Genomic DNA, 41,015 nt, shown 5'->3' on the forward strand with positions numbered 1-41,015 from the left:
TTCGGCCGCCTTTTTCGACGCGGCCTTTTGCACTGCGGCGTCCAGTTCGGACTGTTTGGTCAGGCCAAGCGCCACCGGGTCGACCGGCTGGATGTTCGAGATGTTCCAGTGGGTGCGGTCGCGAATCGACTGGATCGTCGGCTTGGTCGTGCCCACCAGTTTCGAGATCTGGCCGTCGGTCAGTTCGGGGTGGAATTTCACCAGCCAGTAGATGGCGGCAGGCCGGTCCTGGCGCTTGGACAGCGGGGTATATCGCGGGCCGCGGCGCTTTTCCTCGCCCACGGCGGCGGCGTTGAACTTGAGTTGCAGTTTGTGCATCGGGTTGGCTTCGGCGGCATCGATTTCGTCCTGCGTCAGCTGGTTGTTTGCTATGGGATCAAAGCCTTTGACCCCGGCGGCCACGTCGCCATCTGCAATGCCCTGCACTTCCAGTTCGTGCATGCCAACAAAGTCCGCGATCTGTTTGAAGCTGATCGTCGTGTTGTCCACCAGCCAGACGGCGGTGGCCTTGGCCATGATCGGTTTTGCCATTTTCACATGCTCCTATGCATAACTGTCCCGTCGCCTGAAAGAGGCTGCCTTGGGGGCCAAGGCGGGTTTCCATTGTCGGGGAACTTGGACGCGATATAGTCGGCTGCGACGAAAAAGGAAAGCCTTATGCGCAGTGTTTTGATGTGGTTGGTGATGGCGAGCGCTGCGTGGGCGCAGGACCGGTCGGGCGCGTTCGACTATTACGTGTTGGCGCTCAGCTGGTCACCCAATTGGTGCGCCTATGAAGGCGATGCGCGCGGGTCGGACCAGTGCGATGCACGCCATGACCATGGCTGGATCCTGCATGGGCTGTGGCCGCAATATCACCGCGGATGGCCCGAATACTGCAAGACCGCAGAACGGCCGCCCAGTCGCGCCATGACCCGGGATATGGCGGATATCATGGGGACCTCGGGGCTGGCCTGGCACCAGTGGAAAAAGCATGGCGTGTGTTCCGGCCTGTCGGCGCCTGCCTATTACGCGCTGTCGCGACAGGCCTATGACAGCGTCGTGCGCCCGCCCGTCTTCCGCAAACTGGACAAGACGGTGAAACTGCCCGCGTCCGTGGTGGAAGAGGCATTCCTGCAGTCCAACCCGGACATGGAGCCCGACGGCGTGACGATCACCTGCCGCCAGGGACACATTCAGGAAGCCCGCATTTGCCTGTCGCGCGACGACCTGACGCCTGTTCCGTGCGGCCAGGATGTTGTGCGCGATTGCCGGGCGCGGGATGCGCTATTCACGCCCATCCGCTGAGGGCGGCCGCCACCCCGGCGGGCGCATCATGTAGCGCCACGCCTCGTCCCATGTGCTGGCGTGCCGCATGTCGCGCCACAGGCCCGGCAGTTCCGAGAACCAGACCACAACCGGATTGCGGCTGTCGAAGTCGCGCTTGAGGCCATAGCGTGGCGTCTCCTCCTCGGCCTGGTAGGTGCCGAACAGCTGATCCCAGATCACGGTGATGCCGCCATAGTTGCGGTCGATATACTTGTCATCACAGCCGTGATGCACCCGGTGATTGGCAGGGCTGTTCATCACCCTGTCGAACCAACCCAACCTGCCAATCACCTCGGTGTGGATCCAGGTCTGGTAGGCCAGCACGGTGATGATGCCGAAAAAGATCATCTCGGGTGAAAAACCAAGACATACCAGCGGGATATGCGCAATCAGGCTCCAGACCCCTTCCAGCGGGCCAAATCGGATACCCGTGATGATGTTGTAGTCGCGGGACGAATGGTGCACGGCGTGCTGGGTCCACAGCAGGCGCACCTCGTGGGCGATGCGGTGTTCCCAGTAATACGTGAGATCCGCAGCAACAACCGCTAGCGCGATGCCCCGCCAGGTCAGCGGAATTTGCCAGGGCTGCGCCACCTCGGCCAGGATGTAGAAGATCGCATAGCCACCGGTCAGGATTAGCACCTCGAACACCAGATAGGGGATCTGTGTCGAGGCACTGACCGCCATTTCGGCCAGGGTCCGGCCCTTGTGTTCCCCCTTGAACAGCACCTCGGCCGTTTCGATCAACAGGATGGCGACGCCAATGAGGAAGAACACTTCGTCTATCTGTGTGCCCAGAGCGTCAAGTGCGGTGGGTGTCATGGTCTGGTCCCTTGTGTCAGTGTCCGCCAGGCGAAGGCAGCAGCCTGTTTGGGGGTGGCATCGCCGGAGGTGACCATCGTCCAACCGGCGTAGATCAGGTTTTCATAAGCCTGCACGATCCACTCCGTCGGGACATGAGGGTCAAAGGTGCCTTCGGCCTTGGCCATATCGATATCATGCGCCAGGTCATGGGTTTGCGCAGCGTAAACTGCGGCCACACGCGGGTCATGTGCTGCGGGCTCGGTTGCCAGAAACATGTGCCGCGCGGCCAGTGGCAGGATGGCGTGCAAGGCCATCTCCAGCCCTTGGGTATAGGTGGCGCAGTCCGCAACCGCGTGGTTGACCGCATCGTCCAGTTCCCTGGCTGCGGCCAGTGTCAGTGCGACCATCAGATCGTCGCGGCCGGAAAAGTGGCGATGCAGCGTCGCCCGACCGACCCCGGCGGCCTTGGCAACATCTGCCAGGGATGCACCGGGATTTTGACTGAACACGTCGAAAGCAGCGTTCAGGATTACATTGGATGATGATACATCTTTGTCTCGCATGAGACACATATGTCTCGATTCGTTGCCAAGTTCAAGATGCACCCGTGACAGCCGTTGCGTGCCTGGTCACATCGCATCGGTCATGGCAGATGTCGGAGCCTCCGGCGGTCGTATTTTTGGTCGGAAGAAACGAAAACGCCCGCGCCACTCATCCAATGTGAGCACCGCGGGCGAAAAGGGAAGCATGCGCTTCTCCCGACGCGGCCATCGGCTCGACAGCCTGTACCGCCCTCTCAAGGAAAGGCATTAACCTTAACAAGGCGTTTCTTTCGACCAAAAATACGACGGGGGTGAGCGCGTATGCGCGAGGGGGCTGGCCCCCTCCCTTTAAAAAATCGCGTGGGCGCAGCCCTCATTTGGATCAAGGTCATCCGCCTGCGACTTCCAGGACAATCTTGCCGATATGGCCTGAACTTTCCATGCGGGCATGGGCAGCTGCCGCATCGCCCAGGTCAAATTCGGAATCCATGACCGGGCCAATTCGGCCCGCAGACAACAAGGGCCAAACGGCTTCACGCAGATCCCGCGCGATCCACGCCTTGGCCAGATCGCTTTGGGGACGCAGGGTGCTTCCGGTCATGGTCAGCCGCCGGGTCATCAGCTGAACAAAGTTCACGTCGGCCTTGGGCCCTTGCAAAAAGGCGATCTGGACCAGGCGACCATCGTCGGCAAGCGCGGACAGGTTGCGCGCGATATAAGGGCCACCGACCATGCACAGGATGAGGTGCGCGCCGCCTTCGGACTTTAGGCAGTCCGTGAAATCATCTTCGCGGTAGTTGATCGCCACTTCGGCGCCCAGGTCACGACAGGCCTGACACTTCTCTTCGGACCCTGCGGTTGCGAAGACGCGCGCGCCAAAGTGATGTGCCAGTTGGATCGCGGTTGTCCCGATCCCTGACGAACCACCGTGGACCAGAAACCGTTCGCCCCCTGTCAGTTGGCCCCGGGTAAAGACGTTGGACCAGACGGTGAAATAGGTTTCGGGCAGACAGGCCGCCTGCTTCAGGGTCATCCCATCCGGCACGGGCAGGCAATGCGCTGCCGGCGTCGCCACGTATTCGGCGTACCCGCCGCCGGGCAGCAGGGCGCACACCGTGTCGCCAACCGACCAGTCGCTGACGCCGGGGCCGACCTCGACAATGGTGCCGGATGCTTCAAGCCCAGGCAGATCGCTGGCGCCCGGCGGAGGATTATAGAGACCCGCCCGCTGCAAGGCGTCGGGCCGGTTGACGCCTGTCCACGCCACTTCGATCACCACCTGGCCGTGACCCGCCGTGGGTCGCGGACGGGTGACGAGGTGCAGCACCTCGGGCCCGCCGGGGGCATTGATTTCGACCGCGCGCATGTCCTGCACCATTCTGATCCCTTTCGTTTTGCACATCGTACCTTGGAAGCAACCGGGAAAGGAACCCATATGCTGATCGCCGCGCTTGTTGTGAACCTGGTCATCCTGGTGCCCGTGATCGCGGGCCTTGTCCGGGGGCGGATGGACCTTGCATTTGGGCCCGACACCGATGCGCGCCGCATCCTGCTGTGCCTGTATTGCAGCATCGCGGTGGCGAGCGCCGTGCTGATCCTGCTGCACGTGCTAGGCGCGGCGTGGGCCGTGCCGATGACGTTTGCCCTGTTCGCCGTGCAGATCATGTACAAGCTGGCCACCGTGGTCATGGTGGGCCTGCACAGCCCGGTCGTCGCCACGAATCTGTGCGTTGTGGTATTCCAGTTGTCCGCCATCTTGGCGTGGTCAGGTGCGGGGGGATGACCATGAACCGGGCAGGTCGGAGGCGGCGCCACGCGACGGTGCCTTGATCTGGCTCAGCACCCAGTTCGGGCCTGCGAGAAGGGTGCTGAGCGCCTTGTTGTCGCGCACCTGCGCCTTGACCTTTTCGATCTGCATCACGTCATCGATACGCCGGTCCAGAAAGGCCCATGTGGCCTGATTGTCCGTGCTGTCATCGCCCAGCCAATAGAGGACGGTGGCCGAATAGACGCCGGACAGAGTTGCGCGTTTGGTGTACCAGTTCACGTCGTCCGACGTGTCACCGAGCGTCATCCAGATTTTGTCAGCCGTACCCCAGATGGCCCTGGCACCGTCCGCCGCGTGCATTGGCAGCGCAAACAGCGTGGTTCCCCGGCGCACGGCCTCTTTATCTGTGACTGCTTCGATCCTGAACCTGACACCGGCCGCAATCTTGTCGCGGAAACGATCGGGCAGGTCATCCGATTGCATCCGCGCAACCATCGCCGCGTCCCCGCGCGCGTGATAGGCCAGCGCAAGGTCGACCGCGCCGCGCGGGCAGATGGCCCGTGCCATGGTCATATCGATCCCGGCATCCCGGGCCGCGGCGGTGAACGTCACCTCGGACCACCCATCGAAGGGCACGTGCATCAACGCGGCATCCAAAAGGGCGGCTTTGGTCGTTTCATAGGATGTGGTCATGAGCGGTCCTTTGGGCGGCTGCGGATGCTGGACAAAGTAGGGCGGCCTTGCTATACGGCCACTTCCTGCAAATCCTTGCAACTCGAATCTAGAAAGGTGGTGACAACCACATGCAGGTTAGTGTTCGCGACAACAATGTCGATCAGGCGCTTCGTGCCCTGAAAAAGAAGCTGCAGCGCGAAGGCGTTTTCCGTGAAATGAAGCTCAAGCAACATTTCGAGAAGCCGTCCGAGAAAAAAGCGCGCGAGAAAGCTGAAGCGATCCGCCGGGCCCGTAAGCTGGCTCGCAAAAAAGCGCAACGCGAAGGGCTGCTTTAAGCCAAGAGCGTCGAAGTGAATTCAAGAACCCTGTAGCCGCCCGGCTGCAGGGTTTTTGTTTGCCGCTTTGCTTTTTGCGCGCGTGGGAACTTAGGCAGCGGTGCTGTCGCCCATTTCCGCCGCCGGGCCAGACGCGCGCCGCGCCAGCCTAAAGCGCGCCAGGCTGTCCATCATATCCTGCATCCCGCGGTTCAGGGCGGCGCATGCCGCGTTCGTATCCTGGAACATTGCGGCGTTGCCCTGTGCAACCTTGTCCATCTCCGCCACGGACACGTTTACTTCGCCCAACTGGTCGGATTGTGACGCGGTCGCTTCGGCGATCCGCTGGACCGACCCCGTCATGGCCGACACCGCCTCGACGATATCGCCCAGCGCGTCGCCGGCTTGCCGGGCGAGCGCCACACCCGATTTGACCTGCCCGGTGCTTTTTTCGGTCAACGCCCCGATTCCCCGGGCCGCGTCGGTGGCGCGTTGCGACAGCGCCCGCACTTCGGACGCGACCACGGAAAAACCGCGCCCGGCCTCGCCCGCGCGCGCGGCTTCGACACCGGCGTTCAATGCCAGCAGGTTTGTCTGAAACGCGATCCCGTCCATCAACGCGTTGATCTTGGCAATCTCGTGCGACGAGGTTTCAATCCCGTTCATTGCAGCCACAACCTGGTTGACCATATCGCCGCCAGTCATGGCATCCGCGCGCACCTTGTCCGCTGTCGCCGCCGTGGATTGCGCATTCTCGGTCGAGGCGCGCACGGCCCCGTTCAGTGAGTCGACCGCGTGGCTCGTGATTTCAAGCGATTGCACCTGCGCCTCGGTTCGGCGGGACAGGTCAATCGCGGCGTTCTGGACGCTGGCGACCAATTCCATCAGCTTACCGGTGCTGTCATGCACATCTTCCAACACATGCGACAAGGCCGCGACGGCGCGGTTGAAATCCAACCTGAGCGGTTCATAGGCGTCCGGGAATTCGGTATGTATCCGGTGGCTCAGGTCGCCGGCGGCGATGCATCCCAACCCTTCCCTCAGGCATGAGACAACCGTGGTTTGCGCGTCGTATTGCGCCTTTTGCGCGGCCAGGGTTTTCGCCTCGGCCTCTTGTGCGGCGGCACGGCTTTTTTCCCGCGCAGCCTGTTCACATGTGAGCGCTTGCAACAGGGCTTCGGCTTCGGATTGTGCGGTCTGCGCGTTCTGCGCCTCTTTCTCTGCGTCTGCGCGCGCTGCGTCGGCCTGTGCGCTGGCGCTGGACGCCTTGGCATATGCGGTTTGTGCGTCTGACAGCGCGATCCGCACCGCGTCCATCATGTGCAGACGCTTGCCCACGATCAGCACCAGAACAAAAAACTGAATGCCGACAATGGCGCCGTGAAACAGGGCGCGTTCGATGTTTTCGATCACATCAACGCTTGGAAACACAAGGCGCGGCAAGAGGATGCCTACCGACACGTGGTGCAGCACGGTTGTCACTGCGGCCAGGATGATCGTCGGCCTATGAACAAGCCCGACCAGTGTTGCAAGCACGGCGAAAAACAGCATGTGACCGTCAATCTGCCACCCCGTCCCGCTGAGCGCCGCGACAAGGCCGATTGCCTGCGCAATCGCCGCCTGTCCCACGATGATGCAGTAGTGTCTGTGCCGTTGCCGGAAAGACCAATACGCAAACGCTGTCGACCCCAGACAGATGATGGCCGGCACAGGCGATGCCGCCGGAAGCAAGAATCCCGCGATGCCGATCAGGCAGCCCAGCGCCACGCATCCCATCAATATCCAATAGGCGGCAAGCGTGCGCGAGGCCTGTAGGCTGTGATCGATGTTCATGCTCATGTCGCGTATCCACAGAATGCGGCAATCGATGCGCCATCCATGACCCAAAGCGCCCCAAGCGCGCGGATGGCCGTGTCAAAGGCCTGAAGGTCGTCCACCTGTGCCAACACGGCAATCGGTGCCGTTTCCGGACCCACGACCGCGCCGCCCGCGGCCGTGACCAAGGCAGGTCCGTCAGACCAGGGCGGTAGAATGACGAGCCGCAATGGCGACCCGGTGTCAGGTTGCAGCGCCAACCCCGCAAGGGCCGGTCCGCACGTCAGAAGCATCACCATTACAAAAACGCGCATCGCACTCATCCGGCTACCTGACCGGGGTCTAGTCCAAGACTTCTAAAGATAGGGCTAAGAACAGGGTAATTGGCGTGTGCCCGTTCAACATCGGGACAAGCGGTGCAGTGCCAGTTCCGGCAAACGGACGGCAGCGTGGCCAATCAAAAGCCCCTTGAGATAGGCGCTTACCCGATCTTGGCGAACATGCGGGCGCGGTCCTGCAGCTGATCGTCGCTGATCCAGCCCTGATCATGGGCGATATCGCCGAGACTGCCGGTCTGCAGGCCCTGACGGTTGGTCAGCGTTCGCAGGAAATTGCCCACGCACACCAGGCCACCATACGTTTTCGTATTCAGACGCGCATATCCACGGCCCATGCGGTTCGCGCGAGCGCGCCGTTGGTCAGGTACAAGCGGCGCAACTGCATCGACACCATGTTTGGCAGGCTCAAGGACTGGCACTGGGTTGCTAAGCGCTGCGTCAGCAGACCAAGGGCGTTCCCCTCAGCAATCGCCCTGACCGCACCTGTCCTATTGGGTATGAGATCTGACCCGAGCCGATCGTCACATTAAATGGCACAGGCGCGATCAGCCCTTGGCCCCCTGTCCTCTTGCGTAGACGTCTTCGTATCGCACGATATCGTCCTCGCCCAGGTAGGTTCCTGTCTGCACTTCGATCAGGACCATCGGCACCCGGCCCGGGTTTTCCATGCGATGTTTGGCACCCAGCGGGATGTAGACGGATTCGTTTTCCGTCACCAATGTTACCGTGTCATCCACGGTCACTTTGGCCGTGCCTTCAACCACGATCCAGTGTTCGGCACGGTGGTGATGCGATTGCAGCGACAATGATGCACCCGGGTGCACCACGATCCGCTTCACCTGGAACCTGTCGCCAATGACAAGGCTTTCGAACCAGCCCCACGGGCGGTGATCCTTTGGAAAGTGTTCGGCCTGGCCCGAACCGCGCGCCTTCAGCGCCGACACCGCATTTTTGACATCCTGCGCCCGGCTTGCATCCGCCACCAATACGGCGTCGGGCATGGCCACGGCAATCACGTTTTCAAGGCCGATCCCAACCAGCTCAAGGCCATCATGTTCGGACCTGAGAAGCGAATCCGCGCAATCGATGGCGGTAACATTGCCCGACGTCGCTGTGCCGGCATCATCACGGGCACTGGCCCGCAACACAGCATCCCAACCGCCCAGATCGCTCCAGTCGCCGGTGTATGGAACGACGGACAGATTGCCGGCGCGCTCCATGACCGCATAGTCGATCGAGATGTCTTCGACCTTTTGCCACGGCTCGACCCCCAACCGCAGGAATCCCAGGTCTGGCTGCGCGGTCTCGACTGCGGCCTCGACCGGACCAACCAACGATGCAGCATGGGTTTTGAAAGCTTCTATGATGTCGCATGCCCGGAACAGGAAGATGCCCGCGTTCCACATGTGACGCCCTGATGCAACTAGCGTCGCCGCGGTTTCGGCGTCGGGCTTTTCCACGAAACGTGACAGCGGGGCAGCGGCGCCGCTTGGCGCGGATTTAAGTTCCAGATAGCCGTAACCGGTTTCGGGATATGTCGGATGGATACCGAAGGTCACCAGTTGCCCTGCCTCTGCCGCAGGCACACCGGCCTGAACGGTGGCACAGAAATCTGCGTCTGACGGGATCAAGTGGTCCGAAGGGCACACCAACATCATCGCGTTCGGGTCGGCAGCATGCAAATGAAGGGCGGCGGCCAGAACAGCCGGAGCCGTATTGCGGCCCTCAGGTTCGATCAAGACAGCGGCAGGATCAATACCGACGGCGGCCAGTTGTTCGACCACGATAAAGCGAAAATCCGACGCGGTAATGATGACCGGTTGGTCGAATTCGGCAAACCGGCGGGCAGAGGCCTGGAACAGCGTTTCCGACCCAAGGATCGATGCGAATTGCTTGGGATAGCTTTTGCGCGACAACGGCCATAGGCGTGTGCCCGATCCGCCGCATAGCAACACTGGCGTTATGGACATGTTCTACACTCCGCTTGAATTCAATCAGGAACCTAAATTGCTGCGCCGCAACACATTGCGGGTGGCATACACGCAAGCTTTCGCCGGGTCGACTCCGGAATTCCAGAGCTGGACAAGACGGTACAACCTTGCTTTGCGGGTTAAAAAGCCTGCGGGATGCATCTGTTGCGTCCTGCGATCTGCCCGGGCGCAAACGATATGGCATGCACAACAGCGCCCAGATCAGACAGGCAAGGCTGTCGTTTTGAACACGGTCCGCAGGGCAAAACTGGACTGCATCTGGGCAACGCCCGGCAACCGGGCCAGATGCTGACGGTGAATGCGCGCAAAATCTTCGGTCCCTTCCGCAACGACCTTCAGAATGTAATCCGCGGTCCCTGCCATCAGGTGACATTCCAGGACATCGGGAATCCGTGCCACCGCCTTCTCAAAGGCCTCGAGCACTTCGTCTGCCTGACCCTGCAAGGTGATTTCCACAAAAACGGTCGTGGGCACCCCCATCTTTCGGGCGTCCAGCAAGGCGACATAGTCCCGAATGTAGCCCGCCTGTTCCAATCGCTGGACACGCCTGTGGCACGCCGACGGCGAAAGATGCACAGCGTCACTCAGATCGGCATTGGACATGCGTCCCTGCTTTTGCAAGGCAATCAGGATACGGCGATCTGTTGAATCAAGAGCCATCGACGCACTTTTCTCCGACATTTGTACGTCTGAACGCACATTTCTACGACTGTTGTGCGGTAACACGATCCATTTCCGGTGTCAGATTGCAAGTGAAATGCGCGACCCTTCTCGGGCCAGAGGAGGATCAACATGCATATTGGCTGCCCAACAGAGATCAAGGCCCAGGAGTACCGCGTCGGGTTGACGCCGAATGCCGCACGCGAGGCGGTCGCACACGGGCACATTGTGTCTGTTCAGGCGGGCGCGGGCTTGGGGGCCGGGTTCACGGATCAGGATTACATCGCCGCCGGGGCACAGATCCTGGACACCGCGCATGATGTTTTTGACGCTGCGGACATGATTGTCAAAGTGAAGGAGCCGCAAGCCGCCGAACGAAAGATGCTGCGTGACGGTCAGCTTTTGTTCACCTACTTGCACCTTGCGCCGGACCCGGACCAAACCCACGATCTGTTGGCATCAGGCTGCACAGCGATCGCGTACGAAACCGTTACGGATGCGCAGGGCGGTTTGCCACTTCTGGCACCGATGTCCGAAGTTGCAGGTCGCCTGGCCCCTCAGGTCGGTGCATGGACGCTGCAAAAGGCAAATGGTGGGCGCGGTGTGCTTATGGGCGGGGTCCCGGGCGTCGGTCCTGCGCGGGTCGTGGTTATCGGCGGCGGCGTCGTGGGCACACATGCGGCGCGTGTGGCGGCAGGCATGGGGGCAGACGTGACGGTAATGGACCGGTCGCTATCCCGCATGCGTTATCTGGACGATGCGTTTTCGGGCCTGTTCAAGACCAGCTACGCCAGCGCCGGGAACACGGCGGAACTCGTGGCCGAAGCAGACATGGTGGTCGGCGCGGTTCTGATCCCGGGCGCCGCGGCACCCAAGCTGGTTACACGCGATCAACTGTCCACGATGAAACCCGGCGCCGCCATCGTCGACGTTGCGATTGATCAAGGCGGTTGCTTTGAAACCTCGCGCGCAACGACGCACGATGATCCGATCTATGATGTGGACGGGATCATGCATTACTGCGTTGCCAACATGCCCGGCGCGGTGGCCCGGACGTCCACGATTGCCCTGGGGAATGCCACCATGCCCTACATGCTGGCGCTCGCCGACAAGGGCTGGCGCCAAGCGTGCGAGGATGACCCCCACCTACTGGCGGGCCTGAATGTCCATCAGGGAAAGCTGACATATTACGCGGTTGGCAAGGCGCTGGGGATTGACGTGATGTCTCCGGCGCTGGCGCTCAAGACCTGAACGCAAGGCGCCGCGCGCGATGATTGCGCGCGGCGCTCTGACACTCAAATTCAGATCAGCCCTGTTTGGCCAACTGATCGCGAATCTCCATCAGGATATCCAATTCGCTTGGGCCGGGATCCTCTGCGGGCGCTTCCTCTTTCTGTGTCTCAGCGGCTGCTTTGACCTTGTTGACATAGCGGACCAGCATGAACACCACGAAGGCGATAATCAGAAAGTTGATGACGGCCATCAAAAACGCACCATAGGCGAACACGGCTGCACCTGCGTCACGGGCCGCTTCCAAAGACGAACCTGCGGCAACGTCGCCGGCCAGCACGACGTAGTTGTTGGTGAAGTCGAGACCACCCGTGAACAGACCGATGATCGGGTTGATGAGGTCACCGACCAGCGATGTGACAATCGCGGTAAAGGCCGCGCCGATTATGATCCCGACGGCCATGTCCATGACATTGCCCTTGGCGATGAAATCCTTGAACTCGTTTAGCATATTTAGTCCCTTGTTGGCTTCCGCACGCTTTATTTTGTTTTTATGTGCGCGTGCAAACATTGGTTAACACATCTTTTCACATGGCAAAGACTATTTTGGGGGGGAAATTCGCCTATGTCGGACCCATAGTTCAAAGGAGACGTCCCATGGCTGACCTCAGCGCCTTTCCCATCACCCAGAAATGGACACCAAAGGACCCGTCGGTCTTGCAGCTGTTTTCGTTTCCAACCCCGAACGGGGTCAAAGCGTCCATCGCGTTGGAGGAGACGGGTATCCCCTACGAGGCGCATCTGGTCACGCTTGCGGATGCGGATGTCAAAAGCGCGGAATTCCTGTCGCTGAACCCGAACAACAAGATCCCTGCGATCATTGACCCCAACGGCCCGGACGGCACCCCAATTGGTCTGTTTGAATCCGGTGCGATCCTGATCTACTTGGCCGAAAAATCCGGCAAGCTGATGGGCGAGACCGCCAGCGACAAGGCCAAGACGATCCAGTGGCTGATGTTCCAGATGGGTGGCCTGGGACCGATGTTGGGGCAAATGGGCTTTTTCGTGAAATTCGCGGGCAGCCAATGGGACGACAAGCGCCCGCAACAACGCTATGTGGATGAAGGCAAACGCCTGTTGGCCGTGCTGGACAAGGAACTGTCGGGCAAGGATTGGATCACCGGCCAGTTTTCGATCGCCGACATCGCAATTGCGCCATGGCTCAACGCCCTGAACTTTTACGAGGCCAAGGAAATGGTCGGCTGGGACGACCACAAGAACCTCGTCGCGTACCTGGATCGTTTCATGGCCCGTCCTGCCGTGGAAAAGGGCAAGAATATCCCGCCGCGCCCCTGATCCTTCTTTCGGCTGACAGCATCGTGGTTTGGGGGCAGAGCCCCCAAGCAACACAGGATCGCATCGCTGTCAGGCGTGCCTTTTGGTTATGCAGCGCGCATGCCTGCGCTGATCTTCTCGGCCATCATGATGGTGGGCGCGTTGGTGTTCCCACCAATCAACCGCGGCATCAGGGACGCATCCACGACACGCAACCCCTCTACCCCGTGCACCACACCTGACGGATCCGTGACGGCAAGCGCGTCCCGCCCCATCCGACACGTCCCGACGGGGTGATAAATCGTGTCAGCGCGCGCGCGGATGTCTGCTTCCAGCCCGGCGTCACTTCCGTCGTGGGGATAAAGTTGCGCGCCACGCCAGGGATCAAGGGGCGGCGCGGTCAGGATGTTCTCCATCTGCCGTGCCCCCTTCATCATCAGGTCCAGGTCGCGCCGATCGCTCAGGTAACATGGGTCGATACGCGGCGCCGCAGACGGATCAGACGACCTCAATCCCACCACACCGCGGCTGTGCGGCCGCAACACGCACACGTGGCAGGAATAGCCGAACTTGACGTGGATCTTGCGCATGTGCTGGTCAACGATACCAACCACGAAATGCAGCTGTAAGTCCGGGCGCGCCGCCGAAGGATCTGATCGCATGAACGCCCCACCCTCGGCAAAGGGAGAGGCGAACAGGCCAGTGCCATCCTTGCGCCACTGCATCCCCGCCTTCGCAAGCGCCACCAACCCTTTCGGCCCCAGCCCCACGACATCATCACGTTTTGAGCGGTAGCTGAGAATGTAGTCCAGATGATCCTGAAGGTTCTGCCCAACGCCGGGCAATTCATGCACAACGTCGATACCGTGCGCGGCCAGTTCGTCACGCGGGCCAATGCCCGACAGCATAAGCAGTTGCGGTGACCCGAAGGCGCCGCCGGACAGGATCACTTCGCGCCCGGCTTCAACCAGCTTTACCTGGCCCTTGTGCTTGATGCGCACACCGATGGCGCGCTTGCCGTCCATCTCAACTTTCTCGGCCATTGCACGGGTAAGTATGGTCAGATTGACCCGCGCCTGCACCGCGTCGGGCAAGTAGGCTGCCGCCGCGGAACACCGCTCTCCGCGCGCGGCCCCGCTGTGATGCTGTGTGACCTGATACAGGCCCACACCTTCTTGCCGTTCGCCGTTGAAATCATCCGTGACGCGCAGTTGTTGCTGGGAAGCGGCCTCGACAAAGGCGTGGGCGATGGGGCGCGGCTCTGATTGCTCGGTAACTTGCAATGGACCATCCGCACCATGCAAATCATCGTTGCCGCGAACATTGCCTTCTGACAGCTTGAAATAGGGCAGCACACTGTCCCAATCCCAGCCTTCCGCCCCAAGTTCTGCCCATTCGTCGTAGTCCCTGCGATGGCCGCGCACATAAAGCATCGCGTTGATCGCGCTTGAACCGCCCAAGGTACGGCCGCGCGGCTGGAACCCGCGTCGGCCATTCAATTCGGGCTGCGGCTCGGTATGAAAGGCCCAGTTGTTGATCTTGGGGCGGCCAGAGATCATCCCGGCCACAAGGGCTGGCGCGCGCACGAAAATGTCGCGCCCGTTTCCGCCAGCCTCGATCAGGCAAACAGAAACCGTCGGGTCCTCGCTTAGCCGCGACGCCATCACGCACCCGGCTGATCCGCCACCCACAATCACGTAATCGAATTTCATGCGCGCTTCTCCCTTGTCCAAAGGCTAGGAGCGCGCGTGAGGTCGCACAAGAGTGACCCGGGGTCGCCTGGATCAGGACGGCAGCGTGCCCGTCAGGACGTATCGCAGGATGTTGACCACTTGCGCCGGTTCTTCCGCAACGGCAAGCGCGGCAGCATCGACTTCTTTCAGGGCATGCGCGTGATCGGGGCCGTGCAGGATAATCAGGGACTTACCCAGTGCCGCTGCATAACCTGCATCAAAGGCTGCATTCCATTGCTTGTACTGATCGCCAAAACGGACCACGACCACATCAGCGTCCGCTATGCCCTTGCGCGTGCGGATCGCGTTGACCATCGCGCCCTTGTGATCATGCCAGTACTTGTTTTCTTCGGTCCCAAGGATCGCCACACCGCAATCGTCGCTGGCTGCATGATCGGTCACCGGTGCAGAAAAGGTGACGTCCAAACCTTGTGCCCCGTCGATGATCTGCTCTCGCCAATCGGTATGGATTTCTCCGGAAAGATATACATTCAGCATCGTTTGGCTCCTTCGTGTCTGGCACGCCTTTACGTGCATCATGGCGCCGCAAAGGCAAGAGGTCAGAAGCGCCGGGCCACCACGAAATGATTGGGCGGACGCACCGGATAGTTGCCCGTTTCAACGATCTCGAATCCCGCTGCGGAAATACGCCGTTCCGTGCCTTCGATCGTGTCAAACCGGACATATGGTGCCTTGCCGACAAGCTGCATCATCGGGATCAGCCGCTTCATGAGACCGAACTTCACCCCAAGCGATCGCTCTGCCAGGCAGGGCGATTTCGAGATGAACAGCCCGCCCGGTGCCAACAGCGTGTGCACCTGCGCCAGCGCTGCATCGATGTCCTCCATCAGGTGAAACAGGTTGAACGCAACGACAACGTCGTACTGGCCGGGTTTTAACGCCGCGCTGAATGGATCAGCCTGCAAAAAACGGACGTTGTCCACAGCCGGTTTCGCCTCTGCCTGAGCGATCATGCCTTCGGAGAAGTCTGTGGCGAGGATCGACCCCGCATGAGGTGCTAGGCGCAGGGCCGTCGTGCCGGTGCCACATCCAAGTTCCAGAACCCGGTCGGTCGGTTTCAAGTAGGACACGACCCGCTCGAGCGTCAGCTCATAGGCATTGGGGTCGCTCAGGGGTTGGGCCGCGTATTTCACCGCAATCCGATCCCAAAACTGTGCGTCTGTTTTCATCGCTTTTCTCCTTCAGTTGTGCATATACGGCACAAGGAATTCCCGCGAAATTGACGAATTCCGCAGTGTATGTATACGAATCTGCATGACCAAAGGCTTTGACTGGACCCATTTGCGCGCCTTCCTTGCGACGGCCGACGCCGGATCATTGTCGGCAGCCGCCCGCGATCTTGGGCTGACCCAACCGACCGTGGGTCGACAAGTCGCAGCGTTGGAAGAAGAATTGCAGCTTGCCTTGTTCGAGCGCACGCCCCGGACCATGACATTGACGGATGCGGGGCGGGATCTGCTGGTCGAAGCGCGCAAGATGGGGGAGGCGGCAGCCCGGATCAACGTCATTGCCCAGGGGCGGACCCAAGGTCTTGACGGCACGATCCGCGTGACGGCGTCGGACATGATGAGCGCCTATGTCTTGCCAGACACGCTCCTGACGCTCCGCGGTCTGGCGCCGCGCCTGCGCATTGATGTTATTGCCGCGAACGACATTCGCGACATCCTCAAACGCGAGGCAGACATCGCCATCCGTCATGTGCGCCCAACGGAACCGGACCTGATTGCCCGCAAGATCGGCGACTCGTCCGCGCATCTTTATGCCTCAAAATCCTATGTCGCGGCGCGTGGTCTTCCGGCCACTGTCGCAGACCTCAAGGACCACGATTTCATCAGCATGTCCGATGACGACATGTACATTGCGGCCATGGCCGAATACGGCATTCCCGTCAGCCCCGCGAACCTTCGGTCAGGGTCCACCAGCGGCATCACCACATGGGAGTTGATGCGCAAGGGTTTCGGCATCTTCCCGATGTCCGACCATATCGGCGACCAATTTGATGATGCAGTACGATTGCTGGACGGGGTTACCGACCTCAGCTTTCCGGTGTGGCTGGTCACCCACCGCGAATTGCACACAAGCAAACGGATCAGACTGGTCTTTGACCTGCTGGCAGACATGTTGAGCGACACCTGAACTGGTCAGCCAAGCGTTCAGGATCTATCCCCGCAGAACTCCGCCTGTCGCCTTTGTGACCTTTTCAACAACCTTTTGCGCAACGGCCTCGATATCGGCATCCTTCAGTGTCGCGTCTTTCGGTTGCAGACGCACGGTCAACGCCAGGGATTTTTTACCCTCGCCCAGACTGCCGCCGATGAACTCGTCAAACACGCGCACGTCCTCGATCAGAGACTTGTCCGCGCCCATGGCTGCGTTGACCAGCGTCAGCGCCTCGACTTCGGCATCTACGACGAACGCAAAATCACGTTCGACGGATTGAAGGTCGCTGATGTCCAGGGCCCCTTTGGTCGCGCCGCTTTTGCGGGGCAAAGGTACCTCGTCAGGCCAAAGGGTGAAGGCCATCGCCGGCCCTTTGACATCCATTGCCTCAAGCACACGGGGGTGCAGTTCTCCGAACACACCCATCACCTTTTTCGGCCCAAGACAAATCCTGCCATGCCGGCCCGGGTGCCACCAATCCTGCGCACCACGCATGATCTGCACTTTGGCAGGCGCCCCGATGGCGGCAAGGATCGTCTCTGCATCGGCCTTGACGTCGTAGACATCAACCGGTCGCGAAGCGCCATGCACGTCCTTGGGCCCCGTCCGGCCAACCAACAGGCCCGAGACCAGCAAATGCTGCTCACCGGGCTCACCACCGTGGAAGGCCGGCCCAACCTCGAACAGGGCAAGGTCGGCAAAGCCACGTGCCTGATTGCGCGCCGCAGCCTGCAGCAAGCCCGGCAGCAAGGCGGGGCGCATGTGACTCATATCGCTCGAAATCGGATTTTCCAGCATCGCATTGTCGCCACCACCGCCAAACAGTGCGGCCGACGCTTGGTCAATGAAGCTGTAAGTTACGCATTCGTTGTACCCAAGTGCTGCGGCGGTCCTGCGCGCAATCTGTTCTCGGCGCTGGAGTGCTGTCATGACCGGCTTCGGCACACCTGCGGTCAGCCTGGGCAAGGGCTTGCCCTTCAGCTTGGTCAGCGATGCAACGCGTGCCACTTCCTCGACAAGGTCGGCTTCACCCAGGACGTCCGGGCGCCAGCTGGGCACATGCGCCATGTCGCCTTCCAATTGAAAGCCAAGGGCTGTCAACGTCTGGCGCTGTTCGCTTTCGGGAATGTCCATGCCAACCAGGCTTTGGACGCGGGCCGCATTCAGACGGAAGGCGCGGCTGGTGTCCGGGATGGCACCTGCACTGATCATGTTCGACACCGTTCCGCCAGCATGTTCCAGGATCATTGCGCATGCGTGATCCAGCCCGACAGGGGTAAAGGCGGGATCAACGCCACGCTCGAACCGGTAGCGCGCATCGGAATTGATCTTCAGCGCGCGCCCGGCATATGCGATCTGCACAGGATCCCAATAGGCGCTTTCGACAAGGACGTTTACCGTTTCTTCGGTACACCCTGTTTCGGCACCGCCCATGATCCCGGCAATGCTTTCGGGCCCATTGTCATCCGAAATCACCATCTGGCCCTGCTGCAGGGTGTAAGTCTTTTCATCCAGGGCCACGATAGCCTCGCCCCCCGCCGCGCGATGCACCCGCAGGTTGCCCGAAACCTTGTCAGCATCGAACACGTGCAAGGGGCGGTTCAGATCGTATGTGAAGTAGTTCGTGACATCGACCAGGAACGAAATCGGGCGCAACCCGATGGCGCGCAACCGGTCCTGCAACCAGGCGGGGCTGGGGCCGTTCTGCACACCCTTGATCAAACGACCAAAAAACGCCGGGCATCCATCCAAGGTATCGTTGTCGATGCTGACCGTTATGTCAGAGACAAAAGCGCCTTCGACGGCTGGGACAGGGTTGGGGCGCATTGTCCCCAGACGGCGCGCCGCCAGATCGCGGGCGATACCACGTACGCCAAGCGCGTCGGGACGGTTGGGCGTGATCGCAATCTCGATCACCGGGTCCACCTTGGACGGGTCGTTTTCGGCGAGCCAATCGACAAAGCGGTCGCCCACGTCGCCACTGGGCAACTCGATAATACCGTCATGTTCGTCCGACAGTTCCATCTCACGCTCGGACGCCATCATGCCAAAGCTCTCGATACCCCGAATTTTGCCAACGCCAATGGTGGTGTCGATACCGGGCACATAGACACCGGGCTTGGCCACAACGACGGTGATCCCTTCGCGGGCATTGGGCGCGCCACAGATGATCTGTTTGGTGCCTTCGTCGGTCGCAACCTGACACACGCGTAACCGATCCGCATCGGGGTGTTTCTCGGCGCTCAGCACCTTGCCGATGGTAAAGTCGGCCAGCTTCGCCCCACGGTCCTCGACCCCCTCGACCTCAAGGCCAAGATCGGTCAGCGCATAGGTGATCTCGTCCACCGACGCGGTCGTATCGAGATGCTGCTTGAGCCAGCTGAGCGTGAATTTCATCGGGCGTATCCCCTGCGTTCAAATACGCGCCTGCAATGGCAAAGATCGCACCAAGGTGCAAGCGTGGCGCAGGCGAACGGCGCCTGTCAGGGAAAGACCGGCGTGCGCCCCAGCAGTTCGTCCAACTGTCGTGCGATCCAACCATGCGGGATAAAGTGGCCACCGGGGTGCACATCCAGGGCGACCTTGGTGCCATTGGTGCACGCGCGCCATTCGGTCCGGGTCAGGGTCAGAAACTCGACCGCGGACCAGTCGCCCCCGTCCGTCGCTTCCTGCGAACAGCCAAGTTGATTGCGCCACAGGAACACCGGGTAGTCCGTCTCGCCCTGCGGGCCATAGGGAAAGTCCAGCACATTGTCCTTCAGGCCATGTACATGGCGTGCTTCTTTCGGGGCCTGCGCACAGTCTTCGGATTGACCGATGGTTCCGGAAATTCCCAGCAGGGCGCGCACATTCATCTCGGTCCCCCGGTCGCAAGCAACCCGCCAGGCCATGATGGACCCGTAGGAATAACCGGACAGATAGATGTTGTTGGTGTCGACGGGGTAGCGCCTGATCACGTCTTCCAGCACGTCCGCGGCGAACTGGACATCCTCGGTCTCGGGATACCACATGTTCCAGGTCTTGCGATTGCCGTTCGGCGCGATCAGCAATACGCCCCGTCGCCGCGTCGCACCTGAAATACGCTGGTGCTGCACAGGCAAGGCACCTGTGCGTTGCCACCCATGGAAGTGGATCAGCACGGGCATCGGGCTGCTGCCATCCCATCCGTCCGGTTCCTTCACATGGTACGACCTGTCCCCCAACGTGCAGGGCACATCCAGATGACACACATCGCGTTGCGTGTCAGCGCTGGCGAAAAACGGTGCTGCGCAGCACAGCGCAAGCAGGCAAATCAATCGGTTCATGGGGCGCAAGCTATCCACACCAGCGGTCGTGTCACGTCACATTGTCGTGGTCATCGCGGTTGCGGCGCTGAATGGCGTCCAGCCACCGGTCGATCAACAGGATGGGCGCCAGGACAATGGTCCAACCCGCGGCATTGATGACGGTGAACGTCAGCTTGAGATGCGCGGGCATGTCCGATCGCCAAAGAAAAACATGGGCGATCACGATCAGTGTGACAAGGGTCAGGACAAGCCATTTGCGCATGCAGCGCGACATAGCGCAGATCAGGCCATGCGCAATGGATGTCAGCTATTCTAGCGGCTCAGACCGCCGTGCAGTGTTGGCACATCCAGAGCAGCAAAGCCATAATGGCGCAGCCAGCGCAGGTCGCTGTCAAAGAACGCACGCAGGTCAGGCACGCCGTATTTCAGCATCGCAATCCGGTCGATCCCCATCCCGAAGGCAAAGCCCTGCCATTCATTCGGGTCGATCCCGCCCGCTTGCAGCACCTTGGGGTGCACCATGCCAGAGCCAAGAATTTCGAGCCAATCGTCACCCTCGCCCACCTTGAGCGTGCCGCCCTCCCACGAACAGCGAATGTCGACCTCGGCCGACGGCTCGGTGAAGGGGAAATGCGAGGCGCGGAAGCGCAGATCGACGCCGTCCACCTCGAAATAGGATTTCACGAACTCTTCCAGCACCCATTTCAGGTTGGCCATCGAGATATCGCGGTCAATAGCCAGACCTTCCACCTGGTGGAACATGGGCGTGTGCGTCTGGTCATAATCCGCGCGGTACACACCGCCAGGACATATGATGCGGGTGGGTGCGCCCGTGGCCTCCATCGACCGGATCTGCACCGGCGAGGTGTGGGTGCGCAGCACGTGGGGCGGGCGGTTGTCGCCCTCGGCCCGGTGCATGTAGAACGTGTCCATCTCTGCCCGTGCGGGGTGATGGCCGGGTATGTTCAGGGCATCGAAGTTGTACCAGTCGGTATCGATCCGCGGCCCTTCCGCGACGGAGAAGCCCATTTCCGCAAAGATGGCCGTGACTTCTTCGGTCACTTGGCTGATCGGGTGGATCGTGCCGCGCCGTTGGGGCCGGTTGGGCAGCGTGACGTCCAGCCATTCAGAGCGCAACCGCGCGTCCAGTGCCGCATCCGCAAGGGCGGCTTTCTTTGCTGATAATGCGCTGTTGATCTCGTCCTTGAGGGCATTGAGCGCGGGACCGGCCACTTGACGCTCTTCCGCTGTCATCTTGCCCAGTTCGCGCATTTTCAGGGCCACTTCGCCCTTCTTGCCAACGGCAGCAATCCGAATGTCTTCCAGCGACGGTTCGTCTGTCGCATCGGCAATCTGGGCCAGATACTTGGATTTGAGATCGTCCATGACGCAAAACACCCCGTTTCGTTCCACAGCGCATTACCGCTCTGCAGGCCCCAGTGCAACCGGACATGAATGGGCAGACCGCTATCGCTGGCCACAGTTTGGCCCAAGCATCGTCCCACAGCCGTCGCAAACCCTTGGTTCAACCCATCCGGGCAAGGAGTGCCCGATATGCAGTACATCGTCCGTCAATATGAAGTCCTGTTTCCAAGGCTGCCCTACCCTATCCGGTTGCTCCTGAACCTTGCCTTTTTGCCGATCATCCTGTTCTGGGCGATGCCCCGCGCGCTTTTACGTTTGGACCGGGCCAACAACCACTTCACGGGCACCCATGCCGATGTACCCGAGATGGACCAGGGGCAATTCCATCTGGATGCCAAAACACGGGCCGAGGTTTCCAGGCAGCCCGGCGCTTTCCTTCACATGCAGGGGATGATTCAGGCTGAAAACTGGACCGGGTTCCTGCGGCAGCTCAAGGCTTGGGACGACGTGAATGCCCACGAGGAAGGCGACCCGTTGGTCTATACCGGGTCGCGGGCAGCGCGCTGGAAGCAGTATGCGTTTCTGCAGGAACAGGACGATTGTTCAGGCATGGCCGCATGGGAACTGCCGTGGGATGCCATCGAGGCATTGGAGATGGAGTTCGCCCGCGATCACACGGACCCAAGGCTGGCCGCCGTGCTGGCCCGCGCGCATGACGAACTGGCCTGGGCACGGCGCGGTGGTGACCTTGCCGACGCCGTCAGCCGAGATGGGTGGAGAGGGTTCGAAGAGCAGTTGAACCGCGCCAACCAAATCGTGTCCGATTTCGATGCGGCCAAGGAAGGGTCCTATCTGCTTGCGTCCGTGACGCACACGATTGCCCTGTCTTCCGAATGGGAAGATGCAGCGCGCGACCGCGCCTTCCAGACTTGTCTGGATCTCAACCCGAAATGCTGGGGGTCCATGGCGGAACGTGCGTTCCATCTGTTGCCACGTTGGGGCGGGGATTATGAACAGCTTGAGGTTGCCGCACGACAGGCCATGTCTGACACGCACCAGTTCGGTGCCGCAGTCTATGCCGCCTTCTATCTCGGCGTCATCAATTGCGATGAAGGCGCGCTGTTTTCCTGCGATGCAGAGTTGTTTGCCGAAGGGTTGTCCGACATGGCGGCGGCAGAAAATGGCGATCAGGTTCTGGTCAACCGGCTGATTGAAACGGTGATCGAGATTGTCACACCGCAGGTCGGGGTATTTGGCCGCGACGACATCAATGCCCGCCGCGCCGATTTCGCCCGTGCCGCGGACAAACTGTTCCGCGATCATTTCTGCTGCCATGTCACCGACGTCTGGACCAGCGCACCGCAAGAGGCGTTCAACATCGCCGCATCCATGTATGCGCCGGAACTTGAAGCGGGTCAGCAGATCACGCTCAGCCTGAGCGGCGGTATCAACATCGGTGCGGTCCCGCAGACATGAAAAAACCCCGGCGACTGGCAGGGGTTTTCAAAATTCAGATGCTGAGTGCGCTTACGCGTTCAGCTGGGCCTTGGCCTGATCCACGATCGCGGCAAACGCCTCGGGTTCGTTCACGGCCAGATCGGCCAGAACCTTGCGGTCCACTTCGATGCCAGCCAGGTTCAGGCCGTTGATGAAGCGGCTGTAGGTCAGCGCTTCGTCGTGGGCGCGCACGGCGGCGTTGATCCGTTGGATCCACAGGGCGCGGAAGTTGCGCTTGCGATTGTGGCGGTCGCGGGTCGCGTACTGGTTGGCCTTGTCGACGGCCTGACGCGCGACCTTGAAGGTGCTCTTGCGGCGACCATAGTAACCTTTGGCGGCTTTGATGACCTTCTTGTGACGGGCGTGGGTGACGGTTCCACCTTTGGTGCGGGACATGTTGTCTGCTCCTTCTTCTTAACGGTCGTAGGGCATGAAGCCCTTGACGATTTTCGCGTCGGGGGCGGACAGGGTCGTGGTGCCACGGGCGTCACGAATGAATTTGCGGGTGCGTTTGATCATGCCGTGGCGCTTGCCGGCCTGACCTGCCATCACTTTACCGGTGGCGGTCACCTTGAAGCGCTTCTTGGCGCTCGACTTGGTCTTCATCTTGGGCATTTCCGTCTCCATCGTTTGAGTGCGGTAGATGCGCGACTCGGCATGCCACTTGGGCCGGACGCGCGGAACGAGATGGGCGTATACGAGCAGTTGGCAGTCAAGGCAAGGGGATTTGATGACGGACCGGTGCGGTCGCACAGCGCCTCACATGAAGCTGGCGATCACCCGGACAAATACGTCAGGAATTTCCTCAAGCGTGTAGCCACCCGGCTGGGTCTGAATGGCAAGCAGGATCAACCCGCCTGCGATAAGGATCGTGATCGCAGACGCACGCGGCGCACGACGATCCGATATCGCCGACAGAATGGACGGGATGGAAAACCCGGCAATCAGAATTCCGAGTACCAGATAAAAATCAGGGCTCATAACATGACCTTACCTTAAGTCAGGTCACGCTACTCTGGATCAGTCGAGTAAATCAAACGTTCATCGCACGGGGCCACGCGCAGGATGTTGGTTGTGCCCGTGACATTGAAAGGCACGCCCGCCGTCACAACGATCTGATCCTCGGATTCGGCGAACCCGCCATCGCGCGCTGCGCGCGCTGCACCCACCACCGCTTCCTTGAACCGCTCCATGGTCGGGGTCACATAGCAGTTGCACCCCCAGCTCAACGTCATGCGACGCGCGGTGCGAACCAAAGGCGTCAGCGCCAGAATGGGCACGCGGGGACGTTCGCGGGCCACCAAAAGCGCGGTCGTCCCGCTTTGGGTGAAACAGCAGATGGCCTTGATATCGGTGGTCTCTGCAATTTCGCGCGCTGCGGCCACAATCCCATCCGCGATCGAGGCCCGGTTTGCACTGCGGCTTGCTTCGATGATCTGGGTATAGGTCGGGTCTTGTTCGACTTCGGCGGCGACACGGTCCATTGTTGTCACGGCTTCGACCGGATAGCTGCCCGCTGCGCTTTCCGCGCTCAGCATGACCGCGTCAGCCCCTTCATAGATCGCCGTGGCCACATCGCTGACCTCGGCCCGTGTGGGCATCGGGCTTTCGATCATGCTTTCCAGCATCTGGGTCGCAACAATCACGGGCTTGCCCGCGTGACGGCACTTGCGCACCAGACGTTTCTGGATGGGAGGCACGTTCTGGACGGGAAGTTCCACACCCAGGTCACCGCGGGCCACCATGATGCCGTCACTGACTTGCAAGATATGATCAAAGCGTTCGACCGCATTGGGCTTTTCGATCTTCGACAGGACGGCGGCCCGGCCCTTGATCATGGCCTTTGCTTCCTCGACATCCGCCGCACGTTGCACAAAGCTGAGGGCAATCCAGTCGACACCCAGTTCGGCCACGAATTTCAGGTCCGCCTTGTCCTTTTCCGACAGCGCGGCCAAGGGCAATTCGACGTCCGGTACGTTCACACCCTTGCGGTTCGAGATCACACCGCCCGCGATCACGACACAATCTGCGAAGTCCGGGCCACACGCCTCGACCTGCAAACGGATCTTGCCATCGTTGACCAACAGGGTCTTGCCAACTTCGAGGGCTGCAAAAATCTCGGGGTGGGGCAGGCAGACCCGACTGCTGTCGCCTTCCTTCTCATCCAGATCAAGGCGGAACTTGGCCCCCTCATCCAGCATCTCGCTGTCGCCCGCAAACACGCCCACACGCAACTTGGGCCCTTGCAGGTCGGCCAGAATCGCGATGGCGGATCCGGTGTCTTCTTCGACCTTGCGGATGATCGCGTGCTTGTCGGCAATCTCATCATGGCTGCCATGAGACATGTTCAGACGAAAGACATCTGCGCCTGCCTCGTGCAGCGCCCGGATCGTTTCATAGGTGTCCGAGGCCGGGCCAAGGGTGGCCACGATTTTCACGTTGCGCAGGCGTCGCATGATCTTGCCCTTTTCTGATACCGCTAACAGCGCCCTTATTGCCCAATTCACATCCCGAGGCAACTGGCCTACACCTGCGACACAATGCGTGACAATCAAATGACACATGCGCCATTTCTGATCGATGGCGCCGACCGAAACGGGGCGTGGGTGATCACCTGTGATCATGCGACCAATGCCGTGCCAAACCACGTCAATGGCGGCACCCTGGGCCTGCCTGAAAGCGAAATGGCACGCCACATCGCAATCGATATCGGCGCCCTTGGCGTGGCGCGCGCGCTGGGTCATGCCCTGGACGCGCCCGTGGTCAGCGCAAACTTCTCGCGTCTCGTGATCGACCCGAACCGGGGCGCGGATGACCCGACACTGATCCCGCAACTCTATGATGGCACGATCATCCCCGGCAACCGCGTCCTGCCAGAGGCCGAGCGGCAGCGACGCATCGATCTGCTCTACGCCCCCTACCACGCCGCCATCGCCCGAACTGCGGCCAATCGTGACGTCGCCTTTCTGGCCGTGCACAGCTTTACGCCACGCCTCAAGAACCGCCCGCCCAGACCGTGGGAAATCGGCGTTCTGTCAGCGCAGGACCGGCGGATCGCCGAACCTCTCATGCGCGGCCTGCAATCCGTTCTGTCCAGCCCGGTCGGCGACAATGCACCCTACGCCGGCTTTTTTCCGGGTGACGCAATGAGCCAACACGCCCACGTTCCGGGCCGCCCGAATGTCATCATCGAGATCCGCCAGGACCTGATCTCGGACCCGCAGGGGCAACAGCACTGGGCCAACCTTCTAGCGCCCCATCTTGAAGCGGCCCGCCTGCACGCCAATCTCTGACCCACTCTTCTTCTGACCAAAAATACGACGGGGTCCGGGGCAGCGCCCCGGTCCGACGCCACCAGAAAGGACCATACGCATGGACGACCAAACCCGTATCGAACTCGAAGCCGCAGCCTTCCGCCGCCTGCGTCAGCACCTGATGGAAGACCGGACAGATGTGCAGAACATCGACATGATGAACCTTGCAGGCTTTTGCCGAAATTGCCTGAGCCGCTGGTATCAGGAAGCGGCAGCAGAGAAGGGCATCGAAATGTCCAAGGATGACGCACGCGAGACGTTCTACGGCATGACGATGGCGGACTGGAAAGCCAACTATCAGACCGACGCCAGCGCCGCGCAGCAAGATGCGTTCAAGACGTCCTTTGCGGAAAATGTCGGGGACAAGGCGTGACCTACCGCGTCGGTGCCCGGGCCACAGACGCGCCCACCCCAACCGCGTTTTCACCCGATCCGTTCAAACGGGCCAAGGCGCCGGACCCGCTGCAATTCGAGGTCAATCTCGTTGCCGAAGCAGGAACATTGCAACACAAGACGGGTTCCGTGTCCGTCAACATTCCCGGCTTCTCCCCCCTTACGCTCTATTGCGACGAACAACCCCCCGTGGGCGAAGATCAGGCGCCGCCGCCACTGGCCTATTTCTGCGCGGGCATCGGGTTTTGCCTGATGACGCATCTCACTGACATCTACACTGCCCGGAAAATCGAAGTGACATCGCTGAAACTCGAACAGCGGGTGCGCTTTGCCACCAACCTCGGGCACATGCGCGAGCTTGGGCACATGACAGATGGCCGAACGGAGCTGGTGGAAACGCATGTTCTGATCGAAAGCCCGGAACCACACGACAGGATCAAGGCGTTACTGGCCGAAGCCGAAGGGGCATGCATGGCCCATTTCGCCCTGCGCAATCCAATCCCGTGGACAACCCGGCTTGTGCACAACGGCGCGGAAACCGTCAGTCACGCCGGGAACGGCGCGTGACGCGAACGTAAGGCGGAGATGTCCTCCGCCTCGGGCGTCAATCGTTGATATCGCGGTCCCAGATCTTGACCTGGCCGCGGCGCACGCCGATCACGTTGCGCAGGGCAACCGCAGCCACAACCGAAGACACCGCAAACAGCAGCAGCAACGCTGGCAGACCCGCGCCGATCCAACCCAGCGCGCCAAAGCCCAATGCGACGCCGACCACGACGGCCCCAATGGCCATGCCAAGAAAAACAAACGCGGGTACAAAGACCTCGATCATGGCCAGCACAAGTGCGGCAACGATCCAGACCCACCAGATGCTCCACAACGCAGTCATCACGACTTCCTCCCGGTCAGCATGCCAAAGGCCTCGCCAAAGGCGTCCATCGCGCTGGCGGGCAGAACAATGGTCTGTTGACCCGCCCCGGACGCAATGGTTGATACGGCATCGACCTGTTTCAACGCCACCTGATACTGCGCCGCTTCAATGCCGTGGGTGGCAATCGCGTCGGCCACCACTTGCGTGGCATAGGCTTCGGCCTCTGCCTCGACCCGGCGTGCCTTGGCCGCCTGCTCGGCCGCATACAATTCGGCGTCCGCATTCAGTTCCGTGGCACGCTTGCTGCCCTCGGCCTCTGTAACCGCCGCACGACGCGCGCGTTCGGCATTCAGCTGCTGCAACATCGCGTCCCGGGTTGCCTTGTCCAGGTTCACATCCAGGATTTCGGCCCGCGTCACCTCGATCCCCCAGTCATTCACAGCCTCTTCGACCAGATGCTTGATCTGGGCAATCAGTTGCGACCGGTTCGACTGTACCTCGTCCAGTTCCATCTTGCCGATCTCCGCCCGCACGATGCCTGCCACAGTGGTTTGCACGGCCCCGTCCACATCGCGAATACGGTACACCGTCCGCTCGGGTTCGGTCACGCGGTAGAAGATACTGGTTTCCACCTGAACCAGCACGTTGTCAGATGTGATGGCATCCTGGCTTGCGTTCGGCAATTGCCGCTCCAGCACGGACACCTTGTGACGCACCACGTCCAGAAACGGCACGATAAAGTTGATGCCAGGGCCCAGCACGGCGTGCAGACGGCCAAAACGCTCGACCACGAACTTGTCTGCCTGTGGCACGATGCGGACGCCAAGAAACAGGCAGACGATCAGGAACACGGCCCCAAGGATCAGGATCAGGTTCTCACTCAGCAAACTCAGCAGAATTTCTTCAGTCATTTAATTTATCCCTCGATGTTAATGTTGTTCACATTTAAAAATGGGAAGAAAAAGCCTGCTTTTCAAGGGGTAATCGAAAAGCGGGCCTGAATTCCGGTGCTTAGATGGCAGCCTTTCGGCTTTCGTCCAGGTAGATTTCGCGCAAGCGGGGCGCGACACGTCCCGGTGTCCCGTCACCCAGTTTCGCGCCATCAATCTCGACAACCGGCATCACGAAGGTCGAGGCCGACGTGATAAAGGCTTCATCGGCCTCACGCGCCTCATCGATCGTGAAACTGCGCTCTTCCACCTCCATCTGCGCTTCTTGGGCGAAACGCAGCACCGCGGCGCGTGTGATCCCGTGCAGGATGTCGTTCGACGTCTCCCGCGTGATGATCTTGTTGCCCTTCACGATATAGGCGTTGTTGCTGGTACCCTCGGTCACGTATCCGTCCTGGATCATCCAGGCATCGTCAGCGCCTGCTTTCTTGGCCATCATCTTGCCCATCGATGGGTACAGCAGCTGAACGGTCTTGATATCGCGGCGCCCCCAGCGGATATCGTCGATGCTGATGACTTTCATGCCGATCTTGGCGGCGGGATTGTCGGCAAGACCGGGCTTGTTCTGCGTGAACAGGACTATGGTGGGCGGCGTCGTTTCCGGGTCAGGAAAGACAAAGTCGCGATCATCGGGCGCGCCGCGCGTGATCTGGAGATAGATCATCCCCTCCTCGATCCCGTTCAGACGGACCAGCTCGCGGTGCACCTCCAACAGATCATCCTTGGAAATGGGCGACTGCATCTCAAGCTCATCCAGCGACCGCTGCAACCGCACGGCGTGCCCGTCAAAGTCGATCAGCTTGCCATCCAGCACCGATGTCACCTCGTACACGCCGTCGGCCATCAGAAACCCGCGGTCAAAGATCGACACCTTTGCTTCGGTCTCGGGCAGATACTCTCCGTTCACATACACGGTGCGCGTCATGGTTTGGCTCCTTCCGGCGGTCATCGGGACTGGCGATATGTCAGGTATCAGATCCATGCAAGGGGGCGCAGAGCCGCATCGGATCAAGCCGCCCCTCCTGCATCAGGTGTCGCAAAACCTCGGCCACCATCCGCGCGTCACCCAGCGCGTCGTGGCCGCGAGCATCGGGCAGGGTCAGGCCGAAGTGATCCAGCATCGTGTTGCTGCGCAGACTGTGGATCACGTCCAGTGGCACACCGGCCTCCAGAAACAGTTCGGGGGCGTTGCCAAACCGTGTCGCCGGTATGGGCGGCGCAATACCGGCCACATAGCAACTGATGGCCATCAGGTTGAATTCGTCCTTGCCCCAGGCCCATATCCGGTCTTCGCCTGCAAAGGCCGCAAAGCGATCCAGCGCCTCGGCCAACGGCACAGCTTCGCGGGCCAATCGATCATCGGACACCCCGGTCAGCGTTGCGTTCAACGGATGCAGCTGCATCGGTGCACCGTCGCGGCCCATCGGGCGGATCAACACCTCGAACCGCGCCAACGCGTCAAACGGCGGATCCAGCGACAACCGCACCGCTCCGATTTGAAACACGACGGGGTCCGGGTCCAACGGTCCGCACCAAAAGCGCTGTGGCGCACCCGGCGCCGTCGCGAACTCGCAATCGTATATCAGGGCGGTTCGGCTCATCCCCAAAGGGCTTCGGTCGGCGGGTGAACACCCGCATCGTCAAACACCAGGGGCGCCTCACGATCCTCCGCCAGCAAAAGAGGGCCATCCAGATCGGTCACCGCTGCACCTTGCGCCACCAATGTGGCGGGCGCCATCGCCAGTGACGATCCAACCATGCAACCCACCATGATCCCATACCCTTCGGCCATGGCCGCCGCGCGCAAGGCAAGTGCTTCGGTCAAGCCACCGGTTTTGTCTATCTTGATGTTGATCATGTCATACTTGCCCTTCAGCGCGGGCAGACTGGCCCGATCATGGCAGCTTTCATCGGCACAGACCGGTACTGGCCGGTCCATCCCGATCAGGGCATCGTCCTCGCCGGCACGCAGGGGCTGTTCGACCAGCGCCACACCCAACCGAACCAGATGAGGAGCAAGATCGGAATACACCGCCGCTGACCAGCCTTCATTTGCATCCACGATGATCCGGGACCGTGGTGCACCGGCACGCACGGCTTCAAGCCGTGGCATATCGTCCGGCGTGCCCAACTTGATCTTCAGTACGGGGCGATGCGCATTGTGTTCGGCCTGCGCGCGCATCGCATCCGGGGTGTCCAACGACAGGGTATAGGCGGTAATTTCGGGGCCGGGCGCGCTCATCCCGGCCAGCTCCCACACGCGCTTGCCCGCGCGCTTCGCCTCCAGATCCCACAGGGCACAATCAACTGCATTCCGGGCGGCACCGGCGGGCAACACATCGTACAGTTCCGCGCGGGAAAGATCACCGGACAACGCCTCAATCTCGGCCGTTACGGTATCAAGCGTCTCACCATAGCGGGCATAGGGCACGCATTCGCCCCGGCCGCTATGAAGGCCATCGCTGACCCGCACGGTCAGCACATGCGCTTCGGTCCGCGACCCGCGTGAAATGGTGAACACCTGCGCCAGGCGAAACACGTCCCGCGTCACTTCAATGCGCATATGTCCACCTTCCCCGCTTCAAGAAATCCTCCGCCCCGAGGGCCGATCAGCCCGGCACACCACGCTCAGGATGCCAATGCATCCACCAGCACGCCAGCACCAAATCGGAACGGATCAGTGGCCGGAAGGCCCATGCGCTCTTCGATCTCGGCCAAACAGGCCCGCGCCGCATCCTCGTCGAGGGCCTTGGTGTTTACGGACACCCCGGCCACAAAGCAGTCCGGGTTGGCCACACGGGCTATGGGCAACGCGGTATCGCGCAAGGTCTCCAGCGACGGCAGGCCGTAATGCGGCAGTCCGCGCATATGTGTCCGCGTCGGTTCGTGGCACAGAACCAACGCATCCGGCTGCCCGCCATGGATCAGGGCCATGGTCACGCCGGAGTAAGACACGTGAAACAGGCTGCCCTGCCCCTCGATATGATCCCAGTGATCGTCGTCATTGTCCGGCGTCAGGTATTCAACCGCGCCCGCCATGAAATCCGCGATCACCGCATCCAGCGGTACGCCTTTGCCGGTGATCAGGATACCGGTCTGCCCGGTGGCGCGGAAATCCGACTTCATGCCGCGGTCACGCATCTCGGCATCCATGGACATGGCGGTATACATCTTGCCGCAGGAACAATCCGTGCCGATGGCCAGGACACGCTTGCCGCTGCGCTTCTTGCCGTTTGCAATCGGATAGGCCACCGACGGCACCCGAACATCGTGCAACGTGCGGCCATTGACCTTCGCCGCCGCCTGCAGCTCGTCCTCGTTGCGCAAAAGATTGTGCAATCCAGCCGCAAGGTCGTAACCCATCTGCAAGGCCTGAACCAGAACCACCTTCCATTTGTCAGAGATCACACCGCCCCGGTTGGCGACACCGATCACAAGGGTCTTGGCACCCGCGGCCAGCCCCTCTTCCAGCGTCATGTCTGTGACGCCCATATCGGCCCCGCATCCTTCAAGCCGGATTTGCCCCACGGCGTTTTCCGGACGCCAGTCCTTGATCCCCTGCGCAACTTTGGCGGCAAGCTGGTCCGGCGCATCGCCCAGGAACAAAAGATACGGTGTTTGAATCATCTGACATCCCCTTGATCGTCACGCGACATTCTATGGATCGCAGACGCAATCACATCGTGAACCTTATCGAAAAACCATGAAATGCCGAAGAAACGTGCGGGCGATTAGGCAATGACGCAAGATACTTCGAATACGCCCACCAATGCATCGGAAACGTCCTCGCCATGCTGCACCTGCAAAATGACTCTTGCAGCCTCTAACGCAATTTAATACCAGCCAAACTGCCGCAAACGAAATTATCTTACCAAAGGTCGCGCCATGTCTTTCCGCCTTCAACCGACACCTCCCGCACGTCCGAACCGCTGTCAGCTCTTTGGGCCGGGTTCGCGCCCTGCGATCTTCGAAAAGATGGCGGCCTCAGCCGCCGACGTGATCAACCTCGACCTTGAAGACAGCGTGGCCCCTTCTGACAAGGACAGCGCGCGCGCCAACGTCATTGACGCGATAGGCAATGTCGATTGGGGCAAGAAGACGCTCAGCGTGCGCATCAACGGCCTCGATAGTCCGTATTGGTATCGCGACGTGGTCGACCTGCTGGAGCAAGCCAGCGACCGACTGGATCAGATCATGATCCCCAAGGTGGGCAACGCCGCCGACATCTATGCCGTGGATGCGCTTGTCTCATCGATCGAAGCGGCCAAGGGCCGCACAAAACCGATCGCATTCGAGGTGATCATCGAATCCGCCGCAGGTATCGCCCATGTGGAAGACATCGCTGCCGCATCGCCACGCCTCGCGGCAATGTCGCTGGGAGCCGCAGATTTCGCAGCCTCAATGGGCATGGCGACAACAGGCATCGGCGGAACGCAGGAGCATTACTACATGTACCGCGACGGTGAAAAACACTGGTCGGACCCATGGCATTGGGCACAGGCGGCCATTGTTGCGGCCTGCCGCACACATGGGGTCCTGCCCGTTGACGGCCCCTTTGGCGATTTTTCGGATGACGAAGGGTTCAGGGCCCAGGCCCTGCGCTCTGCCACCCTTGGGATGGTTGGCAAATGGGCGATCCACCCAAAACAGGTGGCGCTGGCAAACGACGTGTTCACTCCATCGGACGAGGCCGTGGCCGAAGCGCGCGAAATCCTTGCAGCCATGGAAACCGCAAAGGCCAATGGCGAAGGCGCGACGGTCTACAAGGGGCGACTGGTTGATATTGCGTCGATCAAACAGGCCGAGGTGATCGTCAAGCAATCAGAGATGATCGCCGGGCACTAGGCAGCGGGCGGGACGGCGGGCGGGGCGACTTTGCAACAGCAAGCAGCGCCGAACCGTCCGTTTTAATCCGGCCAGACCTTGCGCCCGTCCACGCCCGTTTCGGCAATCAGACCCAAACGCTTGGCCTCAAAGTAATAGCCGCGCGCATACCACATCACGGCCGCATCCATATCTCCGCCGGACACAAGCCACGCCCCCCGCAAATAGCGGGTGGCATATTTCAGGTTCGTCTCTGCATCCAGAAGGTCATTTGGCTGCCCGCGAAACCCCATGGAACGCGCGGTTGCGGGCAGGATCTGCATCAGGCCGTAATAGGGCCCATTGCGCGCCGCAGGCCGATGGGTGCTTTCCCGAATGACGACCCGCTGAACCAGCGCGACGGGTATCTCGTTCTGGGCGGCGGCAAATTCGATCTGCGCACGCAGGGCAGGCGTTTCGTTGGGATAAAGCGGCACGACCGGCGCGGGCGGCACCTCCGGCTCGGGCGCGGAACAGGCGGCGAGGCAAACCACCACACACATCAGGATCAATCGCATCATGGGGGTGCGATATCGCGACATGGACCGGGACGCCACGCACACAGACGTGATTGGGCAAGACCCCGCGCACATGCTTTCTTGCCGTGCATCACGCCCTGACGGAGACCCCCCATGCGCGCCCTTCTCGCCGCCCTTGCCCTGACCCTGACACCGCTGACGGCATTGGCCGAAATGGCCCCGCGCGAAGGCTGGTCCGTTACACCCACGACAAAGGGCTACGATCAGCTGATCGCGGATGTAAAGTCAGCCGCCAAGGCAAACAAGATGGGCGTCGTGACCCAGGCCGGTCCAACCGGGGCCGCAAAGTCGCGCGGCATCACCATTCCGGGCAATCGGGTCATCGGTCTGTTCAACAATGTCTATGCCGTCAATATCCTGACCCTGTCGACCGCCGCCATGATCGAAGCGCCCGTGCGCGTCTATGTCACCGAAAACGCGGACGACACTGCAACGCTCAGCTACAAATTGCCTTCGACCGTCTTTGCCCCCTATGTCGACGAAGCGGGTCCGGACCTTGCGAAACTGGCGGCTGAACTGGATGAAATCTTTGCCCGGATCGCCGCAGATGCGGCCCAATAAGCGCTAAATTTGAAGCATCTAGCCGGGATCCAATCGGGTCCGTTTCCGCTTCCTTCACCAGTCTGGCCGATACGGGCAGTTGGTAGAAGGGAAGCGCAATGGCGAATGTCGACGCAACTGTATTGCTGGATTTCGTAAGTTCGCTTGCGGTGCTCGGACTGCTGGTGGTGAGCTTCAGCGCACTTGCACCCAGTCTGAAAATCGGTTGGTTCGCCCCGCCGCTGCTCGGGCTTTTCTTTGGCCTTGTCGTGGGGCTGCAAATGTCAATGCCGCTCAGCCCAACGGACGGCGTCATCATCGACATGCGCAATGTGCCAATTGTGCTGGCGGGCGCGTTTCTGGGCCTGCGCGGGTTGCTGACCTGCCTTGCCATTGCGGTCGCATTTCGCCTCGGGATTGGCGGGGTCGGTATGGTTGCGGGCGTCGCGGGTATGCTGATCGCCGGCTGCGTCGGCTATGTCTGGTCAATCACGGCCGCCCGTTTCAGGGGCGGTGACACGCGAAAGCTGCTGATCCTCGGTCTGGGCGTCAATCTGCACATGCTATCGGCCTTTCTTGTGCCCGCCGACATCATGCGTTGGTACTTTACCGAAGCCGCGCCAACCATGTTCGTCCTGAATTGCCTCTGTGTGCCAGCGTTTGGCTGGATGTTGTTGCGCGTGCAATACCAGGTCCTGCAGCAGGCGCACCTGTCCGCAGCGGCCCAGGTCGATCCGATCACACGGCTTTTGTCGCTGGACGCCTTCACGCGCGAGGTGTCGCATTTTCACGCGGCGGATGACGCGCACCGCATCGCCGCCGTGGCCGCCATTACCCTCAAAAACGCCAGCTGGCTGAAAAAGACATGGGGCGACGACGCCCACGACAAGGCACTTGGTGCGCTGCGCATTCGGTTGGCCGCGTTGTTCAATGATCAGCGCCCGCTGGGCATTGACCCAAGTTCACGCATACTGGTTCCCATCGCGGCACGCGAGGTGCAGGACCTGCGCCCCTTGCGGAAGGCGCTCCGGCGCTTGGCGTCGGAAACACCGCTCTCACTTGATGACGATATCAATGTACCTTTGGCCGTGCTTGTCGAAAGCTTCAATATTCGGTCTCCCAGCCGTCCCGATCTGACAGCTCTGGATATTCGCCAGTCAATCTCGGCCCGCCGCCACACCAGTGACAGCGCTGGCACCGTGCATGACCGCGCAAGTCACACCGCCGACCCAAGCCTTCCCAATGGCATATGCAGCCAGACGTTTCGCAGGCTTTTCGACGAGACTGACACCAAGATGCGGCGCGTGATCCGTCAGGGCTGACGCTAGGCCCGCTCGTCCTTGGGTGAACCGATCACGACATAGGTCGTGATGCTGTTCACCTGCGGCAAGGCCCCCAGCATATCGGTATGAAACGCCTTGTAGCTGGGCAAGTCAGCGCATTCGATGCGCAGCAGATACTCGATCGTTCCGGTGATGTTGTGGCATTCACGAACCTCGGGCGCCCGCGCAATGGCGCGCTCGAACGCCTCCTGGCTGGCTTTCGTGTGATCATTCAATCCGACACCGATATAGGCGACAAAACCGGTGCCCAGCTTGGTTCGGTCCAGAACCGCGCGATATCCGGTGATCACACCTGACCGTTCCAGCTCCTGCACCCGGCGCAGACATGCGGACGGGGACAGGCCAACCCGATCCGCAAGTTCGATATTGCTGATACGCCCGTTGTCCGACAGCGCTTGCAATATCTGTTCGGTTTTCTGATCCAACTTCACCATGAATTGCAAAAATACCGCAAAGCTGCCGGTCTTTGCAACCATCGGGCCATAGACACACGTCATACGTTGCGCATGACCTATGAACTATTGACCGCATTGATGGCCTTCGCCTTCGTCAGCTCGATCACACCTGGCCCCAACAACCTGATGCTCATGGCGTCCGGGGCCAATTTCGGCTTCCGCCGGACCATCCCGCATATGCTGGGCGTCGGTCTCGGCTTTGTGGTCATGGTCTTGCTGGTGGGCGCCGGGCTTGTGCAGGTTTTTGACGCCTATCCGGTCAGTCACTTGATCCTGAAGGTCGGCTCCGTCGCCTATCTTCTGTTCCTGGCCTGGAAGATCGCGACCGCCGCACCGATCAGCGACGCAGAGCGCGCAGGGCATCCCATGACATTCCTGCAAGCCGCCGCGTTCCAATGGGTGAACCCCAAGGCGTGGACGATGGCCCTGACAGCGGTCACGGTGTACACCCCGGACACCACGTTCGCGGCCATCGCGCTTGTTGGCTGCGTGTTTGGCGCGATCAACCTGCCCGCGGTCAGTTCGTGGACCTTGCTTGGCCAGCAGATGGCGCGCGTCCTCACGAACCGGTGGCGCCTGACGCTGTTCAACTGGACAATGGCGGTACTTCTGGTGGCCTCCCTCTACCCGGTTCTCTTTCCCTGACGTTGCAAAAGGTGCATCCTGCGGCCATATAGCGGCAAATCGCATCGGGGACGCAGGCGTGACGCAATATCTGGAATTCGAAAAACCCTTGGCCGAGATCGAGGGCAAGGCGGAAGAGCTGCGCGCACTGGCGCGGCAAAGCGAGGATATGGATGTCACAGACCAGGCCACGGCGCTTGACGCCAAAGCCGCCCAGATGCTTGAGGACCTGTATGCAGACCTGACGCCTTGGCGGAAATGCCAGGTGGCGCGGCATCCTGACCGGCCCCATTGCATCGACTACGTAAAGACCCTGTTTTCTGAATATACCCCGCTGGCGGGCGACAGGAACTTTGCCGACGATCACGCCGTGATGGGCGGGCTCGCCCGGTTTGGTGACCGTCCTGTCATGGTGATCGGGCACGAAAAGGGGAACGACACCAAGTCCCGGATCGAACGGAACTTTGGCATGGCGCGGCCCGAAGGGTACCGCAAGGCGATCCGCCTGATGGATATGGCCGACCGCTTTGGCCTGCCGGTCATCACATTGGTCGACACGCCCGGCGCATATCCCGGCAAAGGCGCCGAGGAACGGGGCCAGTCCGAAGCCATCGCGCGATCAACCGAAAAGTGTTTGCAAATCGGCGTGCCGCTTGTGTCTGTCGTCATTGGCGAAGGCGGATCCGGCGGCGCTGTGGCCTTTGCCACGGCCAACCGCGTCGCGATGCTGGAACATTCGGTCTATTCGGTCATCAGCCCCGAAGGCTGCGCGTCTATCCTGTGGAAAGATGCCGAAAAGATGCGCGAAGCGGCCGAAGCGCTGCGGTTGACGGCACAGGACCTCAAGCAGCTTGGCGTGACCGACCGGATCATCCCCGAACGGATCGGGGGCGCACACCGCCACGGCGATGCCACCATCGCCGCTGTCGGCAAGGCGATCGAGGCGATGCTGTCCGAACTGGATGACAGGTCAGCCGCTGATCTGGTCGCGGACCGGCGCCGCAAGTTTCTGGGGCTGGGCAGCACCGGGCTTGCGGCCTGATTACCCCGCACGGGCCGTGTCTTGCTCCATCGCCACGATGCGGCCGGGCAGGTCGATCTGAACGGATGCACCGGCGCGATCAGGGTTGGACCCGATTTCAACCGTCCCCCCGCGCGCCCTGACCAGCCTGCGCACCGCCGACAGCCCAAAGCCACGGCGCGACGGATTGGGGGCAGGCCCGGCACCGCCATCCGCACCAAACCCCTTGCCATCATCGGTGACACAGATGCGCAGGCGTTGGGCGTTCACTTGGGACAGGCTCACTTTCACCCGCACGGTTTTCGTGCCCGCATGTTTGAAGGCATTGTCGATCAGGTTGCGCAATATGATATGCAGGGCCGTCACGTCGGCATTCAGGACCGCGCGCGGATAGGACACGGAATGGGTCCGAACCGGATCAAGCAGCACCAGCACGTCGTCACACAGGGTGCCCAGATCGAACTCCGCCATGATGCTGGGCGCGCTCTTGGCCATGACCTGCGCCATCGTTTCCGAGATCACCGCCAGCGACTTGTCGGCAAGACTGTCGATCATATCGATCAACTCCAGCTTTCCATCACCGTGATCCACAAAATCGCGGCGCATCAGATAGGCCAGCGACTTCATGTTGCCAATCGGGCTGCGCAGGTCATGGGCGGCCAGACACACCATCTCCTCAACCTCGGATGCGGCGGCGGCGGTCATGGCGTCCTGCAATGACAGCGCCCGTTCCGCCGATATGTCGTGCGACGTGCCAACCATACGCAGCAACCGGCCCGATGCATCATGCGCTGCCACAAGCGAGGTGCGGAACCACACCTTGTCGTCATTCAGGGGCAGCGCAATCTCATACGCGCTCGAGCGGCCGGACTGCCACACCTTGAATTGCTGACGAAACACCGAATACGCGGCGCGACCGGTGAATATCTCATGCGCCGCCTTGCCCACGATGTCCGACAGGTCCTTGCCCAACCTGTCCCGGCCCACCTTGTTCAGAAAATCGTACACCGGACGATCCCGCTCATCCGCGACCAGCACGAAAACAGGTGCATCCACCAAATCGTAAATCGAATAGTCCAACCGTTGCACCCTGCCTCCATTGAGTGTGCGGCCGGTCTATCAGGTGGGCGCTACCAAACGCTTAAGCTCAACTGGCAAGCATGCGCAGGCCCTGGGTTACATCCGACCGGACGGCCAGACGCAGGCTGGGTTCATCGCCCGCGCGCAGGGCCGCGATGATCAGACGGTGGTACTGGGGCGGTTCCGTCCGGCGCAACCGGCCATACAGCGCCCGCATGGTCGGGCCCATCTGCAGCCAGACGGTTTCTGCCATGGCCAGCATCGCAGGGGCCTGGGCGCGCAGGTACAGGGTACGATGAAACTCCAGGTTCGTGCGGATATAGCTGACGGCGTCCCGGTGGGCGACCGCCTCGGCCACCGCACTGTTGATCGTTTGCAACCGCTCGATCAACGCAAGATGCGCACGTGGCAGGGCGCGTGTGGCCAACTCGACCTCGATCAGGGCGCGCAAGGCGGCCAGTTCCTCGATCCGTTCATTGGACAATTCCGGCGTCGACACACGCCCCGACTGCGACAGGGTCAACGCCCCCTCGGCCACCAATCGGCGTACCGCCTCGCGGGCGGGTGTCATGGATACATCATATTGCTTGCCGATGCCGCGCAGGGTCAACGCCTGTCCGGGGGCGATGTCGCCATGCATGATGCGGGTGCGCAATCGGCGATACACGCGGTCATGCGCAGCCGAGGCGGTGTCGCGGACGCGGGGAACCTGGGTCATGCCCTTTTGTGATCACACGCCGGTCGCGCGGTCAATCACCAAAGCGATAGCGGTGCAACACGTTGCCTTCGGTGCGCAACCAGCGGCGTTGAGGGTCATAGGGGCCGTGAATGCGGGTCACTTCCGCCCAAAATGCGGGTGAATGGTTCATCTGGGCAAGATGCGCGACCTCATGGGCGGCCACGTAGTGCAGAACCTCGGGCGGGGCCAGGATCAGGCGCCACGAGAACATCAGCCGCCCGGCAGACGAACACGACCCCCACCGGGACCGGGTGTCGCGCAAGGCCAACCCGGCATAGTTGCGACCCAGGCGCGCGGCATATTGGTCGCAGGCGGACGCCAGCACATCGCGGGCACGGGCCTTCAAGAACCCCTGAACCCGGCGGGGCACGGCATCTGCAGCACCAGGTACGGCCAGGCGGTCGCCTTGCACCTGCACGGCGCGCCCTGCGCCGGGCACGATTTCGCGGTCCCGCCCTTCGACAGGCAGGCGCACACCAAGGCGCACCGCGACATCCTCGACCCGCGCCGCCAGATGCTTGCGGATCCACGGCTCCTTTTCACGGGCAAAGGCGATGGCCTCACGCTCGGGCACATGCTGGGGCAGCGTCAGCGTCACGCGCCCGTCCAGCGAGGAAATGCGCAAAGTGATCCGCCGCGCCCGCGCCGAACGGCGCAAGGTCAGCACGATGTCCGGAGGGCCTTGAAGTACCCGCTGTGCCATCCCATCTCCCACGCTCAGGGCCCTGCCCTGCCATAAGGCTTTGACTCCGTCCCGGCCTTATGGCACTTGCCCAGAATCGCCGCAACACGAGGCTTGCCCGGGCGCGCACACGCAGCGCCGGACACGGGCTACGCGCAGACAAGAGGATGACATATGCCAAAGGAAGAATGGGGCACCAAACGGCTGTGTCCGACAACCGGGAAACGGTTCTACGACATGAACCGCAACCCGATCGTCAGCCCCTACACGGGTGACGTGGTCGAGGTCGACAGCTCCAAGACCCGCATGATCGCAGCGGATGCCGAAGATGCCGTGACGGCCAAGGCCAAAGCCAAGACAACCGCGGACGACGACGATCAGGTGCTGGAAGACGACGACGTCGAAGTCGAGCTGGATGACGATCTGCTGGACGACGATGACGACGAAGAAGACAACGTCTCGCTTGACGAATTGGCCGACGTCGCAGTCGAAGACGACGAGTCATAAAACGCCTGGCAGGCGGGGTCTTTTTCGCTTGATCCCGCCAGTCAAAGCGCCTAATCAGCGGCGCACGGCCAAGGACGGCCACCAAGGATGGGGCATTAGCTCAGCTGGGAGAGCGCCTGCATGGCATGCAGGAGGTCAGCGGTTCGATCCCGCTATGCTCCACCATCCCCCCCTGCACCGCACATCTGCACCGGGCACGCCCACGCGTCCAGACAGGCGCTGACTGACGCGCACCGGCTCCGCCGCTACGC

General features: G+C 61.1%; 49 protein-coding genes and 1 tRNA gene (1 of these 50 only partly in view). 17 read left to right on the forward strand and 33 right to left on the reverse strand.

Features of this window, described 5'->3' with window-relative positions; all coding sequences use genetic code 11:
* On the reverse strand, nt 1-531 hold the 5' portion of the coding sequence (locus Q0844_RS19385) for a DUF1013 domain-containing protein (protein ID WP_299048465.1). 222 nt of this gene lie to the left of the window's left edge; 531 of the gene's 753 nt are visible here — the first part of the coding sequence; the start codon lies at nt 529-531; its stop codon lies off the left edge, out of view.
* A gap of 126 nt (nt 532-657) precedes the next feature.
* Between Q0844_RS19385 and Q0844_RS19390 the strand changes: the two genes are divergently transcribed.
* The gene (locus Q0844_RS19390) at nt 658-1,287 is read left to right on the forward strand and encodes a ribonuclease T2 (RefSeq protein WP_299048467.1); all 630 of its coding nucleotides are present in this window, start codon (nt 658-660) and stop codon (nt 1,285-1,287) included.
* On the opposite strand, the gene Q0844_RS19395 is transcribed toward Q0844_RS19390, so the two are convergent.
* From Q0844_RS19395 to Q0844_RS19405, 3 genes are all read right to left on the reverse strand, one after another.
* Nucleotides 1,267-2,130: a sterol desaturase family protein gene (locus Q0844_RS19395; protein ID WP_299048470.1), complete on the reverse strand. Its 864-nt coding sequence runs from the start codon at nt 2,128-2,130 to the stop codon at nt 1,267-1,269. The two genes, Q0844_RS19390 and Q0844_RS19395, sit on opposite strands and share 21 nt — an antisense overlap.
* The gene (locus tag Q0844_RS19400; RefSeq protein WP_299048472.1) at nt 2,127-2,675 is read right to left on the reverse strand and encodes a TetR/AcrR family transcriptional regulator; all 549 of its coding nucleotides are present in this window, start codon (nt 2,673-2,675) and stop codon (nt 2,127-2,129) included. The genes Q0844_RS19395 and Q0844_RS19400 overlap by 4 nt, the downstream gene beginning before the upstream one ends.
* A 367-nt stretch (nt 2,676-3,042) precedes the next feature.
* Nucleotides 3,043-4,032 (reverse strand): NAD(P)H-quinone oxidoreductase, encoded by a 990-nt coding sequence (locus tag Q0844_RS19405; RefSeq protein ID WP_299048474.1) that lies wholly within the window; start codon nt 4,030-4,032, stop codon nt 3,043-3,045.
* 57 nt (nt 4,033-4,089) lie between these two features.
* On the opposite strand from Q0844_RS19405, the gene Q0844_RS19410 reads away from it, so the two are divergent.
* Nucleotides 4,090-4,437: a hypothetical protein gene (locus Q0844_RS19410; RefSeq protein WP_299048477.1), complete on the forward strand. Its 348-nt coding sequence runs from the start codon at nt 4,090-4,092 to the stop codon at nt 4,435-4,437.
* Here Q0844_RS19410 and Q0844_RS19415 read toward each other — a convergent pair.
* Complete coding sequence (locus tag Q0844_RS19415; protein WP_299048480.1) at nt 4,420-5,115, reverse strand: COQ9 family protein; 696 nt, start codon at nt 5,113-5,115, stop codon at nt 4,420-4,422. The genes Q0844_RS19410 and Q0844_RS19415 overlap by 18 nt on opposite strands.
* Before the next feature lie 110 nt (nt 5,116-5,225).
* Between Q0844_RS19415 and rpsU the strand changes: the two genes are divergently transcribed.
* On the forward strand, nt 5,226-5,432 hold the full coding sequence (gene rpsU / locus Q0844_RS19420) for a 30S ribosomal protein S21 (RefSeq protein WP_005614280.1): 207 nt from the start codon (nt 5,226-5,228) through the stop codon (nt 5,430-5,432).
* Nucleotides 5,433-5,522: 90 nt separating this feature from the next.
* Here rpsU and Q0844_RS19425 read toward each other — a convergent pair whose 3' ends face one another.
* From Q0844_RS19425 to Q0844_RS19445, 5 genes are all read right to left on the reverse strand, one after another.
* Nucleotides 5,523-7,250 carry a methyl-accepting chemotaxis protein gene (locus Q0844_RS19425; RefSeq protein WP_299048483.1) on the reverse strand — a complete coding sequence of 576 codons (1,728 nt, stop codon included), beginning with the start codon at nt 7,248-7,250 and terminating at the stop codon, nt 5,523-5,525.
* Entirely contained in the window at nt 7,247-7,540 is a 294-nt protein-coding gene (locus tag Q0844_RS19430) for a hypothetical protein (RefSeq protein WP_299048486.1), read from the reverse strand. Before Q0844_RS19430 ends, Q0844_RS19425 begins: the two co-directional genes overlap by 4 nt.
* Before the next feature lie 167 nt (nt 7,541-7,707).
* Nucleotides 7,708-7,899 (reverse strand): hypothetical protein, encoded by a 192-nt coding sequence (locus Q0844_RS19435; RefSeq protein WP_299048608.1) that lies wholly within the window; start codon nt 7,897-7,899, stop codon nt 7,708-7,710.
* 210 nt (nt 7,900-8,109) lie between these two features.
* Nucleotides 8,110-9,534 (reverse strand): mannose-1-phosphate guanylyltransferase/mannose-6-phosphate isomerase, encoded by a 1,425-nt coding sequence (locus Q0844_RS19440; protein ID WP_299048488.1) that lies wholly within the window; start codon nt 9,532-9,534, stop codon nt 8,110-8,112.
* A gap of 222 nt (nt 9,535-9,756) precedes the next feature.
* Nucleotides 9,757-10,215, reverse strand: a complete 459-nt coding sequence (locus Q0844_RS19445; RefSeq protein WP_299048491.1) for an Lrp/AsnC family transcriptional regulator — start codon at nt 10,213-10,215, stop codon at nt 9,757-9,759.
* A gap of 132 nt (nt 10,216-10,347) precedes the next feature.
* Between Q0844_RS19445 and ald the strand changes: the two genes are divergently transcribed.
* Entirely contained in the window at nt 10,348-11,466 is a 1,119-nt protein-coding gene (gene ald / locus Q0844_RS19450; protein ID WP_299048494.1) for an alanine dehydrogenase, read from the forward strand.
* A 55-nt stretch (nt 11,467-11,521) separates the two neighbouring features.
* Here ald and mscL read toward each other — a convergent pair whose 3' ends face one another.
* Nucleotides 11,522-11,956 carry a large conductance mechanosensitive channel protein MscL gene (gene mscL, locus Q0844_RS19455; protein WP_299048497.1) on the reverse strand — a complete coding sequence of 145 codons (435 nt, stop codon included), beginning with the start codon at nt 11,954-11,956 and terminating at the stop codon, nt 11,522-11,524.
* Nucleotides 11,957-12,102: 146 nt separating this feature from the next.
* Here mscL and Q0844_RS19460 point away from each other — a divergent pair, with 146 nt between their 5' ends.
* Complete coding sequence (locus Q0844_RS19460; protein ID WP_299048500.1) at nt 12,103-12,801, forward strand: glutathione binding-like protein; 699 nt, start codon at nt 12,103-12,105, stop codon at nt 12,799-12,801.
* Between the two features lie 86 nt (nt 12,802-12,887).
* Here Q0844_RS19460 and Q0844_RS19465 read toward each other — a convergent pair whose 3' ends face one another.
* The 3 genes from Q0844_RS19465 to Q0844_RS19475 all read right to left on the reverse strand — a co-directional run bounded on the left by Q0844_RS19465 (nt 12,888) and on the right by Q0844_RS19475 (nt 15,703).
* Nucleotides 12,888-14,492, reverse strand: coding sequence for a GMC family oxidoreductase N-terminal domain-containing protein (locus tag Q0844_RS19465; protein WP_299048502.1), 1,605 nt, complete (start codon nt 14,490-14,492; stop codon nt 12,888-12,890).
* 72 nt (nt 14,493-14,564) lie between these two features.
* A complete protein-coding gene (locus tag Q0844_RS19470) occupies nt 14,565-15,011 on the reverse strand; it encodes a YtoQ family protein (protein ID WP_299048504.1) in 447 nt (148 codons plus the stop codon).
* 62 nt (nt 15,012-15,073) lie between these two features.
* Complete coding sequence (locus tag Q0844_RS19475; RefSeq protein WP_299048505.1) at nt 15,074-15,703, reverse strand: class I SAM-dependent methyltransferase; 630 nt, start codon at nt 15,701-15,703, stop codon at nt 15,074-15,076.
* A gap of 85 nt (nt 15,704-15,788) precedes the next feature.
* Here Q0844_RS19475 and Q0844_RS19480 point away from each other — a divergent pair, with 85 nt between their 5' ends.
* Entirely contained in the window at nt 15,789-16,670 is an 882-nt protein-coding gene (locus tag Q0844_RS19480) for a LysR family transcriptional regulator (RefSeq protein WP_299048507.1), read from the forward strand.
* Nucleotides 16,671-16,694: 24 nt separating this feature from the next.
* On the opposite strand, the gene pheT is transcribed toward Q0844_RS19480, so the two are convergent.
* From pheT to pheS, 4 genes are all read right to left on the reverse strand, one after another.
* Nucleotides 16,695-19,091, reverse strand: coding sequence for a phenylalanine--tRNA ligase subunit beta (gene pheT / locus Q0844_RS19485; RefSeq protein ID WP_299048509.1), 2,397 nt, complete (start codon nt 19,089-19,091; stop codon nt 16,695-16,697).
* 86 nt (nt 19,092-19,177) lie between these two features.
* Complete coding sequence (locus tag Q0844_RS19490) at nt 19,178-19,999, reverse strand: polyhydroxybutyrate depolymerase (RefSeq protein ID WP_299048512.1); 822 nt, start codon at nt 19,997-19,999, stop codon at nt 19,178-19,180.
* Nucleotides 20,000-20,030: 31 nt separating this feature from the next.
* Nucleotides 20,031-20,243, reverse strand: a complete 213-nt coding sequence (locus Q0844_RS19495) for a phenylalanyl-tRNA synthetase subunit beta (protein ID WP_299048515.1) — start codon at nt 20,241-20,243, stop codon at nt 20,031-20,033.
* Between the two features lie 50 nt (nt 20,244-20,293).
* Nucleotides 20,294-21,367 (reverse strand): phenylalanine--tRNA ligase subunit alpha, encoded by a 1,074-nt coding sequence (pheS, locus tag Q0844_RS19500; RefSeq protein WP_299048518.1) that lies wholly within the window; start codon nt 21,365-21,367, stop codon nt 20,294-20,296.
* 168 nt (nt 21,368-21,535) lie between these two features.
* On the opposite strand from pheS, the gene Q0844_RS19505 reads away from it, so the two are divergent.
* Nucleotides 21,536-22,822 (forward strand): hypothetical protein, encoded by a 1,287-nt coding sequence (locus Q0844_RS19505; RefSeq protein ID WP_299048521.1) that lies wholly within the window; start codon nt 21,536-21,538, stop codon nt 22,820-22,822.
* A gap of 51 nt (nt 22,823-22,873) precedes the next feature.
* Here the strand turns inward: Q0844_RS19505 and rplT are convergent, their stop codons facing one another.
* The 4 genes from rplT to pyk all read right to left on the reverse strand — a co-directional run bounded on the left by rplT (nt 22,874) and on the right by pyk (nt 25,299).
* Nucleotides 22,874-23,239, reverse strand: coding sequence for a 50S ribosomal protein L20 (rplT, locus tag Q0844_RS19510; RefSeq protein ID WP_189368064.1), 366 nt, complete (start codon nt 23,237-23,239; stop codon nt 22,874-22,876).
* Between the two features lie 18 nt (nt 23,240-23,257).
* Nucleotides 23,258-23,458 (reverse strand): 50S ribosomal protein L35, encoded by a 201-nt coding sequence (gene rpmI / locus Q0844_RS19515; protein ID WP_027263382.1) that lies wholly within the window; start codon nt 23,456-23,458, stop codon nt 23,258-23,260.
* Nucleotides 23,459-23,602: 144 nt separating this feature from the next.
* The gene (locus tag Q0844_RS19520) at nt 23,603-23,824 is read right to left on the reverse strand and encodes a hypothetical protein (RefSeq protein ID WP_299048544.1); all 222 of its coding nucleotides are present in this window, start codon (nt 23,822-23,824) and stop codon (nt 23,603-23,605) included.
* Between the two features lie 29 nt (nt 23,825-23,853).
* Nucleotides 23,854-25,299, reverse strand: coding sequence for a pyruvate kinase (gene pyk, locus Q0844_RS19525; RefSeq protein ID WP_299048547.1), 1,446 nt, complete (start codon nt 25,297-25,299; stop codon nt 23,854-23,856).
* A 99-nt stretch (nt 25,300-25,398) separates the two neighbouring features.
* Between pyk and Q0844_RS19530 the strand changes: the two genes are divergently transcribed.
* From Q0844_RS19530 to Q0844_RS19540, 3 genes are all read left to right on the forward strand, one after another.
* On the forward strand, nt 25,399-26,136 hold the full coding sequence (locus Q0844_RS19530) for an N-formylglutamate amidohydrolase (protein WP_299048550.1): 738 nt from the start codon (nt 25,399-25,401) through the stop codon (nt 26,134-26,136).
* Between the two features lie 79 nt (nt 26,137-26,215).
* Nucleotides 26,216-26,530: a DUF1244 domain-containing protein gene (locus Q0844_RS19535; RefSeq protein ID WP_299048552.1), complete on the forward strand. Its 315-nt coding sequence runs from the start codon at nt 26,216-26,218 to the stop codon at nt 26,528-26,530.
* Entirely contained in the window at nt 26,527-27,117 is a 591-nt protein-coding gene (locus tag Q0844_RS19540) for an OsmC family protein (RefSeq protein ID WP_299048554.1), read from the forward strand. Before Q0844_RS19535 ends, Q0844_RS19540 begins: the two co-directional genes overlap by 4 nt.
* Nucleotides 27,118-27,154: 37 nt before the next feature.
* On the opposite strand, the gene Q0844_RS19545 is transcribed toward Q0844_RS19540, so the two are convergent.
* The 6 genes from Q0844_RS19545 to dgcN form a co-directional block, all read right to left on the reverse strand.
* Nucleotides 27,155-27,439, reverse strand: coding sequence for a hypothetical protein (locus Q0844_RS19545; RefSeq protein ID WP_299048556.1), 285 nt, complete (start codon nt 27,437-27,439; stop codon nt 27,155-27,157).
* Entirely contained in the window at nt 27,439-28,332 is an 894-nt protein-coding gene (locus tag Q0844_RS19550) for an SPFH domain-containing protein (protein ID WP_299048558.1), read from the reverse strand. The genes Q0844_RS19545 and Q0844_RS19550 overlap by 1 nt, the downstream gene beginning before the upstream one ends.
* Before the next feature lie 100 nt (nt 28,333-28,432).
* On the reverse strand, nt 28,433-29,296 hold the full coding sequence (locus Q0844_RS19555; protein WP_299048560.1) for a D-amino-acid transaminase: 864 nt from the start codon (nt 29,294-29,296) through the stop codon (nt 28,433-28,435).
* 40 nt (nt 29,297-29,336) lie between these two features.
* Entirely contained in the window at nt 29,337-29,972 is a 636-nt protein-coding gene (locus Q0844_RS19560) for an exonuclease (RefSeq protein WP_299048563.1), read from the reverse strand.
* Nucleotides 29,969-30,934 carry an N-acetyl-D-Glu racemase DgcA gene (gene dgcA / locus Q0844_RS19565; RefSeq protein WP_299048566.1) on the reverse strand — a complete coding sequence of 322 codons (966 nt, stop codon included), beginning with the start codon at nt 30,932-30,934 and terminating at the stop codon, nt 29,969-29,971. Before dgcA ends, Q0844_RS19560 begins: the two co-directional genes overlap by 4 nt.
* Nucleotides 30,935-30,999: 65 nt before the next feature.
* Complete coding sequence (gene dgcN, locus Q0844_RS19570) at nt 31,000-31,998, reverse strand: N-acetyltransferase DgcN (protein WP_299048568.1); 999 nt, start codon at nt 31,996-31,998, stop codon at nt 31,000-31,002.
* A 258-nt stretch (nt 31,999-32,256) separates the two neighbouring features.
* Here dgcN and Q0844_RS19575 point away from each other — a divergent pair, with 258 nt between their 5' ends.
* Nucleotides 32,257-33,216 carry an L-malyl-CoA/beta-methylmalyl-CoA lyase gene (locus Q0844_RS19575; protein WP_299048571.1) on the forward strand — a complete coding sequence of 320 codons (960 nt, stop codon included), beginning with the start codon at nt 32,257-32,259 and terminating at the stop codon, nt 33,214-33,216.
* Between the two features lie 62 nt (nt 33,217-33,278).
* Here Q0844_RS19575 and Q0844_RS19580 read toward each other — a convergent pair whose 3' ends face one another.
* Nucleotides 33,279-33,776, reverse strand: coding sequence for a lytic transglycosylase domain-containing protein (locus Q0844_RS19580; protein ID WP_299048573.1), 498 nt, complete (start codon nt 33,774-33,776; stop codon nt 33,279-33,281).
* A 90-nt stretch (nt 33,777-33,866) separates the two neighbouring features.
* Between Q0844_RS19580 and Q0844_RS19585 the strand changes: the two genes are divergently transcribed.
* Complete coding sequence (locus Q0844_RS19585; protein ID WP_299048575.1) at nt 33,867-34,334, forward strand: DUF302 domain-containing protein; 468 nt, start codon at nt 33,867-33,869, stop codon at nt 34,332-34,334.
* A 98-nt stretch (nt 34,335-34,432) separates the two neighbouring features.
* Nucleotides 34,433-35,635, forward strand: a complete 1,203-nt coding sequence (locus Q0844_RS19590; protein WP_299048577.1) for a LytS/YhcK type 5TM receptor domain-containing protein — start codon at nt 34,433-34,435, stop codon at nt 35,633-35,635.
* Nucleotides 35,636-35,637: 2 nt separating this feature from the next.
* On the opposite strand, the gene Q0844_RS19595 is transcribed toward Q0844_RS19590, so the two are convergent.
* Nucleotides 35,638-36,090 (reverse strand): Lrp/AsnC family transcriptional regulator, encoded by a 453-nt coding sequence (locus tag Q0844_RS19595; RefSeq protein ID WP_299048579.1) that lies wholly within the window; start codon nt 36,088-36,090, stop codon nt 35,638-35,640.
* 72 nt (nt 36,091-36,162) lie between these two features.
* On the opposite strand from Q0844_RS19595, the gene Q0844_RS19600 reads away from it, so the two are divergent.
* Both Q0844_RS19600 and Q0844_RS19605 read left to right on the forward strand, forming a co-directional pair.
* Nucleotides 36,163-36,756, forward strand: coding sequence for a LysE family translocator (locus Q0844_RS19600; protein ID WP_299048581.1), 594 nt, complete (start codon nt 36,163-36,165; stop codon nt 36,754-36,756).
* Nucleotides 36,757-36,814: 58 nt separating this feature from the next.
* Nucleotides 36,815-37,777 (forward strand): acetyl-CoA carboxylase carboxyltransferase subunit alpha, encoded by a 963-nt coding sequence (locus Q0844_RS19605; protein WP_299048583.1) that lies wholly within the window; start codon nt 36,815-36,817, stop codon nt 37,775-37,777.
* On the opposite strand, the gene Q0844_RS19610 is transcribed toward Q0844_RS19605, so the two are convergent.
* Genes Q0844_RS19610 through Q0844_RS19620 form a run of 3 tightly spaced genes read right to left on the reverse strand, consistent with a single transcriptional unit; the run spans nt 37,778 to nt 40,278 of the window.
* Nucleotides 37,778-38,845 (reverse strand): PAS domain-containing sensor histidine kinase, encoded by a 1,068-nt coding sequence (locus Q0844_RS19610; protein WP_299048586.1) that lies wholly within the window; start codon nt 38,843-38,845, stop codon nt 37,778-37,780.
* Between the two features lie 58 nt (nt 38,846-38,903).
* Complete coding sequence (locus tag Q0844_RS19615; RefSeq protein ID WP_299048588.1) at nt 38,904-39,554, reverse strand: GntR family transcriptional regulator; 651 nt, start codon at nt 39,552-39,554, stop codon at nt 38,904-38,906.
* A 31-nt stretch (nt 39,555-39,585) separates the two neighbouring features.
* Nucleotides 39,586-40,278: a SprT family zinc-dependent metalloprotease gene (locus tag Q0844_RS19620; protein WP_299048590.1), complete on the reverse strand. Its 693-nt coding sequence runs from the start codon at nt 40,276-40,278 to the stop codon at nt 39,586-39,588.
* A 153-nt stretch (nt 40,279-40,431) separates the two neighbouring features.
* Between Q0844_RS19620 and Q0844_RS19625 the strand changes: the two genes are divergently transcribed.
* The gene (locus tag Q0844_RS19625; RefSeq protein WP_299048592.1) at nt 40,432-40,764 is read left to right on the forward strand and encodes a TIGR02300 family protein; all 333 of its coding nucleotides are present in this window, start codon (nt 40,432-40,434) and stop codon (nt 40,762-40,764) included.
* A gap of 89 nt (nt 40,765-40,853) precedes the next feature.
* Nucleotides 40,854-40,929: transfer RNA gene (locus Q0844_RS19630), tRNA-Ala, on the forward strand.
* Nucleotides 40,930-41,015: the final 86 nt, after the last annotated feature.

Source organism: uncultured Tateyamaria sp. (assembly GCF_947503465.1).
Classification (GTDB): Bacteria; Pseudomonadota; Alphaproteobacteria; order Rhodobacterales; family Rhodobacteraceae; genus Tateyamaria.

Coding starts and splice junctions, on each gene's coding strand:
- Q0844_RS19390 (WP_299048467.1), top strand. CDS start 658: ATGCGCAGTGTTTTGATGTGGTTGGTGATGGCGAGCGCTGCGTGGGCG.
- Q0844_RS19395 (WP_299048470.1), bottom strand. CDS start 2,130: ATGACACCCACCGCACTTGACGCTCTGGGCACACAGATAGACGAAGTG.
- Q0844_RS19400 (WP_299048472.1), bottom strand. CDS start 2,675: ATGCGAGACAAAGATGTATCATCATCCAATGTAATCCTGAACGCTGCT.
- Q0844_RS19405 (WP_299048474.1), bottom strand. CDS start 4,032: ATGGTGCAGGACATGCGCGCGGTCGAAATCAATGCCCCCGGCGGGCCC.
- Q0844_RS19410 (WP_299048477.1), top strand. CDS start 4,090: ATGCTGATCGCCGCGCTTGTTGTGAACCTGGTCATCCTGGTGCCCGTG.
- Q0844_RS19415 (WP_299048480.1), bottom strand. CDS start 5,115: ATGACCACATCCTATGAAACGACCAAAGCCGCCCTTTTGGATGCCGCG.
- rpsU (WP_005614280.1), top strand. CDS start 5,226: ATGCAGGTTAGTGTTCGCGACAACAATGTCGATCAGGCGCTTCGTGCC.
- Q0844_RS19425 (WP_299048483.1), bottom strand. CDS start 7,250: ATGAGCATGAACATCGATCACAGCCTACAGGCCTCGCGCACGCTTGCC.
- Q0844_RS19430 (WP_299048486.1), bottom strand. CDS start 7,540: ATGCGCGTTTTTGTAATGGTGATGCTTCTGACGTGCGGACCGGCCCTT.
- Q0844_RS19435 (WP_299048608.1), bottom strand. CDS start 7,899: ATGGGCCGTGGATATGCGCGTCTGAATACGAAAACGTATGGTGGCCTG.
- Q0844_RS19440 (WP_299048488.1), bottom strand. CDS start 9,534: ATGTCCATAACGCCAGTGTTGCTATGCGGCGGATCGGGCACACGCCTA.
- Q0844_RS19445 (WP_299048491.1), bottom strand. CDS start 10,215: ATGGCTCTTGATTCAACAGATCGCCGTATCCTGATTGCCTTGCAAAAG.
- ald (WP_299048494.1), top strand. CDS start 10,348: ATGCATATTGGCTGCCCAACAGAGATCAAGGCCCAGGAGTACCGCGTC.
- mscL (WP_299048497.1), bottom strand. CDS start 11,956: ATGCTAAACGAGTTCAAGGATTTCATCGCCAAGGGCAATGTCATGGAC.
- Q0844_RS19460 (WP_299048500.1), top strand. CDS start 12,103: ATGGCTGACCTCAGCGCCTTTCCCATCACCCAGAAATGGACACCAAAG.
- Q0844_RS19465 (WP_299048502.1), bottom strand. CDS start 14,492: ATGAAATTCGATTACGTGATTGTGGGTGGCGGATCAGCCGGGTGCGTG.
- Q0844_RS19470 (WP_299048504.1), bottom strand. CDS start 15,011: ATGCTGAATGTATATCTTTCCGGAGAAATCCATACCGATTGGCGAGAG.
- Q0844_RS19475 (WP_299048505.1), bottom strand. CDS start 15,703: ATGAAAACAGACGCACAGTTTTGGGATCGGATTGCGGTGAAATACGCG.
- Q0844_RS19480 (WP_299048507.1), top strand. CDS start 15,789: ATGACCAAAGGCTTTGACTGGACCCATTTGCGCGCCTTCCTTGCGACG.
- pheT (WP_299048509.1), bottom strand. CDS start 19,091: ATGAAATTCACGCTCAGCTGGCTCAAGCAGCATCTCGATACGACCGCG.
- Q0844_RS19490 (WP_299048512.1), bottom strand. CDS start 19,999: ATGAACCGATTGATTTGCCTGCTTGCGCTGTGCTGCGCAGCACCGTTT.
- Q0844_RS19495 (WP_299048515.1), bottom strand. CDS start 20,243: ATGCGCAAATGGCTTGTCCTGACCCTTGTCACACTGATCGTGATCGCC.
- pheS (WP_299048518.1), bottom strand. CDS start 21,367: ATGGACGATCTCAAATCCAAGTATCTGGCCCAGATTGCCGATGCGACA.
- Q0844_RS19505 (WP_299048521.1), top strand. CDS start 21,536: ATGCAGTACATCGTCCGTCAATATGAAGTCCTGTTTCCAAGGCTGCCC.
- rplT (WP_189368064.1), bottom strand. CDS start 23,239: ATGTCCCGCACCAAAGGTGGAACCGTCACCCACGCCCGTCACAAGAAG.
- rpmI (WP_027263382.1), bottom strand. CDS start 23,458: ATGCCCAAGATGAAGACCAAGTCGAGCGCCAAGAAGCGCTTCAAGGTG.
- Q0844_RS19520 (WP_299048544.1), bottom strand. CDS start 23,824: ATGAGCCCTGATTTTTATCTGGTACTCGGAATTCTGATTGCCGGGTTT.
- pyk (WP_299048547.1), bottom strand. CDS start 25,299: ATGCGACGCCTGCGCAACGTGAAAATCGTGGCCACCCTTGGCCCGGCC.
- Q0844_RS19530 (WP_299048550.1), top strand. CDS start 25,399: ATGACACATGCGCCATTTCTGATCGATGGCGCCGACCGAAACGGGGCG.
- Q0844_RS19535 (WP_299048552.1), top strand. CDS start 26,216: ATGGACGACCAAACCCGTATCGAACTCGAAGCCGCAGCCTTCCGCCGC.
- Q0844_RS19545 (WP_299048556.1), bottom strand. CDS start 27,439: ATGACTGCGTTGTGGAGCATCTGGTGGGTCTGGATCGTTGCCGCACTT.
- Q0844_RS19550 (WP_299048558.1), bottom strand. CDS start 28,332: ATGACTGAAGAAATTCTGCTGAGTTTGCTGAGTGAGAACCTGATCCTG.
- Q0844_RS19555 (WP_299048560.1), bottom strand. CDS start 29,296: ATGACGCGCACCGTGTATGTGAACGGAGAGTATCTGCCCGAGACCGAA.
- Q0844_RS19560 (WP_299048563.1), bottom strand. CDS start 29,972: ATGAGCCGAACCGCCCTGATATACGATTGCGAGTTCGCGACGGCGCCG.
- dgcA (WP_299048566.1), bottom strand. CDS start 30,934: ATGCGCATTGAAGTGACGCGGGACGTGTTTCGCCTGGCGCAGGTGTTC.
- dgcN (WP_299048568.1), bottom strand. CDS start 31,998: ATGATTCAAACACCGTATCTTTTGTTCCTGGGCGATGCGCCGGACCAG.
- Q0844_RS19575 (WP_299048571.1), top strand. CDS start 32,257: ATGTCTTTCCGCCTTCAACCGACACCTCCCGCACGTCCGAACCGCTGT.
- Q0844_RS19580 (WP_299048573.1), bottom strand. CDS start 33,776: ATGTCGCGATATCGCACCCCCATGATGCGATTGATCCTGATGTGTGTG.
- Q0844_RS19585 (WP_299048575.1), top strand. CDS start 33,867: ATGCGCGCCCTTCTCGCCGCCCTTGCCCTGACCCTGACACCGCTGACG.
- Q0844_RS19590 (WP_299048577.1), top strand. CDS start 34,433: ATGGCGAATGTCGACGCAACTGTATTGCTGGATTTCGTAAGTTCGCTT.
- Q0844_RS19595 (WP_299048579.1), bottom strand. CDS start 36,090: ATGGTGAAGTTGGATCAGAAAACCGAACAGATATTGCAAGCGCTGTCG.
- Q0844_RS19600 (WP_299048581.1), top strand. CDS start 36,163: ATGACCTATGAACTATTGACCGCATTGATGGCCTTCGCCTTCGTCAGC.
- Q0844_RS19615 (WP_299048588.1), bottom strand. CDS start 39,554: ATGACCCAGGTTCCCCGCGTCCGCGACACCGCCTCGGCTGCGCATGAC.
- Q0844_RS19620 (WP_299048590.1), bottom strand. CDS start 40,278: ATGGCACAGCGGGTACTTCAAGGCCCTCCGGACATCGTGCTGACCTTG.
- Q0844_RS19625 (WP_299048592.1), top strand. CDS start 40,432: ATGCCAAAGGAAGAATGGGGCACCAAACGGCTGTGTCCGACAACCGGG.